The sequence below is a fragment of the Candidatus Binatus sp. genome, assembly GCF_030646925.1.
In the GTDB taxonomy this organism is placed as follows: domain Bacteria; phylum Desulfobacterota; class Binatia; order Binatales; family Binataceae; genus Binatus.
The window spans coordinates 1-55,875 of the sequence record NZ_JAUSKL010000024.1 but is presented as its reverse complement, the minus strand read 5'-3'; the positions used below and the strand labels follow the sequence as shown (position 1 = coordinate 55,875).

Genomic DNA, 55,875 nt, shown 5'->3' with positions numbered 1-55,875 from the left:
GCGCATTAGGCATTCAAAAAGGGTCCTTTCGCCGCCCTCTCTTATGCGCAAGCGCTTTTCTCCAACGCAGCAAATCTGCTGCTTCCTCTGTGACTGCTATCCGCCTGACATCTAGCCGCACTGGTAACAGAGATTCGCCGTCGTAGTGGGCCATTCCTTCGACCCGAGCGCGAAGGTCGAAGCTCAGCTTTAGAGTCGGCAGATCGTCTCTACGGAAAATGCAATCGATTTCCTTCTCACCGGCAGTCAAGATCAGTTTTCCTCTGACCAGTTGTCCGCGAGCGTCCATTTCCTTCACGATGCCATCGAACGTTCCGAAGGATATGCCCTCGAAGTGCCGACGTGGCTTAATGAGTCCAGTTCCTAATATGCGTTCCTCAGCTTTGCTCACCTGTTTGACGAGATAGTCATCTATTCGTACGAGATTGTCTTTTGTGCCAACTTCGCCGTGCGAGAATTTCTTTCCGGCATCCTTGGCTATTAACCGGATGTTATCAATAATGCCTTTGGGAAATCTCTCGACAGTTTGTTCGCCGTTGTAAACCGCCATCAAGGCGTCTCGCATCACAGGGATGCTTGGCGCTGGTATCCGCTTCTTGACACTTATTCGCTCTCGGACGGCGGTATATATGCTCCCTCCTTGTGCTGTCTCAATAACGTATTCGTGAGATTTCTTTCTGTTAGCAAATTTGTCGGCTGCTCTTAGGGAGGAAAGCAGCGCTCGGAATTTGACGGCGAACACATCGGCCCGAACTTTTCCGTTGTCCACGTCAAGCCCATGAAGGGTCAGCGTCATATCGCGATCATTTGGTTGCCAGTCGTTTATCACGATATTCGCCTTTTGATCGCCGCCAAGGGAAAGTAGCATACCCCAAATCGCTGCGGCCTGTCACGTCCTGCTCAGAATGCTCGCTATTTCTAGTGGTGTCAACATCCTACTAATCCCCGGAGAGTTCAGGGGAACGAAACGCGAAGAACGCCGAGTGTGAGATAAACGAAAGCGGGTGTCTTCGACGCACAATTCGCGCACGTCGGCGAGGCTCATGGGGCATAGCCCCATGTCGAGCAAGGGCGGATAGAGCGTTCCGTCACCCATGAGGTGACCGGATCAATAACAAGAGGTCATCGTCGCGCGCAACGCCTTGACGGCCCCGACGCCAAAGACGATTTTAGGTTGAGATGATTGAACAGATTAGAATCGACGACGCTGAATCGAAGCGCATTCTTGATTTAGAGGAAAGTCACTATCTAGACCTCAAAAGCGCCGACATAGCGCCCGCGAAACTGACGGAAGCTGTCTCCGCATTCGCGAACACTGCGGGTGGAGAACTCTTCATTGGCATCGATGAAGCGGATCATAACGGCAGAAAGATACGTCACTGGCGTGGATTTTCTGATGTCGAGGAGGCGAACAACCACATTCAGGTAATTGAGGCGATGTCGCCCTTGGGAACGCATTACCGAGCGACCTTTCTGGCGGCTGATGGGCGTTCCGGCTACGTACTACAACTTATAATTTTCAAGACAAAGGATATCTTGTACGCGAGCGACGGCGTCGCCTATGTCCGTCGCGGTGCTCAAAAACAGTCGGTCAAAGGCGAAGAGGCTCTGCACCGGCTGCGACTGGATAAGGGCATTGTATCGTTCGAGGACGAAACCCTAAACCTGGATCCGAAGCTGATAACCAATTCGGTTGCGATCATTGAGTTCATGCTGAATGTTGTGCCTACTGGAGAGCCGGATACGTGGATCGCAAAGCAAAATCTCGTTGCTGAAGGAAAACCCACGGTGGCCGGTCTTCTCCTCTTTGCCGACGAGCCACAGGCTGCACTTCCGAAGCGGTCGGCGATCAAACTTTTCAGATACAAGACCAAGGAGGCCGAGGGAAATCGCGAATCGTTAGCGTTTGATCCTCTGACGATCGAAGGGCCACTAGACCAGCAGATTAGAGAAGCGGTCGCGAGAACCAAGAAATTGGTCGAAGGTATCAACCGTTTAGGACCGAACGGCTTGGAGTCGGTAACCTATCCGCACGAGACGCTTCACGAGATCATTACGAATGCGGTCCTGCATAGGGACTACAGCATCGCAGCCGATGTTCAAGTGCGGATATATGACAATCGCATCGAAGTTGAGAGCCCCGGTCGGCTTCCGGGTCATGTAACCAAAGAGAATATTTTGGATGAGCAATCGGCTCGGAATCCGAAGATCGTCCGGTTAATCAACAAGTTTCCGGACGCTCCGAACAAGGACGTTGGAGAGGGATTGAATACCGCTTTCGAGGCAATGAAAAAATTGAGGCTAAAGGAACCGGTCATCGAGGAAAGCGAGCACTCGGTGACGATCAATATTCGGCACACTCCTTTGGCTTCGGCTCATGACACGGTTATCGCTTACCTGGAAAACAATGACGAAATAACAAACATGATAGCGCGCGACCTGACCGGTATCCGATCGGAAAATTCAATGAAAAGCGTGTTCCTATCTCTCAAGGATCGCGGACTGATTGAACCGGTTCCCGGAAAAACTATCGGTGGAAAAGCCGCTTGGCGAAAGACCAAGCCGAAAAAACGCTGATCAATCCAAGCTATTTTTGGTCTAACCGGTTCGGCTTTACTCACCGGTTCCGTCTCCACCAGTTGAAACGTTCGACCCGTCACGTCACCGTCGCGGGAAACTGGGCATCTATCGACGGAATGGGCGGTCGCTCATGATTACCGGAGGGACCGAGCTGCTCAGTCGCTCCTAGGCAGCCTGCGACGTCACCGGCACCGTCATCGAGCCGGTTCCGACCCGGACCGGCAGAATCACCAGGCTGAAGCCGTAGAGTTGCAGCCAGTTCTGCAATTCGAGCGCGGTGTGATTGTGCAGAAAGCGCCCGATGAAGCCTTCGACTTCGTCGGAGAAAATCAGCTTGCCCGCGAAGAACACGACGTGCGGGAACTCGTGCGCGACCTCGAGGCAAATCCGCCTGAGCTCGACCACGACGTCGGGCGCGAGGCCCGCCCGCAACTCCGGATGAAGGCCCAGGTCCGACGCGAACTGGCAGTACTCGTTCAGATCCTCGGCCATCCGATGCTCGAGTTCCTGCACTTCTTCCGGTCCCTTCAGCAGCGCCGAATCGACTTCGCCGACGCCGATAAACACCACGTTGCGGAACTCGCCCTTGAACAAATCCGTGACCGCGATCAGCGTCGCGAGCCCGAGTCCATTGAAACCGCTGACCAGGATCGCCGCCGTCGAGGCGTTGGGATCGCGTTTGGCGGGCTCCAGTTTTTCAACCGCGTAGAGCTTGGGCAGGATGTCGGCTTCGAGCTGTTCGATCGCCCGCGACACGCGCTCGTAATGGCTCCGCACCATGTAACAAAGGAAGACCAGGCCGCCCGTCATCAGCACCGTAATCCAGCCGCCCTCGTCGAACTTCAGCGTGAGCGTGATCGCCAGGATGGTTGCGGTAAACAGCGTGCCGATACCGTTGATCGTCAGCTTGCGGAGCCATCGGCGCTCCGTCTTGCGCTCGGTCCACCAATGCACCGTCATCCCGAGTTGCGACAGCGTGAAGGTTGCGAACACGTTGATCGCATAGAGCACCACCAGCAGATCGACCTTCGCTTCGGTGCCGATCAGGATGACGACCGCAGCTAATCCGATTGCGACGACGCCGTCCTGCGTCACCAGCCGCGCGCTCAGGTTCGAGAATCGCCGCGGCAGCCAGCGGTCCGACGCCATCGTGGCGAGCACCCGCGGCCCATCGACGAAGCCGGTCTGCGCCGCGACGAAGAGCAGCGCGCCCTCGGTCAGCAGCGCGAACGTGATGATCCATCCGCCGACTTGCAGCCCCATGAATTTCCAGTCGGTCGCGAGCTTCTCGAACATCACGGCGTTCAGCGTCTTGCCGTGCTCCGCTTCGACGTTAAGCAGCAGGTAGGAGAGCAGGATTCCGCCCGCGATAAACGCCAGCGACACCGCCATGTAGATCATCGTGCGCTTGCCGGTCTCGGCGCGCGGCTCGCGGAGAATCGGCAGGCCGTTGCTAACCGCCTCGATCCCGGTGTAGGTGCCGCCGCCGAGGCTGTAGGCGCGGAAGAAAATCACCGCGAGCGCGAGTATGCCGATGCTGCTGCTGCTCGCGTGCACCTCGCCGACCGCGTGCCCGATGATCGACGGCAACTCGCTGCCGCGGCTGAAAATCGCATAGCCAATCAGCCACACGTGCATGATGATGAATGCGATAAAAATCGGCAGCAGCGACAGGACCGATTCCTTCACGCCGCGGAGATTCATCACCACCATCAGCACTACGACGGCGATACAGACCCCGAACTTGAAGCCGAGCCATCCGGCCGGCATGAAACTGAAGATCGCGTCGGCGCCGCTCGCGATCGAGATCGAGATCGTCAGTACGTAGTCGATCACCAGCGCCGAACCCGAGACCAGGCCGCAATATTTGCCCAGCAGCTTGGTCGCGACCAGGTAGCCGCCGCCGCCGGTCGGAAACAGATCGATCGTCTGCGAGTATGAGGCTGAAATTATGAATACGGTCAGCGCCATCAGCAGCGCGAGGAAGACCGCCAGGTACTGATGATGCCCCAGCGCGAGGAACGCCTCCTCGGGGCCGTAGCACGAGGAACTGAGCCCGTCGGAACCCAGCCCCACCCACGCCAGAAACGCCACCAGCGAGAGGCTGTGGAAGATTTTGGGATCGCGGACGTCGCGCGGCGGTCCGATAATGACGTCGCTCAGCGTGCGTTTGCCGGGTTTCTCCCCGTCAGACAGTGTCGGCTTCGAGCCGGTGTTCGGTGTTGATGCCATCTCTATTATGGAAGCGCTTCCTCCGCCAAAGCGCAAATCTAGGGGAAAGCGCGATGCGGCGCAAAGCCATCAAAACCGCTAGCATCGTGACCGACCGGACGAGCGCGGTATCAACCGGAAGTTGGATATTTACACGATGCGCGCGCGGGCGCGACTGTTTGACGGCGCAGAGAGCTTAAAACGAGGCGGTAAAATGAAACGACGCGACCAAATCAAGCTGACTCCCGCGGAACAGGAGGAATTTCTCAGCAAGGCGCCCAAGGCGGCGCTCGCCACGATCGACAAGGACGGCTATCCGCACGTGGTCGCGATGAACTACCTCTGGCGCGACGGCGCAATCCTGATGACCTCGTACGGCAAGGCGCAAAAGGTGGTCAATATCCGACGCAATCCGAGAGTGGGCGTGATGGTCGAGACCGGGCGGGCTTACTCGGATTTGCGCGGAGTGCTGATTCGCGGCGAATGCGAGATCATCGAGGATGTCGCGACCGTCAACGCGACTATGAATGCGATTCGCAATCGATACTCGGGCGGCGGGCAGGCCGAGAACACCGCACTCACGACGGCGCCGAAACGCGTCGTGCTGAAAGTGATCCCGCAAAAAATCGCTAGCTGGGATCACCGCAAGCTCGGCGGCAGGTATTGAGATGCGTGGGTGTCATCGCAATCGCGCGATACGGCTCGATCACTTTCTAGCCGAGCAAATTGTATGTGAATTGGAGAGCGGATCCGGATACCAGGACCCAGCGTCTCCAATTCAACAATGAGAAGAAAGGATTCTCCGAAACCTCACGCAGGTTTCGGGCTTCCCGTGGCGATAAGATGCGCGCTACGCGCTGTTAGAAGGGAAGGGGCGAGAAATCGGAAAAGGACGGACGAGGAAAGGAGGAAGCGCTTCAAAGAACGGCTCAGAGGCGAGCGTAGATTGCTGAAGCAAACAGGCTCAATGTGACCGCCACGAGACCACCTGCAATCAACTTCGTGACGTGGAGAATCGCGGGGCGACGTTGCGAGCCTGGGTCAGAAATGGCCCCGATGAACTGTACACGCGGAAAGGCTTGCCGTAGTTTTTCCGTGAAATCGGCTGTCCACCAACCTCCAAAGAATCCGCCAGCTGCTACAACGATCAGAAATGCGAGAAGTTTGACGGCGTGAAAGTCGTCGGGTGAACTAAACGATCCAATCTGATTCAAATATTCTACTAGTCGATCGCTTACTGAACCCAAGATCATGGACATAGTGACGCCAAGGATGAGGAATATAGTTGGCAGCGAGGGTTGCTTATTCTTGTGAAGAAAAGTCAGCGATTTCGATGCAATGAGACATTGTCGGAGACGGCGGTCGAGTTCACTTGTTAGGCCAACGACATAGGTTACGCTGGCACCTTGGCTTTCTCCCAAGAGCTCCCCTCGACCTGTAACCGAGTTGGGCAATTCAAGTGTCAAGGAAACATGAGACTCTCGATCGTCGTACCGCAAAGCAACTCGCCTGATGCGGTCCGGCATGTCAGCGGAAATGAAAAAATCGCTGTCGGCAGTATCGTACCTATCTTCTCCGTCCCCGGTCACAACTTCGAATTTGACGTTGCCTCCGAACCGTTTTGCAGCGTCGCTCATTAGGTGCGCGAGATCTCTCAAATCCTTTTCGCTGAGTCGAATCGGAGGAAGGTACGGTGCGATAGCCTTGGTACGGATGAAATCCGGGATATGGGTGCTCAACATCTTCTATGACACCAATTCAGCCTCCACAAGGAGTTGGGGGCTGGGATTGCTCCCAGCCCCCTGCCGTTACCACATCCGCCGCCACATCCACCGCACTTTTGAAGCGCGACCTGCGACTCGACGCGAGGAATTCATCATCCTCACCCGCGCGCGTCCCGATTCCTCGATCGCATCGCGCCGCCGCGCTTGCCCTCGCCCGCATCGGGCGCGGGACTCAATCAGAGTGGGCCCCGGAGACTTGTCTCCCACCTTCTCATCCGTTCGGACAACTGGCGAAAATCTTTTTTCGCCGCGCGCCTGTCATCCTCGACCGCCCCCACCAGCCAGTTGCCTTGCTCTTCCTCCACCCGTTCCCCGGGGCCCTTGAACCCTCACTTCATGAGCAGCCGCTGGTGCTGCCGCAGTTCATGCATTTGTAGCAACTGCCGTTGCGCACCATGATGCTCCCGCAATCCGGACACGGCGGCGCGTCGGCCTGATTGATGAACGCCTGGCGCATCCCGCTGTCCTTGCCGTCGCGCAGACTCGGCGCGATCGCGAGCGTGATCGGCGCTTTGCTCGCCACTGCCGCGGTCTTCGACTCGATACTTCGATCCGCCTCGATGATGCCGACTTCGCGCTTGGCTTCTTCGTCGAGAAACTTCGACGCCATCCATCGGAACAAATAATCCACAATCGACTTGGCGAACGGGATCTGTGGATTCTTGGTGAAGCCGGACGGCTCGAAGCGCATGTGCGCGAACTTGTCGACCAGGAACTGCAGCGGCACTCCGTACTGCAATGCGTACGAAATCGCGGTCGCGAATGAATCCATCAGGCCGGAGATAGTCGAGCCCTGCTTGGACATCATCACGAAAATTTCGCCGGGCGACCCGTCCTCGTACATGCCGACCGTGATGTAGCCTTCGTGCCCCGCGATATCGAATTTGTGCGTGATCGAGTTGCGCTCGTCGGGCAGTTTGCGCCGCTTCACGCGCATCTCGTCGGCCGCCGCGATCGCCACCGCCGCGGCGGTGTCCGCCGCTTTTTCTTCCTTGCTCTTGCCGGTGTTGAGCGGCTGCGTGCGCTTCGATCCGTCGCGATAAATCGCGACCGCCTTGAGCCCGAGCTTCCACGCGGTGAGGTATGCTTCCGCGACTTCATCGACGGTAGCTTCGGCCGGCATGTTGATCGTCTTCGAGATCGCGCCGGAGATGAACGGCTGCACCGCGCCCATCATCTTGAGATGCCCGTGCCACTGAATCGTGCGCGAGCCGGAGCGCGGCTTGAATGCGCAATCGAAGACCGGCAAGTGCGCATCGGCAAGTTGCGGCGCGCCTTCGATCGTTTCGTTCTCGTCGAGGTACTCGACAATCTCCTGGATTTCGCGCGAATCGTAGCCGAGGCGCTTGAGCGCGCGCGGCACGGTGTTATTCACGATCTTGAGCATCCCGCCGCCGACCAGTTTCTTGTACTTGATGAGCGCGATATCGGGCTCGATGCCGGTGGTGTCGCAATCCATCATGAACGCGATCGTGCCGGTGGGTGCGATCACGGTTGCCTGCGAGTTGCGATAACCGGCGGCGGTACCGAGCTTCAGCGCCTCATCCCACGACTCACGTGCGGCGCGCAGCAAGTCGAGCGTGACGAATGACGGATCGAGCTTGTAGGCTTGGCCGCGATGGCGCTCGATCACCTTGAGCATCGGCTCGCGATTCGGCGCGTAACCGGCGAACGGGCCCATCTGCTCGGCGATGCGCGCGGATTGCAGGTACGCCTCGCCGGTCATCAGGGCGGTGATCGCGGCAGCATAGCTGCGGCCCTGCTCGGAATCGTAGGGCATCCCGAGCGCCATCAGCAGCGCGCCGAGGTTGGCATAGCCGAGGCCCAGCTCGCGATACGCGACGGCATTGCGGCCGATCTCGTCGGTCGGATAGGAAGAGTTGTCGATCACGATGTCCTGCGCGGTGATCATCACGTCCACCGCGTGGCGGAACGCGCGCACGTCGAACTCGCCGCGCTCGTCGATAAACTTCATCAGGTTGAGCGAGGCGAGATTGCACGCCGAGTTGTCCAGATGCATGTACTCGCTGCACGGATTCGACGCGTTGATGCGTCCGCTCGCGGGGCAGGTGTGCCAGAGATTGATCGTGGTATCGAACTGCATCCCGGGATCGCCGCAGGCGTGCGCAGCCTCGGCAATCATGCGGATGAGATCGCGGGCACGAATCGTCTCGGCGATTTCGCCGGACTTGACGAAGCGCGTATTCCAGTTGCCGTCATCGAGCACGGCCTGCATGAACTCGTCGGTCGCGCGCACGGAGTTGTTGGCGTTCTGGAAAAACACCGAGCCGTAGGCGTCGCCGTCGAGCGACGAGTCGTAGCCCGCTTCGATCAACGCCCACGCTTTGCGCTCTTCTTCGACTTTGCACTTGATGAATCGCTCGATGTCGGGATGGTCCGCATTGAGCACGACCATCTTGGCTGCGCGGCGCGTCTTGCCGCCCGACTTGATCACGCCGGCCGACGCGTCGGCGGCCTTCATGAACGAGAGCGGTCCCGACGCGGTGCCGCCCGACGACAGCTTCTCGCGGCACGAGCGGAGCGCGCTCAGATTCACGCCTGCGCCGGAGCCGCCTTTGAAGATCATCCCCTCATTGCGGTACCAGCCGAGGATCGATTCCATGTTGTCATCGACCTTGAGGATGAAGCAGGCGGAGCACTGCGGCTTCTCTTCAATGCCGACGTTGAAATAGACGGGGCTGTTGAATGAGGCCTTCTGGTTGAGCAGCAGATGAGTCAGTTCGGCGTGGAAAATTTCGCGCGCGTCGGCGGTCGGAAAATAATTCTGCTTCTCGCCCCAGCCGGTGACGGTATCGACCACGCGCGAGATCAGCTGGCGGACGCTGGTCTCGCGCTTGGGCGCGCCGGGCTGCATGCCAACCTGGCTGAGCGGTCCGCGAAAATATTTCGAGACGACGACGTTGGTCGCGGTCTGCGACCACGGGCGCGGCACCTCGACGTCCTTTTGTTCAAAGACGATACGGCCGTCTTCGCCGGAGATGATCGCGCTGCGGAAATCCCAATCGACTTCGGTGTAGGGATCGACGCCGGGAGTGGTGAAGTAGCGCTCGAGCGCAACGCCGCGTCGTGCGGCGGACTTGTCAGTCGTCGCGGCGGGACTGCCGTTGTCGCGTTCGCTGGATTTTGAAGTCGGTTTCAAAGCTATCTCTTTCTCGCTCGCGCCACCCGCCATCACCGCCTCCTCCCGAACCCGCCAAGTTACCGTCGCGTTACGTCCGGATTTCGCATCATCCGAGCGCCTTCCCCCGCCGCTCTGCGCCCCTAACGATTCGAGGTGCGTGGGCGGCAATATAACCCAATGCATATGCCGGATGTCAAGCCCGAACCCCTACAGGTAGTGTATGAGAACTTGTGCACAACCCATATATTAGGTTGTTGATAACTTTTGGTAAATGTTCGCCATCATTAAAAATACAAGCCCGACAGAGAATTCATATAAATTGTGCTTATGCTAAGGTGGATAGATCCGCGGTTACCGAGTGCGACCCTTGCGACCCGCAGTATGCGTCCATCGATGCGCGGCGCTATGCTGCGAAATCCATGTCGATGCAGCGTTACAAAGCTCCGCAGCAAATCGGCGCGGCGATGCAGCCTCTGCTCGAGCGACTCGATCGCGAGGGGCATTTCGCGATCGTGCGGATGGTGAAGGCGTGGCCAGAGATTGTCGGAGAGGCGATCGCGCGGCGGACTGAAATCGTGTCGCTGAAATTCCACACGCTGGTGGTAAAAGTTTCGGGCGCGATGTGGATACAGGAACTCAACCTGATGAAACCGCAGATACTCGCGCGCGTCACAGAACGGATGGGCGACGACGTGGTGCGCGAGTTGCGATTTATTCAAGGGCGGCTTAGCCGGCGCGAGCGGCCAGCATTGCGCACGGTGCCGCGTGCGACGCGGAAATCGATCGAGTTGCCAGAGCTGAAGGATCCGGAACTGCGGGCGGCATTCGAGCGACTGATCGAGGCGTGGGGGCGCGCGCCGCGCTGAGAAAAGAGAAAGAAAGCGCCGGGGAAGAAGAGTTCGAAACCTCACGAGGTTTCGAGCTTCCCGTGGCAAGTAAGATGCGCGCTTCGCGCTGCTAGTAACAGAAAGGTCAGAAAGCACGATTGTAGTGTGCGTGCTGCGCGCTAGTAGTCTTTGTTCAGCGCGGCCTCCGCTCAGCGCACGTAAACTGGATTCGATAGAATCCACATATGGCCGCCCCGATACGCCTCGATTCGATACGCGCCCGCCGACTTCGGCGCGAACTCGAGGTTCCTCGCGTTCTCTGCCGACGCGACCTCGGCGCCGTTCTGATACATCGCGATGCGATCCGCCGCGTCGGGCAGTTCCGCCTTGAGAGTCATGCCGGGCGCGAATCTCACTTCATCGCCCATCAGCGCCTTGCTCCCAGTGTTCGCATCGGCGGTTTGCGCGAAGAACGTAAACTGGCCGACATAGCCTAGAAAATCGAAACTGACGTACGAATGCCCCAGCTTGAGCGCCTCGACCAACGGTTCCTGATCGCGCTCGCGCGCCAGCAGATGCGTCGTGTAGAAGAGCATCAGTTGCGGCGTGGTGCCGACTTTCGAGCCGAGCACCGTCAGGTCGTCGGGCGCGCCCAGGCCGGCGAGCATCGTGACGCGCGCACCGGCGGCAATCCTGTCGTAGAAGGCGAGATTCACGTCGGGTCGCACGTCGAGGCTCGCGAGGAACTTGTCCGTGTTCGTGAAAATCGCGCGCAGATAGAGCGCCGCCGGGCTCTGCTCGAGCCACGTATCGCGCTGATTGTACACCTCGATTCCGTCGGCCAGCGCGAAGTCGGCCGGATTCGTGAATTTCGCCGGCTGTGCCGCGATCGCGAGCCCGCCCTGGTCGCGAATCGCGCTAATCAGATCGGCGGTGCTCAAATCAGGATGAATCGGCTCGTGGAGATTCACCCCGATGATTCTGCCGCCGCCGCTCTCGAACGCGCCGCCCGCGATAAACAGAATCGTCGAGGTGAAGCCCGGGATTCCGTAGTCGGAACTGCCCGGCTCGATGCGATCGCCGGGAATTATGAAATCGATTTGCGCTTCCTTCGCGAGATCCGCGACGCCCGCCTGGTCGAGTCCCGTCGCCCCGATCCTGAAATCGAAAATTCCGCGATAGTCGCGCAGTCCCGGAAACTCAGGCACCGGCGCGATGAATCGTGCGGGCGGCAATTCCGTGGTGGGCAGCGGCGCGGCGCATCCTGCGAGCACGATCGCGGATAACGCGGCGAGCAGTGCCGCGAGAATCAGCCCCGCGTTTGCGAACGCGGCCGCAGCGCGCGCGAAGTGCGATCGTGCCATCGACGATTTAATTGATCGAGCGCCCCTGCGCGCCGTCCACCGGGATGCACGCGCCGGTAATCCAGCTTGCGCGCGGCGACGCGAGCATCACGACCGCATACGCAACTTCGTCGGGACGTCCGAGCCGTCCGGCGGGGAAATCATGGCTGATGAAATCTTTCTCGAACGCGGGATTCGCCTTGAAGACCTGCTGCCAGACGCCGCCCTCGAAAATGATCGAGCCCGGCGCGATCGTGTTGACGCGGATTTTTTTCGGCGCGAACTCGCGCGCGAGCATCTTGGTGAAAGAATGAAGCGCCGCCTTCGACGCGTTGTAGGTCAGCGGCCCGCCCGACTCGCGCCCGTAGATCGATCCGATATTGATGATCGAGCCGCCGCCGCGTTTCTCGAGGTGCGGGGCGCAAAGGCGCGCGAGCCTGACCGGCGCGAAGAGATTCAGGTCGAAAGTCGTTTGCCATGCGGAATCGGGCAGGTCCGCGAGCGCGCCCGGCTGCGCCCCGCCGGCGTTGTTCACCAGCACATCGATACCGCCGAGTTGCTTCGCGGTTTCATCGACCCATCGCCGCGCGAAGTCGGCCTTCGTCACATCACCGACGAATCCGATCACGCGCGATGCGTTCGATCGCGTCAGTTCCGCGACGGCATCATCGACTGCTTCTTTGGTGCGGGCGCAGATGCTGACCTGCATCCCCTCGTCGGCGAGCGCCTTGGCCATCGCGCGCCCGAGTCCGCGGCTAGCGCCGGTGATCATCGCGACCTTACCGTTAAGTCCTAGATCCATCTGGATACTCCTTGCTCTGGCGTTCCGTCTTTATAAGCTCGCATCTCGCAGTTCAATCTACTCGTCGGATGACTAGTGCCGCATAGATTTCGACTTGAGAATTCTATGAACGACACAAAAGCATTTCTGCCGGATCCCGTCGTCTGGACGAACTATGAGCGGCAACGAAAAGGTGCCGCAATGAGTCGCGAGCGGGTTTGTCAATGCGGGTCTGACCCCCCGCGCTGGGCGGATTTAAAGATTGAACCACGCGGTATGAAGCGCGTTCAGCTTGTCGAGCAATTCCTGAGGTTTCGCAAATTCTGCGTCCAAGGCGTCTAGCATCGGCTGCGAAAGCTGCCGTTCGATGTGATCGAGACGATCAGTCGGGATTTGCCCGTTAGCGAACTCGTCCGATTAGAGCCAACAGCAAAGAAATCAGAGAACCATACAGGGACTGGACGCTGATGGAACTGCTGCTTAACCAACGGCAGCAGAGCGCGGAGGTTGCCTTCGTACAAGCCGCTTTTGATCAGCGCCCGGATCTTCGCTTTGCTGGTCGTGGCCATGAAAGTGAATCAAGTCCGACAAGGTAAACAAGGCATCATATTTGACTCCCCGCGCCTCGATGGTTTTGCGCCCGTCTTGTTCTTCACGATCTATCAGGGCGATCACTCGGCGGACTTCAAGCCCTTCCTCACGCGCTCGATCGATCGCCATGATTGCTGAGCCACCAGACGTGATCACATCATCAACAATCAGCGCTTTGTCACCTTGGCGAACATCGCCTGCCAGGCGTTTTCCTACTCCGTGCTTCTTCTGATCCTTACGGGCGACAAACGCTCGAACGGATTTTCCCGTTTCTTGCCAAATTTTGTCGGACACTGCTGTCGCGATCGGATATGCCCCTATTTCCAACCCTCCGACGGCATCGATTGGATCATCCTTCTCGATGATGGAATAGATCAAAGATCCAATCAGCATCCGTGCCTCCGGATGAGAGAGCGCTTTTTTGCAATCCACGTAATACGGACTGCGTTCTCCTGAGGCGAGAAGAAAGCCCTCGGTTTGATTCTCCATGTAAGAGGTTTGCTTCAGGATTTCGAGCAACCTGCTTCGTTCTGAAATCATCGCATCCCTCCGCCCGCGCTTTCCGGCAGGTTTCATTCAAAACTCTAGTCGGCGGATGTTATTGGAATGAGCAGCCGAAAAGCAACGAAACCTAACCGTCGCGCATGCACAACAGAGCCACGGCCTGTGGACAAAACGTCCTCTGCCAATATTTTCATTGGCCGGGGATGGGGTCAACTCACGATGAATCAAACACAACGGATTCGTTAGCGTTTGCCGAACGAGCTCCATGTGCGGCTCTTCACGTCTCCACCCGCAAAATCGGTACTGGCCTAATTTGAGCGCGAGTGGCTGAATTTGAAATGCGGAGTGGCCTACTTTGATTTGAGTCGGGGATCGTCGGTCGCGATACACTCCCAAAAGGCGACAGTAGGGACATCGTTCGGCCAATTCTTGGAGACCTCGGGAATCTTCACTCCATTGCGTTTTGCTTTCAGTGACGCCTTGCATTCCGCCGCAGTATCGAAACTTTCCACGACGCGCCAGTCCGAGAATGGCGCGTCAAGGAGCAGGCCGACTTTCGTATCGGCTGGCGGCATCATCAGATACCAGCCAACAAGCGTGAGCGCGGCAGCGTGGCGGGATTTCATCACAGGTTCTGAAGGAACGAGATGAGCCGCCTCTTTTGTTCCTCGCTGATCGGCACTGGTATCAGCACCTGAGCGAACTGCGGTGCATCTTGCGTAATCGGGTCCAACGCGACGTTAAAGACTTTTGATTTAGTGCTTTTATTTGGCGGAGTTCCCGGCCGGTTCTCTAATATCTCCGTTTCTTCAGTTTTCAATTGCGTTTCCTCATCGTTGAGTTCGTCGCCTGTCTGCGCTTCTTCCGATGAGTCTAGACCGCTTTCGACTGATATGCCAGCGAAACTTAATGAGCTTCGAAAATCCTTTATAAAGGCATCTACTGCCTTCGGATTGAAACCTTCGTCCGCTATTAATTCGGCCCGCAGGCTCTTGTCGGATGGCAGTCCTGTCGTCCTGTATCGGGCTACGAGCTTTCGGTAAATGTCAGGCAAAAGAGCGGCATCGCGAACCGCCTTTTTCCCTCGTTCTTCTTCTGGGAAAAGCAAAATGCTGACCGCTCGTTTGGTGACGATCACGCGATTACCCGCCATCTCGACGAGGCCGAACTTTTTCAGCCCAGCCAGTACAGACTTGGCTTCTCCGTGCGCTTTGTTGAAACCGATATGCACCGCAGCCGAATCGACTGTCGATCCCGCTTCGTGATCTTCATGGTACAGCTTGCCGACTCGCTTAATCGCGGCCTCAAGACTTTCCGCTGGATAGTTCGGACTCCGCTGCCTATGTTTTTTGGTGGGAGTTTGAGCGCCGTTTGAAGTTTGTTCGTTCGTCTCGACCATGTTCTTTGAGCCATCCTTAAAGATTGAGTCTGAATTATTGCTCCGTTACTTCGTGATAGTCAATACACCCTACTGGCTGATAAATATATCAGATCTACTGTTGACGTGTGCGCGCCACCAGGCTATCGTTTCTCGTATGGAGATTCGAATGAGAAGAGCGATAGCCTCCGCGACCATGTTCACCGAGAATCACACAGCAGCAATCGCGCTCTGGATCGCGTTTTATAATTTCTGCCGCGTGCACGAATCGTTGCGCGTGACGCCCGCGATGGCGCTTGGGGTGACGGATCATATCTGGTCGATTGGAGAGTTGATCAATGCTGCGGCGCAACCGTCAGACGTGCCGCCGATCCCGCGCAAGCCATCGACCACGCTGCGGCCCGGATACCGGCCATTCAGACCCATCGTGATCAGGGGCGGGAAGATGCCAAGACGTAAAGGAAAATGAAGATCGTCCAGAATCTCTAAGCCGAAGTCGGCCAGTGGTTTATTGGGCGTTTGATCAAGGCCGAAGCTGAAGGGAACGAACCGTTGTCGCGAAACCAAGCAGAATATCGCAGTCCGATATATAGGAAGACGATCGCGACAATTGGAAGAATGCTGATTCCAATCAGCGTGTAGGAAACATAACGAGCAGGGATTATAGCCCACGCAACATTGAGGGAATGGTAGCAAGAGCTAGCTATCAATATCGAAATTCCTGCACAAAACGACACGACCATAACGATAAGCGTTCCGATAATGAACCATCCAATTATTCTTTGCTTCCGCGTAAAGGTAGGTTTCTCAACCGGAGTCGGCGTAAATGGAAACGACTGCTGCTGCGTTTTGGGTACGAACCTTTGGAATATATCCACAAGCCCCGTAATCAAAATTGGGAAAGCGTTGAAGATTATTAACGGCAGCGCAATTACCACTGCGATTTCCTGCGCTGAATGAGGGGAATTCCAAAAGAATAAGAGAATCACCACGATAGTGGCGATCGCGCCATTTCGAACAAAGCGAAGCCAGTCTTTAAAGGTTTGCAGATGATCCATGGGAATCCGCTCGTTTCTCTGATACGATTTTAAGCCCCCACGGCAGGGGAAGAAAGATCCTGATCGCTTCTGTTAAAAGCCACGCAGTCAGCGCCACGATCGCCACTCCCTCGATAATGTCCAAGAGTTTCCGAATTCCCTCAAATTCTTGGGCAAACAGGTACGTTAAGAGCCATCGGTAGCCGCGGTGAGCAATCAGAATGATCGAGGCCAAAAGTAGGCGTTGGATCGCGATCCAGCCTCGAAGCCACAAATCTAGGTCTAGTCCAAAACGACCCCATCGAATCTCGTGCTCCTCCATTCCATTTTAGAGAATGATTTGCAAACTTTCCCACTTTTGAATGGAGTGGCCTAATTTCCCGACGCGGGTGGCCTAATTCGGCCAGTACCGTAAAATCCGGCGGGTTGACTCTAATCTCGGACGGACCTAAGCTCGGTGGGCTAAGCTACCGGACGGACGGAGGACTATGGAAATTCGGGTCGAAGGCTCCCTTGATCAAGCGATGCGCGTGCTCAAACGCAAGCTGGCCAAGGAGGGCGTGTTCAAAGAAATGAAGAAGCGCGCCTTTTACGAGAAGCCCAGCGTCCGCCGCAAGCGCAAGCGATCCGAAGCCCAACGCCGCCGCCGCAAGGAACAACGCCGTCGCCGCGCGTCCGCGATGTAGTCAATTTTCTCCTCGATTTCGTCGGGCGTTGGATTCCTCCAGCGCCCGTTTTCATTTCAGCTATTTGATCGCGACTGCGTTCGGCGGCGATGCGATCCCGCCTTCCAGATTGATCGGCACCGACACCAGCATGCATTCGTAACGCTTGTCGGCCGCGCAATCGGCCGCGAGTTCCTCAAGATTGAATTGCTCGCCGATCGGCAATCCCAAAAGGCAGAGCGTGCGGTAATGCAGCGCGCCTTCATCCTTGAAATCCCACGGCCACGGCTCGACCGCGGGACAATCGGTGCCGACCGCGGCGATGCGATTGTCCCAGAACCATTCGACCATCTCGCGCGTCGCCTCGATTCCGCACGCCTTCAGCTTCTCGAGCGGCGCCATCGCAGTCTTCTCCGCCGCCGACGCCGCCAGATACGCCGGCATCCATCCGGTGCGTATCAGCAGGATCGTGCCGGGCCGCAACTCGCCGCCCTGCGCGATCAACGCCGCCCTCAGATCGGCAAGGCTGTACGCCTCCGAATCGAGCGGATTCAGCGGACGCCCCTCTGCCGTGCGATACTTGCATACGTCGATCAGCACCGCGCGCCCGACGACCTTGTTCGCCCACTTGTGGATGCTCAGCCGCCCAGTCGGGCCATCCTTGATCTCGCTCGCCTTCACGCCGTTGTAGAGGCTCTGGTAGCGCGGGCTGCCGACGTGCGCGAGGCCGTCCCACTGGCTGCCTTCCTGGGTGTTGTAGTTGTCGAGCGAATCGTCGAAGCCGAGCAAGCCGTAACTTTCGAAGCTCAGGATCGTATGCTTGGCTGGGGTGCGATTGAACAGCGGCGGGGTCGCGTAGTTGATTTTGGTATCGAGCCGAAACACGGCGCCCTTGCGCACCAATCGCGCGGCTTCGACCACGCCGTCGGCGGAAAGAAAATTGAGGCATCCGAGTTCGTCGTCGTCGCCGAACACGCCCCACGAGGACTCGGCGGGTTTGCCCGGCTTGGCCGGCAGTTCGGAGAAGCGCGGAACTTTTTTCAAATCGATTTGCGCCATCGTGAGATCTCCTCGATAAACTCCGCAGCGGGGATTATCAGCTAGTCTTCATTGCGTAAGCGCAAACATACGACTCTGTCCGGCGATCGTGTCAAGGCCAATCGCGCGGCTGCTCGATTCGGCGGCGCATAATTTCACGATGATCCGGTCATCGATAATTTCGCGATAGTCTTGTATCGACGTCTGATTCACGATTGTTTGGGAAGGCATCGAAAAGGGGCGAGAGACGCACGTGATCGATCATCAGAACGAATTGTCCGCGATGAGAATGCTGCGAAATTTCGCGATGCTGATGCCGGCCTTGCTCGTGATGGCGGTGACGCTCAACACCGCTTCATGCGGTAGCGGCGGACTTTTGACCCCGGTCAGCAGCAATTCCGGGACTCCGACTTCGACGGCCACCAGCAATGTAGGCGGCTTCGGCTTCGTCACGAACTTCAACGACGCGAAGGTGTCGTCGCTGACGCGCAATACGACGACCGGCGCGTTGAAACGCAGCGGCACAATCGCGGCAGGAGCGAAAAAAGGTCCGCATGGGCTCGCGGTCGCGCCCAGCAACGCGTTTCTGTATGTCGCGAATGTCGCCGACGACAACATTTACGAGTTCGCGGTGAGCTCGACCAATGGGACGCTGACGGCGCTCTCGCCCGCTTCGATCAGCAATGGCAACGGGAGCGGACCCGATCAACTTGCGATGAACTCGGGCGGCAGTTTTCTCTGGGCGACGGGATCGAACGACGGCACCGTCGCGGCGTACACCGTCGATACCAGCACCGGGCAGCTAGCCAAGAACGGCGCGGCGCTCGGCGGATTCAATACTCCTTTCGGTATCGCGGTGAATTCGTCAGGCTCGATTCTGTACGTCGCAGACGCGGCGACCGGCGAAATCTGGCCGCTGACGATTGGCAGTGACGGTAAAATCTCGAAGAGTCTGCCCGCCGCGCATAGTGCCGACGTCAATGCTGACACGCCGGGATTTATCGCGATCGATTCCGCGGGCGCATCGCTCTTCGTTGCGGATCAGCAATTGGCGGAGGTCTCGAGTTTCTCGATCAACTCGACTACCGGAGCACTAACCGCGGCCTTCACTTTTCAAAACAGCAACGTGAATAACTCGCCGATCGGCATCGGCATCGGAGTGAACACCGGCGTCGAATTTCTGTTCACCGCGAACCGCGGCAGCGGCGGATTGATTGGCTCGATCTCGTCGTTCGTCGCTACCGGCACCACGCTGACGACGCCGCCGACGGTGGCCTCGGGATACAACGGACCGATCGGACTCGCGGTCGATCCATTGAATAAGTTCGTGTACGCGGCCGACTCCGGCGACGGCACCGTCTCGCTGTCGGTGATCAACGGGACTTGCGGCAGCTCGATATGCACCGGGCCGACAATCGCGACCGAGAACCCGGCGAACGCGAGCAGCGCACCGTACGGCATCGTGCTCTCGCACTAGGTTTACGCTGATCCTCGAAGAGGCCGCTCCCCGTCCGATTGAAGATGCGCGCTACGCGCTGTTAGTAAAAATGACGGAGCATCGAGTGGCGGCATCCGACGGTGGTGAAAGAGCCGTTATCGGTCACGGAGGGCGAAGCAGAGAGGACCTTCGAAGGCGCAATGGTTTAGTGGCGGGCGGGCGGATGATAGATCGTCGTGAGTGCCAGTCGCAATCAAGCCGGTAAGAGCATCATCGAGGATGGCGGTGCGGGCGCCGCTCGATGCGCGCGCGGTCAGCCGGGCGCTCGCGATCCTGCGGCGCGAGGCGCCGAAGTGGAATGCGCCGATCGTGAGTTTTATCGCGGTGCAGAGTCGCGATCCGTTCCGCACGCTGATCGGATGTATCCTGAGCCTCCGCACCAAGGATGAGACCACCGCGGCGGCTTGGCATCGATTGTTCGAGCGCGCTGCGACACCCGACGCGATCCTGAAACTCGCGCCGAAGACCCTCGAGGCACTTATCTACCCGGTCGGATTTTATCGCACCAAGGCGCGCGTGATTCGCGGAATCTGCCGCGACCTGATCGATAAGTTCGGCACTGTCGTGCCCGATGACATCGACGAGTTGCTGAAGCTGAAGGGCGTCGGGCGCAAGACCGCGAACCTGGTCGTGACCGAGGCGTACGGGCGGCCGGGAATCTGCGTCGATACGCACGTGCATCGCATCTCGAATCGATGGGGCTTCGTCAAGGCGAAGACGCCCGACAAGACCGAAGTTGCGCTGCGCAAGGCGCTGCCGCCGCGTCATTGGATCGAATACAACGGATTGCTGGTCGCGTTCGGACAGACGATTTGTCATCCGACGTCGCCGTGGTGCTCGCGCTGCAAAATTGCGCATCTGTGCCCGCGAATCGGCGTTATCCGCTCACGTTAAGAAGTGCGTTCACGTTAAGAATTCGTTCGCGCTTAAAGGAGTCATCATGCCAGGACCACTCGACGGCTATCGCATCATAGATGTCACGCAGATGGTTTCGGGACCGATGGCGACGATGATCCTCGCCGACCAGGGCGCCGACGTGATCAAGGTCGAGCCTGTGGGCGGCGGCGATTTAACGCGCGCGCTCGGCGGCGCCAAGCGCGGGATGGCGCCGACCTTCGCCGTAATCAATCGCGGTAAAAAATCGGTCGCGATCAATTTGAAGGATGCGCGCGGCGTCGACCTGCTGAAAGACCTCGTGCGAGGCGCCGACGTGTTCATCCAGAATTTCAGGCCGGGCGCGGCGGAGCGGATGGGAATCGGCGAGCCGGAACTGCGGCGAATCAAGCCGGAGCTGATTTACGTGTCGATCAGCGGCTTCGGCGAGAAGGGGCCGTACGTCCACAAGCGCGTTTACGATCCGGTGGTGCAGGCGCTCTCGGGCCTCGCGGCGATTCAGGCCGACGCGGCGACCGGACGGCCGCGCATGATGCGGCTGATCATTCCGGACAAGGTCACCGCGCTCACGGCGGCGCAGTGCATCACGGCGGCGCTGCTCGCGCGCACGAAATCCGGCAAGGGGCAGCACGTCAGGCTCGCGATGCTCGACGCGGTGGTCGCGTTCATGTGGCCGGAGGGGATGGCGCGTCATACGTTCAAGAGCAGTGACGGGGCCGCGATTCGAAACGGCGTGCGCGATTTGGTGTTCGAGACGGCCGACGGATTCATCACGGTGGGTGCGGTGTCGGATGCCGAGTGGGCGGGGCTGGCCAACGCGATCGGGCATCCGGAGTGGATCGACGATCCGCGCTTCAAGACGGTCGCGGGTCGTGCGCGCTATATCGACGAGCGACTCGAACTGACGCAGCAGGCGCTCGCCGGAAAGACATCGGCGGAATGGCTCGCGAAGTTCGACGCGGCGCAAGTGCCGTGCGCGCCGATCCTGAGCCGCGAGGATTTGTTCCACGATCCGCAGATCGCGGCGAATGAGCTGATCGTCGAATCGGTGCATCCGCATGCGGGCGCGATGCGCCAGCCGCGTCCGGCGGCCCGATACGAGGGCACGCCCACCGAGATTCCGCGCCCCGCACCGATGCTCGGTGAGCATACGGAGGCGGTGCTCGCGGAGTTAGGAATCGAGGCGGAGAAAATCGCGGAACTGCGCACGTCGGGAGTGATCGCGTGAGCCTCAACTTAGGAGAAGAGAAAGAAGAGATCCGAACAGCTCTTAGTTAACAAAAATCGCCTTAAACATTTCGTTCTTTTGGACGAGCCGAGGAAATATTGTGAAGGGGTACCGGATAAGGCTCACGATTATGTTATCGCTAGAGGCGTTGCTTGCGCCACATCTGTGAACGGCTGCGATGTTCAAGGGTTTTATTACGTCCCGAAGCATTCGGTCTCAAGACCCGCAGCGGTTTCCGTTGCCAGCACAGCGGACGCTCAAGCTTGTTCGCGAACTTGCACCCAGACGCACGAAATCTCGATGGGTAATTGCCGACAAGCCTACACGCAATATAACGGGCGTCGTATCGAAGCAGAAACCCAGCAATGTGTCGACAAAGTCGATGATGCTCGCGATGCGTGCCTTAGGACATGCCCGAGCTCCTAGTCTTTATCAGGTTAATCGACTCGCCAAAGATCGCGCTTAAGCTTCGAGACTGGCGGACTTCCTCCGCTTATTCTCAAGGCGTTGCTGTCGGAAGCTGTGAACGTGGACGGCAGGGGCCGCTCGGCAAGATCATAAGAGAAGAAAAGGGATTGGAGCACAATTGCTCCAACCATTTTGCGTGATAGCTTAGTTGCATGACGCAGAAAATTGGATTCGTAGGACTCGGCGCGATGGGCCTGCCGATGGCGTCGAACCTGATCGCCGCCGGCTATCAGTTAACCGTTTATAATCGCACCGCATCGAAGGCGGAGCCGCTGCTTGCGCACGGAGCTCATCGCGCGGCCCGCGCGGGCGACGTCGCGCGGCCGGGTGGAATCGTCGTCTCGATGCTCGCGGACGACGCGTCGCTGGAGGCGCTCGTCGCGGGCGAGGACGCCCTCGCGGCGAATCTCGGGCCCGACGGAATCCACGTCTCGATGAGCACCGTGTCGCCCGCGATCACGCGCAAGCTCGCGCGCGTGCACGCCGAGCGCGAGAGCACGATGATCGCGGCGCCGGTGTTCGGGCGGCCCAACGCGGCGGCCGCAAAGAAGCTCTGGATTTGCACCTCGGGACCGGCCGACGCGAAGGCGCGAGTCCGTCCGTTGCTCGAAGCGATGGGACAGGGCATTTTCGATTTTGGCGAAGACCCAGACGCAGCGAACGTGGTCAAGCTCGCCGGCAACTTCATGATCGCAGCTTCGTTCGAGGCGATCAGCGAGGCGCTCACGATGGTGCAGAAGAGCGGTGTCGATCCGGTCGCGGCGATCGAGATGCTGATGACGACGCTGTTCGCGAGCCCGGTGTATCAGGGCTACGGCGCCATGATCGCGCATCGGAAGTTCACTCCGGCGGGATTTCGGCTGCCGCTTGGCCTCAAGGATATCGATCTCGTGCTGAAGACGGCGGCCGAGGCAAATGTGCCGATGCCGGCGGCGAGCCTGCTGCGCGATCGATTCCTCTCGGCGATTGCGAAGGGTCGCGCCGACCTGGACTGGTCCGCGATTGCGCTGGGCGCGGCCGATGACGCCGGCCTGAAAGTGTCCCGCTAGCACGCGAAGCCTGGGCGCGATGAATCCGGGCCGATCGATTTGCGCGCTCCTGTTTTTGATCGCGGCGGTCGCGGTCGCGGCGCGACCCGCGCTCGCGATCGACTTCTACGAAATTCAGATTTATTCCGCCGAGACCGTGCCAAAGGGGCATCTCGAAGTCGAGCTTCATTCGAATACCGTCAGCACTGCGACCGGACACGAGGCGAAGGACGCGCTCAATCCGTATCAGATTCACGAGACGCTCGAGGCCTCGTACGGCGTGCTGCGATACCTCGAGGTCGGGCAGTACCTGTGCACGGCCCGGCTGAACAACGGCGAGTACGAGTACGCAGGTGCGCGCACCAAGGTTCATTTCGGCGTGCCGATGACGGAGCGATGGCCGGTTCGATTCGGCGCGAATATCGAGCTTGATTACATGCGCCGGCAGGCGGACGAGAATCCGCTGACGCTCGAACTGCGCCCGATTGTCGAGACGCATCTGGGGAGGTTCACCGCGATCGGGAACTTCGCGTTCGAGAAGCCGTTCAGCGGACCGGGGACGCATCGCGGGGTTGAATTGTCGCCGTCGGGTGAGATCGTGTACGACCTGTCGCGCTGGATTCAGCCCGCGGTCGAATATTACGGCGACTTGGGTCCCCTGCAGGTGATACCGGGGGTGCAGCGCCAGGAGCATTTTATCGTACCGGCGCTGAACCTGGACCTGATCCCGCAACTCGAACTGAATCTGGGCGTGGGTATCGGGCTGACTCGAACCAGCAACGGGCTGTTCCTGAAATCGATCGTGGGCTGGGCGTTCTAGCGGCGCCGCGGCGTCGGAAGAGGGGAGTAGGAGTTCGAAACCTCACGAGGTTTCGAGCTTCCCGTGGCAAGTAGGATGCGCGCTACGCGCTGTTAATAGGTGCAAAAAATGCGTGCGTTGTCGCTCGACGCCGGCGGAGAAAAGGATGCGCGCTACGCGCTGCTAGTACCGGTAAGAAAACGGGACAAGACTTAAGCTGCACGCGGGCCCCTTTCTCACTTTTCCATTACTAACAGGGCGTAGCCCGCATCTTCATCTTATAGCGATTCGGCCCTGCGGCCCGAAGTCGGCTTCGCGTCGCCACGGGAAGCGGCCCCTTCGAGGCTCAGGGTAAACTCCACCTGCGTGAGGTTTCGGAACAAGTATTTTCCTTCCGGTCGCCATGGTCGCCGGCCACGGAAACTGCGTTGCGCGCTTGGCCTGCCTTAACTATTCTCGATTGGACGCGCATCGCGCGTTCAGATGGCTTTCCCGTCACAACGCAAAATCGCTGACGAGAAACTTGGGCTGATTCTGGGCCAGGTTGGATCGGTGCGCCGGCGGCTCAACTCGCTCGCGCTGCAGCACGCGATATTTTTCTCGCTGGCGATTGCGATCGCGGCGGGCGCGGTGATCTACGTCGGAGCGTATCAGCTTTCGGCGCTGCAATTTCTGATCTGTTCGGCGGCGGCGATAGTACTCGGCGCGATCGGGGTCTTCGATGCGATCCGGCGCGCGTGGCGGATGAAAACCAGCTCGATGCGGGCCGCGTCGATCGTGGATGAGCGCGCGGCGTTGAAGGATCGCGTCGCGACGATCGTGGCGCTGTCGGGCAAATCGCATCGCGGGTCGCTCTGGTCGTACTTGGTCGAGGACGCGCTGAGCCATCGGAATGAATTCGCGGCGGCGAAGATTGAGCGGCGCCGCGTTTCGCGCGGTATCTACGCGCTGGCCGGCGCGGTCGCGCTGGCGATGCTGAGTTTGCCGCTCGCGCGAATCAAGCATCCGGCGCGGATCGTTCCCGGACAAAATATCGACGAGCTGACGATCGATTTGGACGATCTTCATTTGCGGCCGACTGAGCCGGGCGAAGAAACCGGCATGCAAGTCAACGCCGATCCGGCGACGATGCGCCGCTTGCAGGACAAGCTGATGCGCGAGAATCCGCAGGCGAGCGGCGGCGAGGGCAATTCGATCACCGGGCTGATGAATCATGCGCGCGAGATGGCCGGCAAATTTCAGAGCAAGCTCACCGGCGAGCAATCGCCCAAGCAGCGCCTGAATCTGCGCCTCGCCGACAACGGCGGAGGACTCGAGCGCAATGAGATTCGCCGGAGGCCGGAGCTAAGCGGCAAGAAATCGCGCGAAGATGCGGCCGGGCAGTTCCAGCGGGGCCAGCCGGAAACGGCGAATAAGTTCAATCTCGAGCACGACCCTGACGCATCTGGCAAACCGGCGCAGCCGAGCGGAAATCGCGCGGACCTCGGAGCGCAGAGTGGCGGGAAGGGTCGTTCGAGCGGCCAAGATGACGCGTTGCTCGATCACAGCTCCGATCAGAATGGCGACGCGGGGAGCAACGGCGGAGCTTCACATGGAATCGGCGCCGATCCCGATAGCCTCTTCGGCGCGCCCACTCAGGCCAAGCTCGGCACCGAAGGATTCGAGATCGCAATCGAAGCGCGGCCGGTCGATAAGGGCGCGAAGGGCGCGGGCCAGGCTTACGTGCCGCCCAAGGTGCGTACGCCGCTGAACGCCGATCAGCAACCAGATGAGCCGGTCGCGCGGGCGTCGGTACCGCCGGAAGATCGGGCGACGATCAAGAAGGTATTCGAAAGATGAGTGAGGTTTCAGCGGTGGAAACGCCGACGGTGGCGGACTTTACGCGGACGTTCCGGCGAATCCAGGCCGAGATTCACAAGGTGATAATCGGCCACGAGCAGGCGGTTGAGGAACTACTGTCGGCGCTGTTCGCGGGCGGGCACGTGTTGATCGAAGGCGTGCCCGGCACCGGCAAGACGACGCTGGTGAAGACGCTCGGAATCGCGCTCAACTTAAGCTTCAATCGAATCCAGTTCACGGTCGATCTGATGCCGGCGGATATCACCGGCACGCGCGTGATCCTGTCGAGCGAAGACGGGCGGCGCGATTTTTCGTTCCAGCCGGGGCCGGCTTTTTGCCATATCCTGCTCGGCGACGAGATCAATCGCGCGACGCCGAAGACCCAATCGGCGCTGCTCGAAGCGATGGCCGAGTTGCAGGTTACCGTATCGGGCACCACTTACAAGCTGCCGCCGCCGTACTTCGTGATGGCGACGCTGAATCCGATCGAGATGGAAGGGACGTATCCGCTGCCGGAGGCGCAACTCGATCGATTCCTCTACAAGGTGCGCCTGAATTATCCGGACGAAGCGGAACTCACGCGGATCATCTCGTCCACGACGGGCCCGGAAGAGGCCGGCGTCGAGGCGGTTTTCAGCGCGGCGGAGGCGCCCGAGCAGATCGAAGCGCTCAAAAAATTGGTGCGCGACGTGATGGCGGCGCCCGCGATGGAAATTTACGCGGCGCGGCTGGTGCGCGCGACGCAGCCGCAGAATTCGCGCTTCGTGGCGGACGAGGCGAAGGCGGTGCACGACGAGATGGTGAATCGCTACGTGATGTTCGGCTCGAGTCCGCGCGGCGCGCAGGCGCTGATCCTCGGCGCGAAAGTGCGCGCGCTGCTGGACGGCCGCGCGAATATCGCGCGCGAGGATATCGACGGGATCGCGGTGTCGGCGCTGGCGCATCGCATCATGCTGAACTACGCGGCGCACTCGGACGGAATCGACGCGTCGCATATCGTCGAGCGCGTGATCAAATCCGTTCGAGCGGCGCGCGGGTGAGGTAGGCGATGCTCGAGGCGCGCGCGTTCGAGCCCGAATTTCTGAGCAAGCTCGATCGGCTGGTGCTCGGGATCAAGCGCGCGCGGACGGTGCGCGCGGGTCAGCGCGCGCTCGGCCGAATCCAGGGGCTTGGAATCGAGCCGGAGAATTTCAAGGAGTACGCGGCGGGCGACGATCTGCGATTCCTCGACTGGAATGCATTTGCGCGGCTCGACGATTTGATGATTCGGACGTATCGCGCGGAACGGCAGGTCGAGATCACCACGCTGATCGATGCGAGCGCGTCGATGGGCCTGCCGGAGCGCGACGACAAACTTGGCCTCGGGCTCGCGATTGGCGCGTCGCTCGCCTACATCGGGATGGCCGACAACGATGCGGTGCGGATCGGCGCGTTCGCGATGCGCCGCGGCGCGATGAAGCTCGAAACCACGCCGCTCCATCGGCGGCGCGAATCGTATCTCAATTTCAAGCCGTTCGTGATGTCGGTGCGGGCGGGCGGCGAAACCCGGCTCGGTGCGGCGGTCGATCAATTATTGTTGCAGCGCCGTCCGACCGGCGTGGTCGTGCTGATTTCGGATTTCCTGGTGAGCGACGGTGAGACCGAAGATGCGATTCGGCGGCTGGTCGCGGCGCGCCACGACGTGAAGGTGGTGCACGTGATGGGCGAGCAGGAAAGCACGGGCGCGTATCCGCCGGGGCTCTTTCGCGTGCGCGACGCGGAGACGGGCGAGATTCGCGAGACGATTTTCGGTCCGGAAACGGCGGCGGCGTGCGCGAGGAAGGTCGCGGAGATCGGCGATCGCGTGCGCGAGGTTTGCAAGAGCCACGCGGTCACGTACGCGCAGGCGTTCGGCGCGAACAATCTCGAAACGTTCATGGAACGCGAGATGCCGCTCTTCGGGATAGTGAGATAGCGCGTGGGTTTCCTGAATCCGCAAAACCTCATCTATGCGCTGAGTATCGCGCTGCTGCTGGCGATTTACCTGCGCTCGCGCTCGCGTCCGACGATCGAGGTGTCGAGCCTGATGCTGTTCGACGAGGCGCCCGCGCCCGTCGCGAACGTCCGGCACGTGCGGCTCGATCCGCTGTTCTGGCTCGAGGCGGCGGTGCTCGCGGCGCTGACGCTGGCGATCGCGGGCCTGTATATTCGCACCGCGCCGAGTCCCGGCCACGGGCGGAGTCATGCGCTGATTTTCGATCTGGGCGCGGGCATGAGCGCGCGCGAAGGATCGAGCACGCGGCTGGGCGAGGCGCGTCGCGTCGCGCTGGAGATTATCAATCAGGCGCCAGTGGACGACGAGTTCAGCGTGAGCGGCTACGCGCTCGAAGCGCAGGTTATTCATCCGCAGAGTTCGAATCTCGGCGAACTAAGGAACGCGATCGCGGGACTCGAGCCGATGGCGGTACCGGCGCGGACGGCGGCTCTGAGAGCGGCTCTGATGCGCGCGCGCGGCGCGTCGGTGATCGATCTGTTCGCGGATCGGACGCCGCCGGCCGGAATTCTTGCCGATGTGTCATCGGTCGCGAAAGTAAATTTTCATCTGATCGGATCGAGCGCGGCGAACCTCGCGATCGTTTCGCTGGATTCGGGGATTCCCGGCGCGACCAAGGGCCGCGCGACGATTCGCAACTTCTCGGCGCAGCCTCATCCGTGCGATTTGGCGATCGAACTCAACAACACCGGAATCTTCCGGCAGACGCTGATGCTCGCGCCGCGCGAGCAGATGGTCGTGCCGTTCGGGCCATTGCTCGCGGGCGGAACGCTGCGCGCGCGAATCCTTAGCGACGACGCGATCGAAGCCGACAACAGCCGTTATGCCCACGCCGCGTCGGGCCGGCCGGCGCGGATGCTGGTGCTCTCGCCGGACGCGTCGGTGCGCGATGACGTGGCGCGGGTGCTGCTCGCGGTCGATTCGAATTTCCAGGTCGAGACCGCCGATCCGGCGAGCTTTCATCCGGCGCCGGCCCCCGGCGGCGAGACGCCCAAGCCCTATGAACTGGTGGTGATGCACGATGCGTTTGCGCCCGCCGTCGCCAGCGTATCGACGTTGCTGATTTATCCACCGGCGGCGCGCGCGGGACAGCAGCCACCGTTTGGAATTTTGGTGGAAGGAACAGTTTCCGGCGCTCAGATCAGCGACGCTCTGACGGGCGTGGCGAGCGGCGCCAAAGCGATGGCGCTCGAATCGACGCGAATTATCGCACTGCCGGATTGGATCGAGGCGATCGCGATAGCCGCGACGGGAGGGCGTCCGCCGTTTCCGGCCGCGGCGCTCGGACGCTCCGCCGCGGGGAGCGTCGGGCTGATCGCATTCGACGTGCGCGATCATCTGCTGCTTGCGCCCGACCATCTTGACGCGCTGGTCGTGACCGTCGATCTCGTCAAGCGACTGACTGCGACGCAAGAAGTGCAGATCGCGCCGACCGGCTCGTACCTGACGGTGCCGGCAGTGAAGGTTGCGCGCGTGACGAATCCCGACGGCAGCGTGCGGGAAGTTGCGGCCGACAAATGGGGCCGCGCGCGGATTCGGCCGATGCAATCGGGCCGTTACCAAGTCGAATCTGGATCGTTCAAGACCGCGGTACTGGCGAACTACTATGACGCGACCGAATCCGACCTCGCGCCGCGGCGCGGCGCGCAGGACGCGTCGTCGGAGGTATCGTCCACCGCTGCGAGCGCGAATCCGGCGCGCGAAGTGCGTCCGCTGTTAATCGTGCTCGCGGCGCTCGCGCTGCTCGCGCTGCTGCTCGAGAGCGCGCTGCTCATCAGGCACGCGCGGTGGTGGGGGATGCGCCATGTTTGATCGCCCACTGATGCTCTGGCTACTGCTCTTCGCGCCGCTCGTGGCAATTCCCGGAATCCTTGCGATGCGTGGCGGGATGCAGTTTGCCGGAGCGTCGGCGGCTGCGCTCCGGATGCTCTGCGTCGTCGGCATCGTACTGATGCTCGCGGGCTTGCGGATTCCCGGCCGAATCGCGGCGCGCAGCGTGGCGGTGATCGCGGCGCTCGATCAGTCGCGATCGATCTCGCCCGATCAGTACCAGTGGATGCGCCGCCGCGTCGAAAAGCTCAAAGCTGCGATGGCGCCGACCGACCAGCTCGCGGTGATCGGCTTCGCGCGCGACGCCCGGCTGCTGACGCCGCTCGGCGATCCGCGCCTGGTCGGCCAGATCGGCGAGGCGGCTGAGCGCGGTGCTACCAATATCGCGGGCGCGCTGACGGCGGCCGAGAGTTTGTTCCCGGCCGACGCCGACAAGCGAATCGTGCTGCTCACCGACGGCAATGAGACGGTGGATTCCGCCGCCGCCGAAGTGCCCGGGATGCTCGAGGACGGCATCCGGATTTACGCGGCCGCGCCGCCGCCGTCCGATATCGAACGAATCGCCGTGACGAATTTCGAATCGCCGGAGACGGTGCGCGCCGACCAGCGTTTCGCATTTCATATCGATATCGACAGCGAGGCGCATGCGCCGACGCCGGCGGTGTTGAAGCTTTATCGCGATGGAACGGCGGTCGGCGGCGAATCGATCACGCTCAAGCCCGGGCTCAACCGCTTCGAGTTGCCGTATCGCATGGAAAGCGCCGGCGCTTACCTGATGAGCGCCGAGGTCGTCGTGGCGGCGCCGAAACTCGCGGTGAATCCGCGCGCCGAGGCTGCGATCACGGTGACTGGCGCGCCGCGAATTCTGATCGCGTCGATGGCGCCGCCGGAAAGCGTAGTTGCAGCGCTCAAGCTCAGGAATTATCGAATCGATTTCGTATCGCCGCGCAGTCTCAGCGATCGCGCCGCCGACTATCTCCCGTATCAACTCGTGATCCTCGAAGACGTGCCGACCGGTTCGCTGACCGCGCCCGTACAGCACGCGCTTAATCGCTATGTAGCGGACTTGGGCGGCGGGTTGATCGCGACCGGCGATTCGCTGCGCGACGAGCAGTTGGCGGGCGGCGAACTCGAAAAAACGCTGCCGGTAAAATTTCAGACGCAGCCGCCGCCGCCGGCGCGCGAGTCGATCGCGGTCTACCTGTGCATCGATCGATCCAATTCGATGAGCTACGACTCGCGCTATCCGGCGGTGCGCGACGGCGAGCGGATTCGCTACGCGAAGGAAGCCGCGATCGCGCTCTTGCGGCAGCTCGACGACACGGATTTCGCGGGCGTGATCGCGTTCGATTCGCAGGCGTACGTGTTGGGGCATCTGCAGCCGCTCGGCGACGATCGCGCGGAGCTGGAAAATCGCATCGGACGCCTGCAACCGGGCGGCGGCACCGATTTCAAGGACGCACTGGAAATTGCGCAGCGCGAAATACTCAAGAGTTCGATTCCGGTGCGGCAGGTGATCCTGCTGACGGACGGCGACACCAATCGCCAGTATCACGATCACGACGATCTGATCGCGGAATTCGCGAAGCAGCATATTCCGGTTTCGACGATTCGAATCGGCCCGGACCTCGCCAACCTCCGCCTGCTGCAGGATTTCGCGCAGGCGACCGGCGGCGTTTTTTATCGCGTGCAGGATATAGAGAAGTTGCCCCTGCTGCTGGTCGGACTGACGCGCGAGGCGATGAATCGGCGCAAGCAAGGGCGGACCACGGTGGAAGCCGGCGAGGCAACTTCGATTCTCGCAGGGATAAATATCAACGAGATTCCCCCGATCGATTTCTTCGCGTCGACGGTTCCCAAAGATGGCGCGCAGGTGGCGCTCAAGGTATCGCGCGGCGACAAGACCGCGCCGCTGCTGGCCGCGTGGCAGTATGGACTCGGGCGCTCCGCGATTTTTGCCGCCGATCCCGATTCGCTCGCAACGCTTAGCTGGATCAGGTGGAACCGCTACGCGGAATTCTGGTCGCAGCTTGCGGGCTGGACGATGCGGCCCGGCGATTCGGGGATGTTCACGATGCGCATTCACGGTTCGCCTGACGGTTCGATCACGGTGGAGGCTGAACGGGCCGAACCGGCGCAGGTCAGCAACCTCGTCTGCCGCATCACGGGGCCGGGGCGCGTAACGGATATCGCGATGACGGAAGCGACCGCCTCGCGCTATACCGGCGAGGTCGGACCGCTCAGGCGCGGCAAGTACACCGCGACCCTGATGATCAAAGCGGGGGACACCGAGCGGGTGCTCGAGCAGCGCGAATTTGCGACGGCGGGATCGATCCCGGCCGACACCGCCGAACTGCGCATCAAGCCGGTGAACGTCGAACTGCTGCGGCATCTGTCGCAGGCCACGCACGGCGAGTTCGACGCTGCCGCGGAAGCGATCGCGCGGCATACCGGCCAGACCATCGCGTTTCGGCGGAGCGCGGAACCCTGGCTGATCCCGATTGTGATTGCGCTGTTCCTGGGCGAGGTGTTCGTGCGCCGCCGGTTTATCGGCGACTAGGCGGGCTTCGCACAATCTCGCAGATGACGGAGCGCGCGGAGAAAAAATATGAAATCGCCTCGTGCAAGCCTCTATGCGTACTTATTCGGCGCGCTGATCGCGATGATCGCGATCGCTACACCGATAGCGTCGGCGACGGCCGCTCCGTTCAGCCAGAGCAACCTCGAGGCGTTGTCGAAGTCGAGCTACATCTATATTGCGACGGTGCGCAAAGACGGGAATCAGAGCAAGGCCGTTCCGGTGTGGTTCATCGTGAGCAAGGACCATCGCGTGCTGATCGAGACCTCGCCGACGAGTTGGAAGGCGAAGCGAATCAGTCGCGGCAGTCCCGCGCTGGTGTGGATTGGATCGAGTAGCGGGCCGGCATTCATCGGCAAGGCGGCGATCATCAAGGATACGTCGGTGCAGGATGAAGTGATCGAGCAGTATCCTAAAAAATATACGCTCGCATGGATTGGTATTGCGCGGCCGAGCCGGGCGAAGATCGATCGGGAACAAATCGTCGTGATTCAGATCGAGCCGATTCGCGAACTGCGCGAAGGCTTTCAATCGCAGCCGGGAACGCCGGCTCCTGCGATCGACGAGGTCCCCGCGAACGCCGCAGCGCGCTGAATCGGCTTGAAATTCAGACCGTACTTAGAGACCATGCCTCTCGATGAAAGCACTTCGACTCCTGCTGCTGTTAACATTTGGTGTAGCGCTCTACGCTGTGAACTGCTTTGCGGGCGACTATGGCTCGGAGCATCACGCGGAATATGATCTGCTCACTCCTGCGCCGCGCCAGTTCGATATCGAAGCGTCGGATACGTGGCAATTTCTCGACGATAACAGCGCGGCCCGCCGACGGGTCGATTCCTCACTGGACAGTACAATTCGGCTTGGCCCGGATCTCGGCACCACTCAGTTGCAGGCGCCCGAAGTTCTGATTTCGTACTGGTTCGACAGCGTCAACGCGGCGCAGTTCCAGTTCAGAGACTTCTCGATGTATGGCGATCATTTTTCGACGACGCCATTTTTTTACGGCGGCGGATTCATCCCGAAGAATCAAATCCTGAACAATGACGGGACGCGCTGGTACACGTTTGGCGGATTTTATGAACGGCGGCTGACACCGCTTTATGAGAATCGCGAATGGCAGATGCCGCAATTCCTGAAGGGCTGGGATCTGCGCGCAAAAATCGGCGTCGAGTTCACCTACAACGATTTCAGAATCAACGACGGCCTGCCCGCGAAGCTTCGCCATTCCCCGTTTTTGACGCGCGTGCGGATGCAGGAGAGAGGCCTGCCGTATCCAGTGATCGGACTCGAAGCGCGGCGCTGGCTGATTCCGCACGTGGCAATCGAGGCGACGGCGCAGGGCTATTGGTTCAACAAATGGGACTCGGGGCGCGACGAAGGCGGCACGGTGTACGATTCGCAATCGGGCTTCGAAACTCATCTGCGAGTGATCTATTCGAACAGCCGGCTGCGCGGGTTCAGCCCTTTCGTCGGGGTGAACTACAACTATTCCAAGTACACGCAGACTTCATCCGGCGTGTTCAACATGGTGCGCGTGCAGATGATCGGGCCGGAACTGGGCTTCAACTTCAGCTTCAATCCGTGGCGCTAGCCGGCTAAACGTCGCGCCGGACAAAAATCACCGAGCTGATAACTCCGCTGGCCTGAGTTCGAGCTGGGAGTACAATCGTATTGTGGCTGGCGAATCCGCATCGGTGCTGATCAAGCGCGCGCTCAATTGCCAGTGTCCGGTATGCGGGCGCGGGGCGGTGTTCCGCAGCCATTTCAAGATGAATCGCGAATGCCCGCGCTGCCACGTCGTATTCTGGAAAGATCCCGGCGAAGGGTTGGGCGCGATGTACCTCGACTACGCGGTCGCCGCGGCGGCCTTCCTGGTTTGTTGGGGAGTGCTCGCGTTCACGCGAATTTCCGACACGTTGCAGATTCTGATCTTGTGCACGGTCGCGGCGGCGAGCGTGCTGCTGTGCTATCCGCTCACCCGCAGCGCCTGGACGGTGCTGGTCTATCTGTCCGGCGGGATCGAACTTCCGCCGTTGCGCGCGCTGCGCGGCGGCAAGAAAGCGCCTTGAATCTTTGCGTCGAGATTAGCGGCTGCGCGCGGCGAGTTTCTCGCTGAGATGCCGCAGCCGATCCGCCGCGGCTGCGATCGTTTGGTCGCTCTTCGAGAACGTGAAGCGCAGCTTGCGATGCCCGAGTTCGGCGCGATGGTAGAAGCTCGAGCCCGGCACACCCGCTACGCCGACCTCGTCGAGCATGAATGCCGCCGCCGCGAAATCATCCTGAAACCCCAGCCCTCCGATTTCCGCGATGATGTAATAAGCGCCGTCAGGTTTGGTGCATTTCAGGCCTGCGCCGCAGAGCGCGTCGTAGAGCGCTGCGCGCTTGCGCTCGTACATCGAAGTGAGCTGCGCGTAGAACGACTCGGGCAATCTGAGCGCGACCGCGCCGGCCTCCTGCAGCGGATGCGGCGCGCCGACGGTCAGGAAATCGTGCACCTTGCGGATCGCGGAAGTCAGCCGCTCGCACGCGATCGCATAAGCGAGGCGCCATCCCGTGATCGAATAGGTTTTCGACAGCCCGCTGATCGTGATCGTGCGATCGGCCATCCCAGGCAGGCTCGCGATCGATACGTGGCGCGCGCCGCCGAAGATGATGTGCTCGTAGATCTCGTCGGTGATCGCCAGCGTGTCGTGCCGGATGCATAGCGCGGCGATTTTTTCGAGTTCGGCGCGAGTGAAAACCTTGCCGCTCGGATTGTGCGGCGTGTTTATCACGATTGCCTTGGTGCGCGGGCCGAAGGCCGCTTCCAGTTCCGCGTGATCGATCGAGAAATTCGGATCGCGCAACGCCACGTAGCGCGGCGTAGCGCCCGCCAGGATCACATCGGGTCCGTAATTTTCATAGAACGGCTCGAAGATGATCACCTCGTCGCCGGGATTGATCACGGCGAGCATCGCCGCGATCATCGCTTCGGTCGCGCCGCAGGTGACCGTCACGTTCAGGTCGGGATCGCAGGCGAAGCCGTTGAATGAACGGACCTTGTCGGCGATAGCGCGGCGGAAATTCGGCGAGCCGTGAGTGATCGCGTACTGGTTGAAGTCCTCGTCGATCGCGCGCTTGGCAGCTTCCTTGAGTTCGGCCGGCGCCGCGAAATCGGGAAAGCCCTGGGCGAGATTCACCGCGCCAACTTTGAGGGCGCGCCGCGTCATCTCGCGGATCACCGACTCGGTGAATAAGCCGGTCCTGGCCGAAACATCAGTGGGCATCGACGGGTCAGTCTAGACCGTAGCGCCCCGGCGCGCCAACCGTAGAGATCGACGCTGGTTCAGAAAGTTTCGAACCGTTGCTACGGGAACCGAGCTCTCAGTTAGTCTCGCTTTCGGCGGCCTCAGCGGCAAGCAGGCCGGTACCCTGATGCAGGCGCCAGTCGTCGATAACCTCGACGTTGAAGCGCCAGTCGCTGCCGATCTTGAAGCCGGGCAACTGGCCCTTCTTGAGCAATCGATAGATCGTCGAGCGATGTACTCGGAGGTATTCCGCAAGCTCGTTGACTGTAAGTACCTTCGCTGACATTTGTAAGTCCTCTTTATTAGTCCTATCTGTTCTTAGGCTGGCAATCAACTGGTCACCCGGCCTGAACTGCGCTATGGACCCTTTATTAGCAATTTCTTCGAGCGCGTCAAGCCCATAACAAGATACGGGGTGCAAGGATAGTCTATTCAGCATTTTATGGACGATTTTCTGCGAGCTCGGCAATAAGAAGAACAAAAACCTGCCAAAATCACAACTTGTCCCTGCCGGCGGGGGGCGATAGGTTGCGAATCGTGGGCGGGCGCGAGATGAAAATCCGGATCGGCACTTCCGGCTTCGGCTACCGCGAATGGCTCGGCGATTTTTACCCGGCGAAGCTAGCGGGCGCGAAGATGCTTCCGTACTTCGCCGAGCGAATCGCGACGGTTGAGATCAATTACACGTTTCGGCGCACGGCGACGGTCGATCTGCTGAATCGATGGGCCGCGGCGACGCCGCCTCATTTCCGTTTCGCGTTGAAAGCGCCGTATCAAATCACCCACGCGATGAAGCTGCGCTCGACAGTCAACGCGGTGCAGGCGTTCGCTGATCGCGCGAACGCGATGGGCGATCGGCTGGGTCCGATCCTGTTCCAGTTTCCGCCGACGTTGAAGAAGGACATCGCGCTGCTCGACGACTTTCTTGCGACAATGCCCGGATCGATTCGGCCGGCGTTTGAATTTCGCGACGCGTCGTGGTTCGACGACTCGGTCATGCAATCGCTCAGCGACGCGTCGGCCGCGTTGTGTATCGCGGAGACCGAAGATCTATCGACGCCCGCGATCAGAACCTCGGAGAATTTGTATTTCCGCCTGCGCAAGGACAGCTATGAGACGGCGAGGATTGGGGAGTGGGCGAAAACGATCCGGCGGCTCGCGCGCGGCGCCAGCGAGACTTACGCTTTCTTCCGGCACAACAATGCGGCGCCGCATTACGCGCTGGCGCTCGCGGAAATGCTCGACGCGAAGCCGCCTGAAGCACCGCCCGCGTCAGCCGAGTGATCTCGATGCTGCTGCCGGAGGGTGAATACCGCTACGAAATTCGCCGCGGCGCCGAGCTGATCGCGATCGAGGAAGAGAGCCGCTTCGCGCAGAGAATTCGCGGCACGCGGCATCCTGCGACCAGCTCCGACAGTCTCGAAGTGGAAGCCGATCTCGACGAAGCGAATCTGATCACGCGCCTGGTGATGAGATACAAGCGGGGGCCGTTCGTGCGCGACGCGACGTACGAAGCGGACGGCGATTTTCTGCGCGGCAACGTGAGCGCGATGGCGGGCCGCAACGTGCTGACGACCAAACTCGGGCGCTATCGCGAGGTCGATGCCGACCTGGTAATTTTTCGCGCGCTGACGATCGCGCATATCCGCGCACGCGGGCAATCGCAATGGACCGGACGCGTCGCGATCATCGATCCGAATACGCTGGTGGGCGCGACCTACAAGCAATCGTGCCGCCAGATGGCGGGCAATCCGCTGGCCTGGATTTACGAGCAGCGGATGGGCGACCGCGAAGAAATTGAGATCGATGAAACGGGAGTGATAATCCGGCGGCGCGACAATCGCGGCTTCGAGACGGTGCTGATATCGCGCCGCGATAGCGCGACGAGCGGCTAGGCGGCGATCTTGTTGCGCGGCATCTTGCAGTCGCCGTCGAATTGCGCGCCCTCGTTGAGCACCAGGTTGGGCGTGCTGATGGTGCATTGCGCGCGCGCGGTGGCCATCAATTCGACGCGCTCACGCGCGGTGACTTCGCCGCTGAATGCGCCGGCGATCGTGACGCGGCCTGCCGAAATTCGCGCACTGACCACCGCGCCGTTCGCGATCATGACTTCATCGCCAGAGATCTCGCCTTCCACTTCGCCTTCGATTTTCACCGGTCCGCGAAAATTCAGCTTGCCGGAGGCCTTGGTGCCTTTTCCGATGCGTGACTCAAACGCGGAATCTTCAGTGAGTGCCATAAACCAGCGCCGCTCCCAATTTCGGCGTTTCACTATTGCCGGAAAGGAACAGGACGCGCAATCTCCGAAAGCGCTCGCAGCGTCCGATAATCCACACGAAGCAGCGCCGCGAAACTTTGCGCTCGCGGCTCGCGATGCGCCACAATGGGCCGTTCGCAAGGAGCGCATCACGATATGACCCGCGAATACGGACCGGAGCGGCGCGGCGGCCAGGGACTCGACTCGCATCAGTATGAGTCGGGCGATCGCACGATCGTGGCGCTGCTGAGAGAAACAATCGCCGCCGAACAAATCGATCTGGTCGCGACGTGGCGCGCCGACGCATACGAGGTGTGGTCGCGGCGCGGGATGATCCGCTTCAAGCGCTTTGCCGGCGAGAACGGCGCGCTCTCGTTCAAAATCGTCGAGCAAATAGGTGAGAATCCGATCGCGAATCAGGATCCATTCGTCGTCGCCACGATCGAAGAAGAACTCGCCGCCGCGCGCGCGAGCGGCAATCCGGACGACGACGCGAATCGCGCGTACTTCGAGCCGCACGCGCTGAGTCATCCCTACGCCTACGAGCGGATCGCGCAACTGTTCGATAGTCCGCGCGCGCCGGACCTGGTCGTGAGTCCGAAGAGCTATGCCTACGGAATCCAGCCGGGACAGCACGGGTCGCTCGACGTGGTGCAATGCCGCGCGCCGCTGGTGTTCGCGGGACCGGGCGTCCGGCGCGGTGAATTTCAGTTGAGCGCGCGCCACGTCGATATCGCGCCGACGATCGCGAGCGTGATGCGCTTTCCGGCGATCGCAGGATTGAACGCGACGGGCGCGGGCGCGCAAGTTTACCTGAAGCGGCAGGATGGAGATCCGCTCAGCGAAATTATCGATGAACATAGTGAACCGCCGGCGCGCGTTTACATGATCCTGCTCGACGGCTTGTCGCACACCGAGTTGCGCTATCAACTCGAACAGAATCGCACGGCGATCCCGCATATTGCCGGGCTGATCGAACGCGGCGCGATGCTCTCGCACGGCTCGATCGTGAATTTTCCGAGCATCACGTGGCCGAGCCATTCGACGATTATGACGGGCGCATGGTGCGGGCATCATGACGTCGTGAATCCGACGTTTCATCTGCGCGAGCATCGCGAGACGGTGCCGATCCAGGGCAACATTTTCGAGATGGAGCGGTATCTGAATCACGAGGTCGAGACGCTGTACGAGGCGTTCAAGCGCGTGCGCGGCGCGAGCGCGATCACCGCGTCAATTCATGAGCCGCAGTGCCGCGGCGCCGATCACGCCGTGTTCGAGCGTCGAATTATCGGCGACAAGGCGCGGCTCAAGGCGCTCACGCAGGCGATGTCAAACGATATCAGTCCGCGCTGGATGGCCGACGATTTGCCCGATATGCGGCGCGAGGAAGTGGTGGATATCCGCGGGATGGCGCAACTGATCAATCTGTTCGATCATTGCGCGGACGAGGCGCCGGTTTTTGTCGCGCATGAATTCGTGCTGACGGACGGCGCGGGCCACGACTACGGGCCGCATCATGAGGGCCTGCGCGAAGCGCTCTATCGCACCGACCAACGAATCGGCGCGGTGCTCGAGATATTTCGCCGCCGCGGATTGCTCGAATCGACGCTCTTCGTGGTGACGTCGGACCACGGGATGGCGGCGCAGCGTATCGAGTTGAAAGCCAATCCGGCGTGCGAGCCGGCGCGGGTGGGAATCCAGGGCGTGTTCGCCGAGCCGATGATTTATCTGCGCGACCTGCGGGTCGAGGTCGAACGCGCGCGCGATTTGCGGAGCGTCAGCGTGACGGTTTTCGACAACGATCACATGCCCGACGGGGAGCATCCGCCGCTCGCGGGCGCGCGAGTGATTCTCTACGGGCGCGGCGGCGCGATGCTCGCGGAGGTATCGACGCCCGACAGCGGCCGAGTCGCGTTCGCGACGCCAGCCGATGCTTCCGACGCGGAGATGTCGCTCAAAATCGAGCATCCGACATTCAATCGGCGCACGCTCACGCTCGACGGCTCGCCGATCGCGCCAGACATCCGCAAGATCCTTTACGGCGACCTCGCGAAATTTTAGTTTGCCGGCGATGCACGATCTCAATGACAAATTCGCGCTCGTAACCGGTGGCACCCGCGGGCTGGGCCGCGCAATCGCGCTTGGCCTTGCTCGTCTCGGCGCCACAGTCGCGATGAATTACCGGCGCGATGAGCAAAGCGCGGAGCGAACGCTGCGCGAGGTTCGCGCGATCGCGCCGAAATCGATTCTCGTCAAAGCGGACTTGGAGGATGACGCCGAAGTTCGCGCGATGGTCGCGAAGGCGGTTGCGGAATTCGGACGAATCGACATCCTGATCGCGAATGCCGCCGCGACCGCGTTCAAGCCGCTGCTCGAAACCAAGCCGCACAATCTCGCGCGGACTTTTGCGCTCAGCGTGAATGGATTCGTCGCCGCGGTGCAAGAGGCGAACAAGACGATGGGCGACGGTGGCCGAATCCTGATGATTTCGGGAATCGATTCGATTCGAAATCTGCCCGGTCACGGAGTGTTGGGCGCTGCGAAGGCCGCGCTCGAAAGCATGGTGCGCGATTTCGCGTTCGAACTGGGGCCGCGCGGGATCACCGTCAACGGCCTGAACGTCGGATTTATCGATACCGACTCGGCGCGCTTCTACACTAATTATCTCGGCGTCGACTACGCGGATTTTCAGCGGCGATGCGCCGAGCGGTCCGCGTTGAAGCGAACGCCGACGCTCGATGAGATCGCGGCGATTGCCTGCCTGCTGTGTCTGCCCGCCGCGAGTTATCTCACTGCGCAAACAATCATGGTCGATGGCGGCTTAACGATTAGCTTCCCCGCCGGCAAGTGATGCCCTCAGAGTGTCACCTGGCGGCGTACTGCTAGAAGAAGACTAAGACTACCAGCTAATCTAGGAACCGCAGCGCACCTGCTCGATGCTATTCGCCAATACAATTCTCGGGGAGACGTTCGGCTAGCTCGCCGCATCAGAAGCTTAGTGAGACGATGAAATTTGCTTCCGACCGATGACGCCCGTGGGGTCGAATGTCAGCTTAGTTTTTATGTCCATTTTCTCAAAACGCTTCGGATTCCGGCAAATACCAAAAGGTTTGAAGCGTGACGGTCTACCTCAACCTGCGAGAATGGGACTGTTAAGCGTCTGGTACCAGAACGGGATCGGTGCGCAACCTGTGTTCAACCATATCTGTTCCGTGACGAGAAAAATCCCATCGGCGAGGCAGAGAGAAAGCGCCTATTGGAAAGACGTGGAAGAAGAATTTATGTCTCTTGAGTGGTTTTACATTTTCGATGTAGTCGAAAGAGTGTGCGACATCCACCGTAGTGACGAAATTCAAAACGAGATCAATGAACTCCTCGAAGAACAGGGTATAGGTTGGAAGCTTTCCGGATCCCTAGTCGAGGCACGGGGTGACAGCGTCTTCGAGGCAGCGACTAAGGACGCAATCGACGCATTGAAAGAAGCTGGTGCAACAGATACCGCCAAAATCCTTCACGGGGCCATTTCAGCGCTCTCTGAGAAACCAACTCCCGACACCCGCGCAGCGGTCGAGGCATCACTCGCGGCAGTTGAATCTCTCGCTAAGCACATTGTTGGCGAGAGAACCCAAAAACTGAACATGCTCGTCAAAGATCTACGCTTACCGTCGCCACTAGACTTGGCCATTGAAAAGCTAAATGGCTATGCGGCCCAAACTTCCGGTCATCCGAAAGAGGGTAGCTTTCCAAAGTTCGAGGACGCCCTCCTAGTAGTTCACATCTGCGCGGCTCTGATTTCTCGAATTCTAGCTGAATCCGAGTTCGACCAGAGTTGATAGATCTTCCGCTACTTTGAGGGCTCTGAGTAGGGTGGGTTCGCACACAACGATCAGCTTCCCCGCCGGCAAGTGATTCGACGACCGCAAAAATTTCCAGCGTCGGCTCGCCGCGATTTCGATCGAGTCTCGATCACGCTGCGCGCGTGGTGATTTTGATGTTGCCCCATTTGCCGACCGCGCCCTGCCCGTGGCATGAAACGCTGCCCTTGCCGAGCGCGATGTCTTTTTCGCTCATCAGGCCGAGCGCGAGCGTACACGGCCCCAGCTTGAAGGGCACGTTCGCGTACTGGCGGATTTGCTTGCCGTCGCAGAGGAACGTGACGCGGTCGTTGGCGGATTCGTAAACGATCTCGAAGTGATGAAGTTCGCCCAGCGTGCTCGCGTTGCGATTCTCCTCGAAGAGGCAGAAGTGTCGCGGGCCGTGCGCCGGATCGATGATCGGCACGCCGGGAAACGGAAGCTTGCCGTACACGGTCGCGATGGTGTCGTTGCCGACGAAAAAATCCAGCGCGGCGCCAGTCGAGAAATCGAGCACGTTGAATGAGACGAACGCGTCGTAGAGATCGCCGGGCTTGCCATCGACGACGGTCGCGGCGAGATCGATCGCGAACGAAATCGTGCCGCCGTCGGGACATTGAAACGTCCGCGTGCTGAAGTACATGTGCTTGGCGTTGTCGAGGAACTGGATCTTGTCGTGGCCGCGCGAGTACGGCACCGCGGCGACGCGAAGAAATCCGTCCTGCACGATCACCACCGCGTCGGGCTCGCGATACTGCCAGAATCCGCCGTCTGGCAGCGGAAATCCCGCGAGCATCCAGTCGCCCTCGCCGGTGATCGCCGATGCGAAATTTGAGTATTCGATTACTTCGTCCTTCGACGTTGCCAACGACGCCGCACTCTTGCTCATGGTTCCCTTAAATCCGATGTTCGCTTCTCGATTCGCTCAAATGAACGTCGAGCGGCTAGACGCGGCATAGCAGTCCGCCATCGACACCGATCGACTCGCCGGTGACGAATCCCGACGCCGACGAAACCAGGTACAGCAGCGCGCCGCCGAGTTCCTCGGGCTTCACCAATCGATTGTACGGCAGGTACCTGAGCAACATCTTACTGAACTCGTCGTCTCTGTTGGCGGGACTCGATTCGTCGTCGAGCCATCCCGCTTCGATTGCGTTGACGCGGATGCCTTTGCGCGCCCATTCGAGCGCGAGCGCGCGCGTGAGATTCAGCACTCCCGCCTTGGCGGTGCAATAGAGCACGGCATTCGGCACGCCGCGCTCGGCCAGCACCGAGGTCATGTTGACGATCGAGCCGCCGCCGTATTTGAGCATCACGCGCGCGCCTTCCTGGCACGACATCCAGATATTTTTCAGATTGTTTTCGATAATGCGATCGAACGCGGAATCGTCGTCGGATTCGGCGGGACCGTAGGCCGGCTTGTCGAGCGCGTTGACCAGGATGTGCAGGCCGCCGAGTTCCTTCGCGGCGAGATCGGCGGTGGCGGAGACGTCGGCGCGGATCGACGCATTCTGCGCGCGCACGATCACTTTTCCGCCGGCTGCCTGCGCGAGTTTCGCACACTCCTTGAGTTGTTTGTCGGTGCCGGGCTCCTGCGATGCGAGCACCACGCCGGCGCCGGCTTCCGCGAGCGCGACCGCCGCTGCGCGTCCGACGCTATGCTCCGCGCCGACGATCAGCGCGCCTTTCCCTTCGAGTGAAAATTCCTGCAGGACGTTGGACGATGCCATCTTCTCTCCGTTAGCGAGCGCGGCGGCTAGGCGACAGTTTGCGGCGCGACGCCGGTCGGCGTGATTCCGCCGGCCAGTCCGCCACCGTCGATTGCGATCAATTCGCCGTTGACATGATTCGAGGCGTCCGACGCGAGAAAAATCGCCAGCGGCCCAAGTTCGGCGTCTTCGCCGACGCGTCCGATCGGAATAAATTTGCCGCCCTTGAAGAAGCGCATCATCTCTTCGTTGTGCGGAAAAATCCCGGGCACGATGCAATTGGTCTGGATGTCGTGCTGCGCGTACGTCAGCGCCATCGAGCGCGTGAGTTGAATCGTGCCGCCCTTCGAGCATGCGTACATGTAGTTGTGCTTGCCGCCGCGCAGCCCGTAGCCCGACGCGATGTTGATGATCTTGCCGCGGCCCTGCTTGACCATCTGCGGAATCACCGCGCGGCATCCGTAGAACTGGCTGGTGAGATTGGTATCGAGCCCGCGCCGCCATTCGGCGTCGGTGATTTCCTCGAGGCGCTTGCCGAGCGAATTGTCGCCGCCGCCGGCGTTGTTGATCAGGATGTCGATCCGGCCGAACTCCTTGATGGTCGCTTCGGCGAGCGCGTTCACCTGCTGCGAGTTGGTGACGTCGGTCGGCACGATGATGCATTTGCGGCCCGTCTTGCTCACTTCGGCAGCGGTTTCTTCGAGCTGCTTTTGCGTGCGCGAGGCGGCCACGACGTCGGCGCCTGCCTCGGCGAACTTGATCGCCATCGCGCGTCCGAGCCCGCGGCCTGCGCCGGTGATGATCGCGACTTTGCCGTCGAGTTTCAGGGTATCGAGAATCATTTTTCCACCTCGGTGAACGCTCGCGGAGCGGCCGCGCGCGGCGCGGCATCGCTAGTGAAATAACACAGCCGCGATGTTCCGGAAAACGGCGGCATTTCAGTTAGCTCGGGGGGCGAGCGCTTTTGACGGGGCGCGCACGACAATCTTATAGTGGTTTTTCTGGCCGACAGAAATTTTCTGGAGAGCTAACCGCATGGCATTCAAAATAGTGATGTTCTCGGATTTCATTTGCCCCTTTTGTTACATCGGGTTCGACGTAATTGAAAAACTGAAACCGGAATTCGATTTGCAAATCGAATGGCGCGGCTTTCAGATTCATCCCGAGTGGCCGGCCGAGGGCGCGAGCGCCGCGCAAGCGAGCCGGCTCGGAAACGCCGACGCGCGCAAAGCGGCGTGGGAGCGAATCAGCACGATGGCCGAGTCGGTCGGGCTCGCGATGAAGCCGCCGTCGGTGCTGACCAACTCGCGCCTCGCGCTGGCGGCGGCCGAATTCGCGCGCGACTCGGGCGCCGATCACGAGGCGTTCGAAGAGCGAGTGTATCGCGCGTACTTCACCGAAGACGCGAATATCGGCGATCGCGAAGTCGTGCTGCGACTGGCGGCCGAGGCGGGACTCGATGCGGCGCAAGTTGCCGACGCGATCAAATCGCCCAAGTACGAATTGCGGCTCAAGAACAATGCGTTGACAGCGAATCAGCGCGGCGTCAGCGGCGTGCCGACATTCTTTATCGGCGACTATCCGCTGGTCGGGGCGCAGAGTCCGGACGTGATGCGCTCGATTCTGAAACGCGCGAAGGAACGTTTTGGCGGTGTCGAAACCGCGCAGGCGGCAGAGGATCAATCATGCGAATTAAAAACAAAATCGCTGTAATCACCGGCGCCGGCGGCGGACAGGGACGCGCCGCCGCGGTGCTGTTCGCGAAAGAGGGCGCGAGTATCGTCGCGTGCGATTGGAAACCTGAACTCGGCGACAACACCGTGCAGCAGGTGAAAGCCGAAGGCGGCAAAGCGATCTTCGTCCGCACCGACGTCTCGAGTTCGCGCGACGTGCAGAACTTGATCAGCACGGCGATTTCGACCTTCGGCCGTATCGACATTCTCTACAACAATGCCGGCGTCGGCTTCTCGTCGCCGCTCTCGATGGCGGACGTGCTGAACACGCCCGAGGAAGATTGGGATCGCGTGATCGCGATCAACTTGAAGAGCATGTACCTGACCGCGAAATTCGCGATTCCCGAGATGATCAAAAATGGCGGCGGTTCGATCGTGAATACCGCATCGATCGCCGCGATGATCGGGTCCGAAGCGGCGCACGCATACACCGCGGCCAAGGGCGGCATGGTCGCGCTCAGCCGCGCGCTGGCGGTCGAGTTCGGGCCGAAGAACATTCGCTCGAATTGCATCTGTCCCGGGGCAATCGACACGGCGATGATCGCGCCGGTGGTCGATCCGATGAGAAAGAGCGGGCAGCTTCTCCTGAACTCGCCGATACGCCGGCTCGGAACGCCCGACGACATCGCATACTGCGCGCTTTATCTCGCGTCGGATGAATCGAGCTTCGTGACGGGTGCGACGTTCGTGGTGGACGGCGGCTATATCGCGCAGTGATTCCTGAATGAGCGAGCAGAAAACTTAAGGAGCAATCAATGGCAAAATCGGTCGAACAGCGCGTCCAGGAACTCGAAGACAAGGACGAAATCCGCGAACTCACCGCGCGCTATTGCTGGCACGTCTCGCACGGCGAGGGCGAACTGGTCGCGAATCTTTTCGCCGACGATGGCGTGCTCGACGTCACCGGCGGCGATTTCAAGGCGGTGCGCGGGCGCGAGGCGCTCTTAAAATTTTATCGCACGTCGGTGCGCGAGCCTGAGGCCGCGATCCCGTTCATCCAGAATCACATTATCGAGGTGAACGGCGACGAGGCGCGCGGCACCTGCGCGATTGAAGCGCGCTTTGCCCGCAATGGCGAAAGCGTTACCGCGGCGGGCTACTACGAAGACAAGTATCGGCGCGAGCGGGGACGCTGGCGTTTCGTCGAGCGCAAGATTTTTTTCCATCACGTGGTGCCGCTGAAGCAGGGATGGGCCGAGGCGAAGGGGCAAAGCCGCACGATATAGCTGTGCCGCCGAGATGATCGGCGCGCGCGGTGTGATAAATCTATCCGCGTGGACGATGCCGCGCCGCCGATTCGCCTCGATCTGCGAGGCGTCAAATGCCCGCTCAACTGGGCGCACGCCAAGGTGCGGCTCGAGCAGATGTCGCGCGGGCAGACGCTCGAATTGATCCTCGACGACCTGCGCGGCGTCCGCGATATTCCGCGGGCCGCGGAAGCGGAAGGCTATGTCGTCCTGGAATCGACTGCCCTCGACGGCGGCGCATTCCGGCTGCGCATCGAAAAGTAAATTTCCCGCAATTCGTTTTTTGTCATTCTGAGACGGAGTCTGCGGAGCCGAAGAATCCCGGATCTGCTTTCTGGCTTTTGTTCTCGCGACGACTGCACCCTCACCTGCCTCGTCGCGTGCCGCTACTTCGGCTTCCTCTCCCGCAACTGAGCGGGCGAGGATTAGGATGGCAACCTCCGCTCGGGATGAAGGAATGGAGCGGCTGCGTCCGCGATTTTTCTGATTGCGCGAGGGCGGCCATCGCGATACAGAATCACGCATCATGCGCGTACAAATCGGCGACGTAAAATTGTTTTTCGACGTGGAAGGGGCGAAGTTGCGGCCCGACGGCGCGAAGATGCGCGAGGTACCGACCGTCGTGCTGCTGCACGGCGGCCCGGGCTTCGATCACTCGAACTTCAAGCCCGCCTTTTCGCGATTGTCCGAGATTGCGCAGGTCGTTTACCTGGACCATCGCGGCAACGGCCGCAGCGATCGCAGCGACACGTCGAAGTACAATCTTCCGCAATGGGGCGACGACGTGCGCGCGTTCTGCGAGGCGCTCGGAATCGAGCGTCCGATCGTGATGGGCGTGTCGTTCGGCGGGATGGTCGCGATGTCGTACGCGACGCGTCATCCGGAGCATCCCGGCAAGCTCGTGTTGGCGAGCACGGCGGCGCGGATGCGGCCCGATCGATCGCTCGAGGTATTCGAGCAGCTTGGCGGCGCGGAGGTGCGTAGCGCGGCCGAGCGCTTCTTCGCGAATCCCGGACTCGCGACGATGCCGGCGTTTGTCGAGAAAGCGTTCCCGGTTTACAACCGCACGCCGATGGAGCCCGAATTTACGCTGCGTTCGGTGACCAACTTCGATTTGACGTTCGATTTTTTCAGCAACGAATCGAAGACCTTCAACATGCTGCCCGCGCTTTCAAAAATAAAATGTCCGACGCTGGTGACCAGCGGCAACCGCGATCCGATCACGCCGCTCGCCGATTCGCAGGATATCGCGGCGGCGATTCCGCGCGAGCACGTGCGGCTCGAGGTGTTCGAGGGCGCCGGCCACGGGGCGCATCGCGACGAGCCGGAGCGCTACTTCAAGGTGCTCGACGAATTCATCGCAGGCTGATGCGCCGGCCAGCTATCTCATTCCGAGCAGAGGTCGCCGGAGCGAGGAATCCCGGTCTTTTCCGTGCGCACGATCCCTGCACCCTCACCCGCCGATCCCTCACTTAGTTCGGTATCGGCGACCTCTCCCGCAAAGAAGCGGGCGAGGTATCAGGACGTGCGCAGCGCTCACACCATCGATCGCAACGGCGCGGGCGCGGTGCCTCCATTCGCTCATAGCGCGCGGCGGATTTGCTGGCGCAATTTCCCGAAGAAACCCGCTTCCGCGACTGCGGCTTGCGCGACGATCGGAATCGTCGATTGCGGCTTGCCGTCGAGCATCACCGCGAGATCGCCGGCCTTGTCGCCCTTGTGCACAGGCGCCGACAGATATTTTGCCGACGGCGTGAACGCGACCGTCACCTTGTTCTCTTCGCCGCGCCCGAGCGTGAATACCGCCTGACCCATCGGGCCGATCGCGACCGTATCCGCGACGCCGCCATACACCGAAATCGCAGCCGGCAAGTCCTTGTGCAGGTCGGGCTTGTAGCTCACGAAAGTGCGGAACGACCAATCGATCAGCTTTTCCGTTTCGGTCCGGCGCTTCTCGGAACTGGGCGCGCCCATCACCGCCGAGATTAGATTCATCCCGTTGGAGCGCGCCGACGCGACGAGATGAAAGCCGGCTTCAGCGACATGGCCGGTCTTAATTCCGTTCACGCGCGAATCGTAGAACAGCAGCGTGTTGAAATTAGGCTGCTTGATTTTGTCGAAGGTGAATTCCTTCGCGGCCGTGTAGGTGAGCGCCTCCGGATGATGCTGCACGAGCGTGCGCGCAAGCTGCACCATGTCGAACGCCGTGGTGTATTCGTCGTCGGTCGGCAGGCCGTCGGGATTGGTGAAGTGAGTATCGGCGAGGCCGATCTCTTTCGCCTTCTCGTTCATCATCGTGGTGAAGCCGTCGGTGCTGCCGCCGAGATATTCCGCGAGCGCGACCGCCGCGTCGTTGCCCGACGAGACCATCAGGCCGTACAGCAGATCGCGCACCGGCACCTTCTGCCCGACGCCGAGGAACATCCGCGACACGCTTTCGTCCATCGAAAGCCGCCATGCCTTCTCGCTGATCACCACGTCGGTTTCGAGCGTCAGCTTGCCGGCTTTCAGCGCGTCGAGCGTCAGGTAAAACGTCATGATCTTGGCGAGGCTCGCGGGCTGCATCTTCTGATGCTCGTTGAATGCGTACAGCACCGCGCCGGTGTCGCCGTCGACCATCATCGCGGCTTTGGCGTCGAGCGCAAACGGCGCAGGCCGATCGCCGAGCACGTGGATGTTCGCGAGCACGGCCGGCGGCGTTGCCTCGGCCTTTTTCTCCGCGGCACGATGCTTCGCCCGCGCCGCAGCATCCGGCGCCGGCAACGCCAGCGCGATCGCGAATCCGAAAATCGAGAAGATTTTGAGTAATGATCGTCGCCGCACGCCCTTCCTCATCCCCATAAGATAGCACTTCGAAACTATGGTGCGCGGCATCCATGGGCAAGATGGGCAAGCAGTTGCCGGTTCGCCGCAAATCGCCGCCTGGAGCGCCGCGGCGTTCTCTTTCGTTTCGCGCAGGCATAAAGCAAACTTAGCGCCGATGGATGTATCGATAATTCTGCCGGTCGTAAACGAGCGCGAGAATCTTTGCGCCTTGATTCCGAGATTGCACGCGCTGCTCGATCGCGAGCACTTGAGCCACGAGATTATCGTGGTCGATGGCGGCTCGACCGACGGCACGCGCGAGGCGGCAGGAGCGCTCGACGCGCGCGTGATCCCGGAGTGTCGGCGCGGTTACGCGGGCGCGATCGAAACCGGCTTTGCCGAAGCGCGCGGCGATTACATCCTGACGCTCGACGCCGACCAGTCGCACGATCCCGATTTCGCCACCAAGATGTGGCGGGCGCGCGGGCGCGCCGACATCGTGATCGCGTCGCGTTACGCGCGCGGCGGCGTCGCTTACACCAATTTCGTGCGGCGCGTGACCAGTGCGGGCCTGAATTTCGTTTTGCATCGGATGCTCTCGATGCCGGTGCGGGATCTCTCGAGCGGATACCGCCTTTACCGCCGCGAAGCGATCGAAGGCCTCAAGCTGCAGAGCGTCAATTTCGAAGTGATCGAGGAAATCCTGGTCAAGGCGTACGCGCGCGGATTCAGCATCGTCGAAGTGCCGTTCACGTATTTCCCGCGCGGCGCCGGACGCTCGCACGCGAAGCTGCTGCAGTTCGGCTGGCAGATCGTGAAGTCGTCGCTGAAGCTCTGGAAAATGCGCAACTCGCTCGAATCGGCCGATTACGACGAGCGCGCGTTTTACAGCATCATTCCGATCCAGCGTTACTGGCATCGCCGGCGCCATCACGTGACGGTGTCGTGGGCGCGCGGCGCGGGCCGCGTGCTCGACGCGGGATGCGGCTCGAGCCTGATCGTGCAGAGTCTCAACGACGCGATCGGCATGGATTTCAACTTCGCGAAGCTGCGATTTCTGCGCCGCTACGGGATGCCGCTGACCAACGCGTCGGCCTTCGCTCTGCCGTTCAAGGACAGCTCGTTCGATTGCGTGATCAGCTCCGAAGTGATCGAGCATCTGCCGTACGACGAAGTTCTCTTCTCCGAGATGAGCCGCGTGCTGCGGCCCGGCGGGATGCTCATCCTCGAAACGCCCGACTACTCGACGATCGGCTGGCAGATCATCGAACCGGTGTATGGATTCCTGATGCCGGGCGGTTACAAGGACGAGCACATCACGCATTATTCGCTCGAAAAGCTGAGCGAGATTTTGCCGCGGCACGGTTTTGCGATCGAGGAGGCGAGCTACATCGCGCGCAGCGACCTGATGCTCCGATGCCGCAAGATCGAAACCGCCGCGGCCGGCAGCGAGAGCGTCGGCGAACGGGCGTCGAGCGCGGCCTGAGATCGGCGATGTCGAAGTGGCGATGATGAAGGCGGCATCAATTGCATCGATTGCGATGGCGGTGATGCTCGCAGCGTGCTCGAGCAATAGTTCGTCGCCGGAGAGTGGCCTCGCGGTGATGAAGGTCGCGCCGGCGCCGCCGGGCAGTTGCGAGATCGACGCGGCAAAGATGTGCAGCGCTATCGGCAGTCTCGCGGGCGGAAGTGAATCGACGCCGAGCGCCGCGCAAACGACTTACGCCAACGCGACCGCGCCCGAGTCGGTGGAATTTCAGATTCCGGCGGGCCAGGCAATCAAGCTGACGTGTTACTACGATCAGCCGCACACGGCGATCGTGCGCGCCGACGCAACGCCAGAATCCGCGCTGACTGACAATTCGGTCGCCTACATGAAATCGCAGGGCTTCTGCGCGCAGAAGTAGTCGCGCCATATCGAATCGTCGATTCGAATCAATCACAGCGGTCCTTCAAAAGCGCGCCTGATGCGCGGTAGTGTTGAAACCAGCGGAGGATTTGCGATGCCGAAAATTCAAGTTGGCGACATCGATCTCAACTACGACGTTTACGGCGCGGGCGAGCCGATTCTGATGATCATGGGACTCGGCGCGAGTTCGGCCCAGTGGGATCCGGAACTGGTGCAGGATCTCGCGCGCACGTTTCGCGTCATCACCTTCGATAATCGCGGCACCGGCCAAAGCGACAAGCCCGACGCGCCGTACTCGATCGAGATGTTTGCCGACGATGCCGCGGGCCTGCTCGCGAAGCTCGAAATTTCGCGCGCGCACATTTTCGGCGTGTCGATGGGCGGGATGATCGCGCAGGAATTCGCGCTGCGGCATCCCGCGCCCACTGCGACGCTGACGCTCGGATGCACCACCGCTGGCGGTACGCATTCGGTGCCGCCGCCGCCCGAGTCTCTGAAAATTCTGACCGCGCCGCGCGAAGGCGTTTCGCCCGAAGAAGTGATTCGCCGCGGCTGGCCGCTCGGCTACACCGCGAAGTACATCGCGCAGCATCGCGACCTGCTCGAAGCCGCGATTCCGCGGGTGCTGAAGTATCCGACGCCGCCGTATGCGTTCCAGCGCCAGCTCGAAGGCACTTACACGCTCAAAACTTTCGATCGCCTGCCGCAAATCAAGGCGCCGACGTTGGTAGTCACCGGCGCCGAGGATGTGCTGATTCCGGCGAAGAACTCCGAAATCATCGCGGCGCAAATTCCCGGTGCGAAATTGCACATCATCCCCGGCGTCGGCCACGCGTTCATGAGCGAGGGCCGCGAAACTTTTGTCGAGGTATTCGTGCCGTTCGTGAAATCGCATCCGATGCGCGCGTAGCGGCGCGCTTCAGCGATGCCTTCGCTCTACGATTTCGCGCTGGTCTGCCAATCGCTCAGCCAAACGCAGAGCCGGCTCCAGATGGCGGAAACGGTCGGCACTTTTCTCGCCGCGCTGGATATCGATGAAGCTGAAATAGCGGCGCGGTTTTTGGTCGGCAAAGCGATCGAGCAGGGCGAAGAAAAGCGCCTCCAGGTAAGCGGACGCGCGATCTGGAAAATCGTCGCTGAAATCACCGGCACCGAAGATCAAGGCGAGGACATTTTTACCGCCGCCGAGGATTTCGGTGAGGCGGTCGAGATGATGCTGAAGCATCGATCGTCAGACCCCGAGCCGACCCTCACGATTCGCGACCTTGATGCCAAATTCGCGGAAATCGCCGCAATCGAAGGCCGTCACGCGCGCAATCGCAAGCTCGCCGCGCTGAAAGATCTGTTCGAACGCTCGAGTGCGCTCGAAGGCAAGTACATCGCCAAGATTCTGATTCGCGAGATGCGCCACGGCATGAGCGAGGGCCTGATGCTCGAGGCGATCGCAAAGATGGCGTCGAAGGCGGTCGCCGACGTGCGCCGCATCAACATGCTCGAGGGCGACGTTGGCCGCGTGGTGCGCATCCTGCGCTCGCCGCCGAGCGACGATCCTGGCGCGGAATCGCAGAGCACGATCTCGACGGCGCAAGGCGCACGCGTCGTGGTGAAGCCGCTGAAGCCGATGCTGGCGCATCCCGCGCCGAGCGTCGCCGACGCGTTCGCCTCGATCGGTCCCGAGCTTGCGCTGGAACACAAGGTCGATGGCGCGCGCGTACAAATTCATCAACTCGGCGCGAGCGGCGGCGTGCGGATTTTTTCGCGGCGGCTGAATGAGATCACCGAGAGCCTGCCCGAAGTCGTCGAGATGATGGATCGGCTCGGCGAGCGGCGCGCGATTTTCGACGGCGAAGTGATCGCGGTCGATGCGGAAGGACGACCAGTCGCGTTTCAGGAACTGATGCGCCGCTTCGGACGCACGCGCAAAATCGAGCGCGCCCGCTTTGAGCAGCCCATTCGCCTCTTCCTGTTCGACTTGCTCTCGATTGACGGCGAGCTATGCATCGACCGCCCCTACGCCGAGCGAATCGACGCGCTCAGCGACCTGGCGTCGGCGGCCGGACTCGAATTGATCGGACGCGTCGTTCGTCCGCAACTGCCCGAGGCTGAAAAATTCTATGACGACGCGTGCGCGACGGGATTTGAAGGCGTGATGGCGAAGGCGCTTGCGAGTGCATACACGCCAGGCGTGCGCGGCCGCGGATGGCTCAAGATCAAGCATACGCGCACGCTCGATTTGGCGATCATCGGTGCGGAGTGGGGCTACGGCCGGCGCCACGGATGGCTATCGAATTACCATCTCGCGGCGCGCGACGAACAGAACGGCGGCTTCGTGATGATCGGCAAGACCTTCAAGGGACTCACCGACGACCAGTTCCGCGAGATGACCGAAAAATTGCTCGCGCTCAAGATCGATGAGTCTCGTGGCACAGTTTTCGTCAAGCCGTCGATCGTGGTCGAGGTCGCCTACAACGATATCCAGCGCAGTCCGCAGTACGCGGGCGGCATGGCGCTACGATTTGCGCGGATTGTGCGGACTCGTCCGGACAAGTCGGTCGAGGAAGCGGACAGTATCGCCACCGTGAGGGCTGATTTCGAACGTCAGTTGGTCAAGCCGGTCGGCTAGGCAACGCGGCAGTCTTTACCGGACAACGCAGCAATCTTTAGTGGTGATGATGCTGGATGTGATTCGGCTCGTGCGCGTCGCACAGCGCCATTCCGATCGCTTCCATCTCGGAGCCGCCGAACTCTTCGAGCACGAAGTCCTCGACGCCGTCGTCATTGACGCATTCGTAGAGGTCGCAACACCAGCAGGTTTCGCTCAGTTGGCGCGTCCGAACCACAAAAACGTTGCCGCCGACCACTTCCACCCGTTCCATGTACGCTACCTCCATACTCGGGATGGTATGGAACCGGAAACTTCAGGAATTAGGAAATTAGCACGATCGCAAAATTATTGCTAATGCAAGTTTGGGTCTAAGGGCGTGGAATCATGCAATTTTCGACGAAGCAAGGAGCAAAGAGTGCTAACGTGAACGGGAGGGCTAGTTGGGCTCGCGGGTGTTCGCGAGCCACGCGGTTAGCGCATCGACAGTGGTCGGGAAGGCCAGCTCGGTCCACGGGATTTCGTCGGGCGCGAAGAACCGGACTTCGGTAGCTTCTTCGGATGTAGCCGCGGTATCGCCGCGTCAGCCGGCTGTACACCGAGGACGGACTTGCGGTGCGGACCAAGGTGCGCATGAAGATCGCACGGCGCGCACGCGTGCCGGCCGAGCGCGCAACGCGACCGAACGAAAAATGGTCGATGGACTTCGTCGCCGCCCGCTTGATTGACGGCCGCTGGTTCCGCGTGCTGACGGTGGTCGATCAGTTCACGCGCGAATGCGTGCTGCTGCTGGCGGACAGCTCACTCACCGGCCTCCAACTGCTCGCACAACATCCGCTCGCTGCGCACCGTGTAGAGGGCTTTCGTCCCAAGGGCGAGGCTGGGGCGGCCATCGCGGCGAGGTTATAATCGAGCGCGTCGGCGTCGGCGAGCAGCGCCGGAGTATTGAGGTCATGGAGCTTCATCTGCTTCAACTCGAGGCAACAAATTGTGAGATCAGGGCTACCTTATACTCGGCGCACGGCGAGTTTCGACCTCCAAAAAAGTCCGAGAAAACGTGGCCGCAACTCGTGTCCGGAGTCATCATCTTCCAACCAGCACTAACAATGTAATAAATCCTCGCAAGCCCGCTTACGGATACCCATTCATCGATAGCTGGCAAGTTGTAGCGAAGGCGGCATTTTGTCATTTCCTTTGTCCGGAGTCGAAATCGTTAATGAAGAAGCGCATCGATGGGCGCACCGCCAAAGGGCTGCGGATCAGACAACGGGTCCGCGAGAGCATCCTGACCGCGTATATCGATCTGATCCGCAGCGGCGTTCCGGCGCCGATCGCCCGCGAAATAGCGGAGCGGGCCCGACTCTCACCGCGCGTCATTTTTAAGCACTTTTCCGATCTGCGAGCGCTGCGGCTTGCGTCGTTCAATCGCATGCAAGCGCAGAGCAGCGAGTTCTTTTCCGAGGAAATTCCGGATCGCGGTTCCGCCGCGGAACGACTCGAACTTTTCGTGCAAAAGCACATGCGGAGGCTGGAATACGTGGCGCCGATTCACCGCACCGCCGCGATGGTCGAGAGGGTCGATCCGGATGTCGCAAAAGCGATGAAGGTGGCGCGCAATGCGGCCGTGCGCGATTTGGCAAAGACCCTCGGGTCCGCCTTGAAGCCTTTCTCTCGCAGCGAAAAGCGCGCACTGCTGACGACCTTGCACATGGTCTGTTCCTGGCCTTCATGGGAAACCCTGCGAACGCATTATCACCTATCCCCCAGGCGCGCACGCGCCATCATCACCAGCGTAGCGCTGACCGTGCTTGCGGCGGCCGAGCGACGCGTCCGCGCGCACCTCACGCGGCGCCAGTTCAGACCACCCGGCAAAACCCAAAGTTAACTCTCAATTAACGTGCACTAGTAATGCACGATACTTGACGCTCGTTGGAAACCAGCTTAAAGTACGCGAAATCGCGGCGCGAAGCTGGTTGTCGTGACCGACCGCTGACGAAGATTACGGGAGCAGGATGGCTTCTTACCATGGCGCCGGGATATCCCGATAGGCTCTCCTCGCTCTTTCCTTGCCTCCCTTGCAGTTCACACCGCACCATTTATCACGTTCGGAGAAGAACAAGAGATGTCGCCAACATACGCGGAGAGAAATCGCAATCGGCCCAGGCCGGGGTTACTCGTACTGTTGATAGTAGTGGCGGTCGGGATGGCTGCAGAGTCAGGATGCAATTCATCGGGCAGCAGCGGCGGGTCCCCGAAAGCAAGCGCGACATCTACAGCGGCGAGACCGTTTGCGGAGGCGACCGCATTACCGCTGGTCTTGACTACCGACGTGAACCTGCCGCGATGGTTCATCCTCGTGAACGGGAGTTCGGTGCCGAGCCCGATGGCGCTTTTCAC

Annotated in this window: 55 protein-coding genes (1 of these 55 only partly in view); 34 read left to right on the top strand and 21 right to left on the bottom strand. The window is 60.5% G+C overall.

The annotated features are described in order from the left end of the window. Both Q7S58_RS03225 and Q7S58_RS03220 read right to left on the bottom strand, forming a co-directional pair. Positions 1–13 carry the start of a hypothetical protein gene (locus Q7S58_RS03225; RefSeq protein WP_304820746.1) on the bottom strand. 575 nt of this gene lie to the left of the window's left edge, so only the first 13 of its 588 coding nucleotides appear in the window; the start codon lies at positions 11–13; its stop codon lies beyond the left edge, outside the window. Beyond that, positions 14–868, bottom strand: coding sequence for a hypothetical protein (locus tag Q7S58_RS03220; RefSeq protein ID WP_304820744.1), 855 nt, complete (start codon positions 866–868; stop codon positions 14–16). It lies immediately after the preceding gene. 311 nt (positions 869–1,179) lie between these two features. On the opposite strand from Q7S58_RS03220, the gene Q7S58_RS03215 reads away from it, so the two are divergent. Continuing rightward, a complete protein-coding gene (locus Q7S58_RS03215; RefSeq protein WP_304820742.1) occupies positions 1,180–2,577 on the top strand; it encodes an ATP-binding protein in 1,398 nt (465 codons plus the stop codon). Between the two features lie 168 nt (positions 2,578–2,745). Here Q7S58_RS03215 and Q7S58_RS03210 read toward each other — a convergent pair whose 3' ends face one another. Then, positions 2,746–4,812 (bottom strand): APC family permease, encoded by a 2,067-nt coding sequence (locus Q7S58_RS03210; RefSeq protein WP_304820740.1) that lies wholly within the window; start codon positions 4,810–4,812, stop codon positions 2,746–2,748. Between the two features lie 193 nt (positions 4,813–5,005). Between Q7S58_RS03210 and Q7S58_RS03205 the strand changes: the two genes are divergently transcribed. Beyond that, positions 5,006–5,458, top strand: coding sequence for a pyridoxamine 5'-phosphate oxidase family protein (locus tag Q7S58_RS03205; RefSeq protein ID WP_304820738.1), 453 nt, complete (start codon positions 5,006–5,008; stop codon positions 5,456–5,458). A 262-nt stretch (positions 5,459–5,720) separates the two neighbouring features. On the opposite strand, the gene Q7S58_RS03200 is transcribed toward Q7S58_RS03205, so the two are convergent. Together Q7S58_RS03200 and Q7S58_RS03195 are read right to left on the bottom strand one after the other, a co-directional pair. Continuing rightward, positions 5,721–6,428 (bottom strand): hypothetical protein, encoded by a 708-nt coding sequence (locus Q7S58_RS03200; RefSeq protein WP_304820736.1) that lies wholly within the window; start codon positions 6,426–6,428, stop codon positions 5,721–5,723. 481 nt (positions 6,429–6,909) lie between these two features. Continuing rightward, positions 6,910–9,768 (bottom strand): vitamin B12-dependent ribonucleotide reductase, encoded by a 2,859-nt coding sequence (locus tag Q7S58_RS03195; RefSeq protein ID WP_304820734.1) that lies wholly within the window; start codon positions 9,766–9,768, stop codon positions 6,910–6,912. 374 nt (positions 9,769–10,142) lie between these two features. Between Q7S58_RS03195 and Q7S58_RS03190 the strand changes: the two genes are divergently transcribed. Further along, positions 10,143–10,583: a DUF721 domain-containing protein gene (locus tag Q7S58_RS03190; RefSeq protein WP_304820732.1), complete on the top strand. Its 441-nt coding sequence runs from the start codon at positions 10,143–10,145 to the stop codon at positions 10,581–10,583. Between the two features lie 170 nt (positions 10,584–10,753). Here Q7S58_RS03190 and Q7S58_RS03185 read toward each other — a convergent pair whose 3' ends face one another. From Q7S58_RS03185 to Q7S58_RS03165, 5 genes are all read right to left on the bottom strand, one after another. Then, positions 10,754–11,908, bottom strand: coding sequence for a hypothetical protein (locus tag Q7S58_RS03185; RefSeq protein WP_304820730.1), 1,155 nt, complete (start codon positions 11,906–11,908; stop codon positions 10,754–10,756). A gap of 7 nt (positions 11,909–11,915) precedes the next feature. Beyond that, positions 11,916–12,689 (bottom strand): SDR family NAD(P)-dependent oxidoreductase, encoded by a 774-nt coding sequence (locus tag Q7S58_RS03180; protein ID WP_304820728.1) that lies wholly within the window; start codon positions 12,687–12,689, stop codon positions 11,916–11,918. 459 nt (positions 12,690–13,148) lie between these two features. After that, positions 13,149–13,799, bottom strand: coding sequence for an orotate phosphoribosyltransferase (gene pyrE / locus Q7S58_RS03175; RefSeq protein ID WP_304820726.1), 651 nt, complete (start codon positions 13,797–13,799; stop codon positions 13,149–13,151). 314 nt (positions 13,800–14,113) lie between these two features. Continuing rightward, a complete protein-coding gene (locus tag Q7S58_RS03170) occupies positions 14,114–14,389 on the bottom strand; it encodes a hypothetical protein (RefSeq protein ID WP_304820724.1) in 276 nt (91 codons plus the stop codon). Then, a complete protein-coding gene (locus tag Q7S58_RS03165) occupies positions 14,389–15,162 on the bottom strand; it encodes a hypothetical protein (RefSeq protein WP_304820722.1) in 774 nt (257 codons plus the stop codon). Before Q7S58_RS03165 ends, Q7S58_RS03170 begins: the two co-directional genes overlap by 1 nt. Before the next feature lie 148 nt (positions 15,163–15,310). On the opposite strand from Q7S58_RS03165, the gene Q7S58_RS03160 reads away from it, so the two are divergent. Beyond that, complete coding sequence (locus Q7S58_RS03160; RefSeq protein ID WP_304820720.1) at positions 15,311–15,610, top strand: hypothetical protein; 300 nt, start codon at positions 15,311–15,313, stop codon at positions 15,608–15,610. Between the two features lie 16 nt (positions 15,611–15,626). On the opposite strand, the gene Q7S58_RS03155 is transcribed toward Q7S58_RS03160, so the two are convergent. Then, positions 15,627–16,199 carry a hypothetical protein gene (locus Q7S58_RS03155; protein WP_304820718.1) on the bottom strand — a complete coding sequence of 191 codons (573 nt, stop codon included), beginning with the start codon at positions 16,197–16,199 and terminating at the stop codon, positions 15,627–15,629. Between the two features lie 467 nt (positions 16,200–16,666). Here Q7S58_RS03155 and rpsU point away from each other — a divergent pair, with 467 nt between their 5' ends. Further along, on the top strand, positions 16,667–16,864 hold the full coding sequence (gene rpsU / locus Q7S58_RS03150; protein ID WP_304820716.1) for a 30S ribosomal protein S21: 198 nt from the start codon (positions 16,667–16,669) through the stop codon (positions 16,862–16,864). Positions 16,865–16,924: 60 nt separating this feature from the next. Here the strand turns inward: rpsU and Q7S58_RS03145 are convergent, their stop codons facing one another. After that, positions 16,925–17,902 (bottom strand): cyclase family protein, encoded by a 978-nt coding sequence (locus Q7S58_RS03145; RefSeq protein ID WP_304820714.1) that lies wholly within the window; start codon positions 17,900–17,902, stop codon positions 16,925–16,927. A gap of 268 nt (positions 17,903–18,170) precedes the next feature. On the opposite strand from Q7S58_RS03145, the gene Q7S58_RS03140 reads away from it, so the two are divergent. From Q7S58_RS03140 to Q7S58_RS03080, 13 genes are all read left to right on the top strand, one after another. Beyond that, entirely contained in the window at positions 18,171–19,358 is a 1,188-nt protein-coding gene (locus Q7S58_RS03140) for a beta-propeller fold lactonase family protein (protein ID WP_304820713.1), read from the top strand. A 240-nt stretch (positions 19,359–19,598) separates the two neighbouring features. After that, a complete protein-coding gene (nth, locus tag Q7S58_RS03135; protein WP_304820711.1) occupies positions 19,599–20,273 on the top strand; it encodes an endonuclease III in 675 nt (224 codons plus the stop codon). A 46-nt stretch (positions 20,274–20,319) separates the two neighbouring features. Continuing rightward, on the top strand, positions 20,320–21,501 hold the full coding sequence (locus Q7S58_RS03130) for a CaiB/BaiF CoA-transferase family protein (protein ID WP_304820709.1): 1,182 nt from the start codon (positions 20,320–20,322) through the stop codon (positions 21,499–21,501). A gap of 620 nt (positions 21,502–22,121) precedes the next feature. Then, positions 22,122–23,018, top strand: a complete 897-nt coding sequence (locus Q7S58_RS03125) for an NAD(P)-dependent oxidoreductase (protein ID WP_304820707.1) — start codon at positions 22,122–22,124, stop codon at positions 23,016–23,018. A gap of 19 nt (positions 23,019–23,037) precedes the next feature. After that, positions 23,038–23,817 (top strand): hypothetical protein, encoded by a 780-nt coding sequence (locus Q7S58_RS03120; RefSeq protein ID WP_304820706.1) that lies wholly within the window; start codon positions 23,038–23,040, stop codon positions 23,815–23,817. A gap of 462 nt (positions 23,818–24,279) precedes the next feature. Continuing rightward, the gene (locus Q7S58_RS03115; protein ID WP_304820704.1) at positions 24,280–25,635 is read left to right on the top strand and encodes a hypothetical protein; all 1,356 of its coding nucleotides are present in this window, start codon (positions 24,280–24,282) and stop codon (positions 25,633–25,635) included. Then, on the top strand, positions 25,632–26,675 hold the full coding sequence (locus Q7S58_RS03110) for a MoxR family ATPase (protein ID WP_304820702.1): 1,044 nt from the start codon (positions 25,632–25,634) through the stop codon (positions 26,673–26,675). Before Q7S58_RS03115 ends, Q7S58_RS03110 begins: the two co-directional genes overlap by 4 nt. A gap of 8 nt (positions 26,676–26,683) precedes the next feature. Continuing rightward, the gene (locus Q7S58_RS03105) at positions 26,684–27,589 is read left to right on the top strand and encodes a DUF58 domain-containing protein (protein ID WP_304820700.1); all 906 of its coding nucleotides are present in this window, start codon (positions 26,684–26,686) and stop codon (positions 27,587–27,589) included. Between the two features lie 3 nt (positions 27,590–27,592). Beyond that, the gene (locus tag Q7S58_RS03100; RefSeq protein WP_304820698.1) at positions 27,593–29,479 is read left to right on the top strand and encodes a BatA domain-containing protein; all 1,887 of its coding nucleotides are present in this window, start codon (positions 27,593–27,595) and stop codon (positions 29,477–29,479) included. Beyond that, positions 29,472–32,057, top strand: coding sequence for a VWA domain-containing protein (locus Q7S58_RS03095; protein WP_304820696.1), 2,586 nt, complete (start codon positions 29,472–29,474; stop codon positions 32,055–32,057). Before Q7S58_RS03100 ends, Q7S58_RS03095 begins: the two co-directional genes overlap by 8 nt. Before the next feature lie 48 nt (positions 32,058–32,105). After that, positions 32,106–32,669 carry a pyridoxamine 5'-phosphate oxidase family protein gene (locus Q7S58_RS03090; RefSeq protein WP_304820695.1) on the top strand — a complete coding sequence of 188 codons (564 nt, stop codon included), beginning with the start codon at positions 32,106–32,108 and terminating at the stop codon, positions 32,667–32,669. A 43-nt stretch (positions 32,670–32,712) separates the two neighbouring features. Next, entirely contained in the window at positions 32,713–33,666 is a 954-nt protein-coding gene (locus Q7S58_RS03085) for a hypothetical protein (protein WP_304820694.1), read from the top strand. Between the two features lie 82 nt (positions 33,667–33,748). Continuing rightward, positions 33,749–34,144, top strand: coding sequence for a DUF983 domain-containing protein (locus Q7S58_RS03080; RefSeq protein WP_304820693.1), 396 nt, complete (start codon positions 33,749–33,751; stop codon positions 34,142–34,144). A 15-nt stretch (positions 34,145–34,159) separates the two neighbouring features. Here the strand turns inward: Q7S58_RS03080 and Q7S58_RS03075 are convergent, their stop codons facing one another. Further along, positions 34,160–35,341, bottom strand: coding sequence for a pyridoxal phosphate-dependent aminotransferase (locus Q7S58_RS03075; protein WP_304820692.1), 1,182 nt, complete (start codon positions 35,339–35,341; stop codon positions 34,160–34,162). Between the two features lie 97 nt (positions 35,342–35,438). Next, positions 35,439–35,648 (bottom strand): helix-turn-helix domain-containing protein, encoded by a 210-nt coding sequence (locus tag Q7S58_RS03070; RefSeq protein WP_304820690.1) that lies wholly within the window; start codon positions 35,646–35,648, stop codon positions 35,439–35,441. Between the two features lie 266 nt (positions 35,649–35,914). Between Q7S58_RS03070 and Q7S58_RS03065 the strand changes: the two genes are divergently transcribed. After that, positions 35,915–36,646: a DUF72 domain-containing protein gene (locus Q7S58_RS03065; RefSeq protein WP_304820689.1), complete on the top strand. Its 732-nt coding sequence runs from the start codon at positions 35,915–35,917 to the stop codon at positions 36,644–36,646. Between the two features lie 5 nt (positions 36,647–36,651). Next, positions 36,652–37,257, top strand: coding sequence for a hypothetical protein (locus Q7S58_RS03060; protein WP_304820687.1), 606 nt, complete (start codon positions 36,652–36,654; stop codon positions 37,255–37,257). On the opposite strand, the gene Q7S58_RS03055 is transcribed toward Q7S58_RS03060, so the two are convergent. Further along, positions 37,254–37,601 carry a polymer-forming cytoskeletal protein gene (locus Q7S58_RS03055; RefSeq protein ID WP_304820685.1) on the bottom strand — a complete coding sequence of 116 codons (348 nt, stop codon included), beginning with the start codon at positions 37,599–37,601 and terminating at the stop codon, positions 37,254–37,256. The two genes, Q7S58_RS03060 and Q7S58_RS03055, sit on opposite strands and share 4 nt — an antisense overlap. A 144-nt stretch (positions 37,602–37,745) precedes the next feature. Here Q7S58_RS03055 and Q7S58_RS03050 point away from each other — a divergent pair, with 144 nt between their 5' ends. From Q7S58_RS03050 to Q7S58_RS03040, 3 genes are all read left to right on the top strand, one after another. Further along, a complete protein-coding gene (locus tag Q7S58_RS03050) occupies positions 37,746–39,680 on the top strand; it encodes an alkaline phosphatase family protein (RefSeq protein ID WP_304820683.1) in 1,935 nt (644 codons plus the stop codon). Positions 39,681–39,690: 10 nt separating this feature from the next. Continuing rightward, complete coding sequence (locus Q7S58_RS03045; protein ID WP_304820680.1) at positions 39,691–40,470, top strand: SDR family oxidoreductase; 780 nt, start codon at positions 39,691–39,693, stop codon at positions 40,468–40,470. A 175-nt stretch (positions 40,471–40,645) separates the two neighbouring features. Continuing rightward, positions 40,646–41,452, top strand: a complete 807-nt coding sequence (locus Q7S58_RS03040; RefSeq protein ID WP_370655446.1) for an AbiJ-NTD4 domain-containing protein — start codon at positions 40,646–40,648, stop codon at positions 41,450–41,452. Positions 41,453–41,585: 133 nt separating this feature from the next. Here Q7S58_RS03040 and Q7S58_RS03035 read toward each other — a convergent pair whose 3' ends face one another. From Q7S58_RS03035 to Q7S58_RS03025, 3 genes are read right to left on the bottom strand one after another with little or no spacing between them, the layout of a single operon-like run. Beyond that, positions 41,586–42,362, bottom strand: coding sequence for a DUF6081 family protein (locus Q7S58_RS03035; RefSeq protein WP_304820676.1), 777 nt, complete (start codon positions 42,360–42,362; stop codon positions 41,586–41,588). A 55-nt stretch (positions 42,363–42,417) separates the two neighbouring features. Next, the gene (locus Q7S58_RS03030) at positions 42,418–43,203 is read right to left on the bottom strand and encodes an SDR family NAD(P)-dependent oxidoreductase (protein ID WP_304820674.1); all 786 of its coding nucleotides are present in this window, start codon (positions 43,201–43,203) and stop codon (positions 42,418–42,420) included. 26 nt (positions 43,204–43,229) lie between these two features. Continuing rightward, on the bottom strand, positions 43,230–44,024 hold the full coding sequence (locus Q7S58_RS03025; protein WP_304820671.1) for an SDR family NAD(P)-dependent oxidoreductase: 795 nt from the start codon (positions 44,022–44,024) through the stop codon (positions 43,230–43,232). Positions 44,025–44,217: 193 nt separating this feature from the next. Here Q7S58_RS03025 and Q7S58_RS03020 point away from each other — a divergent pair, with 193 nt between their 5' ends. From Q7S58_RS03020 to Q7S58_RS03000, 5 genes are all read left to right on the top strand, one after another. Next, positions 44,218–44,895 (top strand): DsbA family protein, encoded by a 678-nt coding sequence (locus Q7S58_RS03020; RefSeq protein WP_304820669.1) that lies wholly within the window; start codon positions 44,218–44,220, stop codon positions 44,893–44,895. Further along, a complete protein-coding gene (locus Q7S58_RS03015; RefSeq protein WP_304820666.1) occupies positions 44,868–45,632 on the top strand; it encodes an SDR family NAD(P)-dependent oxidoreductase in 765 nt (254 codons plus the stop codon). Before Q7S58_RS03020 ends, Q7S58_RS03015 begins: the two co-directional genes overlap by 28 nt. 38 nt (positions 45,633–45,670) lie before the next feature. Next, positions 45,671–46,141, top strand: coding sequence for a nuclear transport factor 2 family protein (locus tag Q7S58_RS03010; protein ID WP_304820664.1), 471 nt, complete (start codon positions 45,671–45,673; stop codon positions 46,139–46,141). Positions 46,142–46,189: 48 nt separating this feature from the next. Beyond that, positions 46,190–46,426 (top strand): sulfurtransferase TusA family protein, encoded by a 237-nt coding sequence (locus Q7S58_RS03005; RefSeq protein WP_304820663.1) that lies wholly within the window; start codon positions 46,190–46,192, stop codon positions 46,424–46,426. 262 nt (positions 46,427–46,688) lie between these two features. Further along, entirely contained in the window at positions 46,689–47,531 is an 843-nt protein-coding gene (locus tag Q7S58_RS03000; RefSeq protein WP_304820661.1) for an alpha/beta fold hydrolase, read from the top strand. 212 nt (positions 47,532–47,743) lie between these two features. On the opposite strand, the gene Q7S58_RS02995 is transcribed toward Q7S58_RS03000, so the two are convergent. Then, entirely contained in the window at positions 47,744–48,997 is a 1,254-nt protein-coding gene (locus tag Q7S58_RS02995; RefSeq protein ID WP_304820659.1) for a D-alanyl-D-alanine carboxypeptidase family protein, read from the bottom strand. A gap of 145 nt (positions 48,998–49,142) precedes the next feature. On the opposite strand from Q7S58_RS02995, the gene Q7S58_RS02990 reads away from it, so the two are divergent. The 4 genes from Q7S58_RS02990 (at position 49,143) to Q7S58_RS02975 (ending at position 53,499) form a co-directional block, all read left to right on the top strand. Continuing rightward, positions 49,143–50,453, top strand: coding sequence for a glycosyltransferase (locus tag Q7S58_RS02990; protein WP_304820657.1), 1,311 nt, complete (start codon positions 49,143–49,145; stop codon positions 50,451–50,453). Between the two features lie 16 nt (positions 50,454–50,469). Next, on the top strand, positions 50,470–50,874 hold the full coding sequence (locus tag Q7S58_RS02985; protein WP_304820655.1) for a hypothetical protein: 405 nt from the start codon (positions 50,470–50,472) through the stop codon (positions 50,872–50,874). A gap of 96 nt (positions 50,875–50,970) precedes the next feature. Next, complete coding sequence (locus Q7S58_RS02980; RefSeq protein ID WP_304820653.1) at positions 50,971–51,786, top strand: alpha/beta fold hydrolase; 816 nt, start codon at positions 50,971–50,973, stop codon at positions 51,784–51,786. Between the two features lie 15 nt (positions 51,787–51,801). Next, the gene (locus Q7S58_RS02975; RefSeq protein WP_304820651.1) at positions 51,802–53,499 is read left to right on the top strand and encodes an ATP-dependent DNA ligase; all 1,698 of its coding nucleotides are present in this window, start codon (positions 51,802–51,804) and stop codon (positions 53,497–53,499) included. 37 nt (positions 53,500–53,536) lie between these two features. Here Q7S58_RS02975 and Q7S58_RS02970 read toward each other — a convergent pair whose 3' ends face one another. Continuing rightward, complete coding sequence (locus tag Q7S58_RS02970) at positions 53,537–53,752, bottom strand: hypothetical protein (protein ID WP_304820649.1); 216 nt, start codon at positions 53,750–53,752, stop codon at positions 53,537–53,539. 341 nt (positions 53,753–54,093) lie between these two features. Here Q7S58_RS02970 and Q7S58_RS02965 point away from each other — a divergent pair, with 341 nt between their 5' ends. Together Q7S58_RS02965 and Q7S58_RS02960 are read left to right on the top strand one after the other, a co-directional pair. Then, positions 54,094–54,387: a DDE-type integrase/transposase/recombinase gene (locus Q7S58_RS02965; RefSeq protein WP_304820648.1), complete on the top strand. Its 294-nt coding sequence runs from the start codon at positions 54,094–54,096 to the stop codon at positions 54,385–54,387. A 307-nt stretch (positions 54,388–54,694) separates the two neighbouring features. Continuing rightward, positions 54,695–55,363: a TetR/AcrR family transcriptional regulator gene (locus tag Q7S58_RS02960; RefSeq protein WP_304820646.1), complete on the top strand. Its 669-nt coding sequence runs from the start codon at positions 54,695–54,697 to the stop codon at positions 55,361–55,363. A gap of 197 nt (positions 55,364–55,560) precedes the next feature. Here Q7S58_RS02960 and Q7S58_RS02955 read toward each other — a convergent pair. Next, positions 55,561–55,875, bottom strand: a 315-nt coding sequence (locus Q7S58_RS02955) for a hypothetical protein (protein ID WP_304820644.1), incomplete at its 5' end; no start/stop codon positions are given.

Bases quoted from the DNA above. Each gene is read 5' to 3' on its own strand.
- Q7S58_RS03220 (WP_304820744.1), bottom strand. From the start codon at position 868: ATGCTACTTTCCCTTGGCGGCGATCAAAAGGCGAATATCGTGATAAAC.
- Q7S58_RS03215 (WP_304820742.1), top strand. From the start codon at position 1,180: ATGATTGAACAGATTAGAATCGACGACGCTGAATCGAAGCGCATTCTT.
- Q7S58_RS03210 (WP_304820740.1), bottom strand. From the start codon at position 4,812: ATGGCATCAACACCGAACACCGGCTCGAAGCCGACACTGTCTGACGGG.
- Q7S58_RS03205 (WP_304820738.1), top strand. From the start codon at position 5,006: ATGAAACGACGCGACCAAATCAAGCTGACTCCCGCGGAACAGGAGGAA.
- Q7S58_RS03200 (WP_304820736.1), bottom strand. From the start codon at position 6,428: ATGAGCGACGCTGCAAAACGGTTCGGAGGCAACGTCAAATTCGAAGTT.
- Q7S58_RS03195 (WP_304820734.1), bottom strand. From the start codon at position 9,768: ATGGCGGGTGGCGCGAGCGAGAAAGAGATAGCTTTGAAACCGACTTCA.
- Q7S58_RS03190 (WP_304820732.1), top strand. From the start codon at position 10,143: ATGCAGCGTTACAAAGCTCCGCAGCAAATCGGCGCGGCGATGCAGCCT.
- Q7S58_RS03185 (WP_304820730.1), bottom strand. From the start codon at position 11,908: ATGGCACGATCGCACTTCGCGCGCGCTGCGGCCGCGTTCGCAAACGCG.
- Q7S58_RS03180 (WP_304820728.1), bottom strand. From the start codon at position 12,689: ATGGATCTAGGACTTAACGGTAAGGTCGCGATGATCACCGGCGCTAGC.
- pyrE (WP_304820726.1), bottom strand. From the start codon at position 13,799: ATGATTTCAGAACGAAGCAGGTTGCTCGAAATCCTGAAGCAAACCTCT.
- Q7S58_RS03170 (WP_304820724.1), bottom strand. From the start codon at position 14,389: ATGAAATCCCGCCACGCTGCCGCGCTCACGCTTGTTGGCTGGTATCTG.
- Q7S58_RS03165 (WP_304820722.1), bottom strand. From the start codon at position 15,162: ATGGTCGAGACGAACGAACAAACTTCAAACGGCGCTCAAACTCCCACC.
- Q7S58_RS03160 (WP_304820720.1), top strand. From the start codon at position 15,311: ATGAGAAGAGCGATAGCCTCCGCGACCATGTTCACCGAGAATCACACA.
- Q7S58_RS03155 (WP_304820718.1), bottom strand. From the start codon at position 16,199: ATGGATCATCTGCAAACCTTTAAAGACTGGCTTCGCTTTGTTCGAAAT.
- rpsU (WP_304820716.1), top strand. From the start codon at position 16,667: ATGGAAATTCGGGTCGAAGGCTCCCTTGATCAAGCGATGCGCGTGCTC.
- Q7S58_RS03145 (WP_304820714.1), bottom strand. From the start codon at position 17,902: ATGGCGCAAATCGATTTGAAAAAAGTTCCGCGCTTCTCCGAACTGCCG.
- Q7S58_RS03140 (WP_304820713.1), top strand. From the start codon at position 18,171: ATGCTGCGAAATTTCGCGATGCTGATGCCGGCCTTGCTCGTGATGGCG.
- nth (WP_304820711.1), top strand. From the start codon at position 19,599: ATGGCGGTGCGGGCGCCGCTCGATGCGCGCGCGGTCAGCCGGGCGCTC.
- Q7S58_RS03130 (WP_304820709.1), top strand. From the start codon at position 20,320: ATGCCAGGACCACTCGACGGCTATCGCATCATAGATGTCACGCAGATG.
- Q7S58_RS03125 (WP_304820707.1), top strand. From the start codon at position 22,122: ATGACGCAGAAAATTGGATTCGTAGGACTCGGCGCGATGGGCCTGCCG.
- Q7S58_RS03120 (WP_304820706.1), top strand. From the start codon at position 23,038: ATGAATCCGGGCCGATCGATTTGCGCGCTCCTGTTTTTGATCGCGGCG.
- Q7S58_RS03115 (WP_304820704.1), top strand. From the start codon at position 24,280: ATGGCTTTCCCGTCACAACGCAAAATCGCTGACGAGAAACTTGGGCTG.
- Q7S58_RS03110 (WP_304820702.1), top strand. From the start codon at position 25,632: ATGAGTGAGGTTTCAGCGGTGGAAACGCCGACGGTGGCGGACTTTACG.
- Q7S58_RS03105 (WP_304820700.1), top strand. From the start codon at position 26,684: ATGCTCGAGGCGCGCGCGTTCGAGCCCGAATTTCTGAGCAAGCTCGAT.
- Q7S58_RS03095 (WP_304820696.1), top strand. From the start codon at position 29,472: ATGTTTGATCGCCCACTGATGCTCTGGCTACTGCTCTTCGCGCCGCTC.
- Q7S58_RS03090 (WP_304820695.1), top strand. From the start codon at position 32,106: ATGAAATCGCCTCGTGCAAGCCTCTATGCGTACTTATTCGGCGCGCTG.
- Q7S58_RS03085 (WP_304820694.1), top strand. From the start codon at position 32,713: ATGAAAGCACTTCGACTCCTGCTGCTGTTAACATTTGGTGTAGCGCTC.
- Q7S58_RS03075 (WP_304820692.1), bottom strand. From the start codon at position 35,341: ATGCCCACTGATGTTTCGGCCAGGACCGGCTTATTCACCGAGTCGGTG.
- Q7S58_RS03070 (WP_304820690.1), bottom strand. From the start codon at position 35,648: ATGTCAGCGAAGGTACTTACAGTCAACGAGCTTGCGGAATACCTCCGA.
- Q7S58_RS03065 (WP_304820689.1), top strand. From the start codon at position 35,915: ATGAAAATCCGGATCGGCACTTCCGGCTTCGGCTACCGCGAATGGCTC.
- Q7S58_RS03060 (WP_304820687.1), top strand. From the start codon at position 36,652: ATGCTGCTGCCGGAGGGTGAATACCGCTACGAAATTCGCCGCGGCGCC.
- Q7S58_RS03055 (WP_304820685.1), bottom strand. From the start codon at position 37,601: ATGGCACTCACTGAAGATTCCGCGTTTGAGTCACGCATCGGAAAAGGC.
- Q7S58_RS03050 (WP_304820683.1), top strand. From the start codon at position 37,746: ATGGGCCGTTCGCAAGGAGCGCATCACGATATGACCCGCGAATACGGA.
- Q7S58_RS03045 (WP_304820680.1), top strand. From the start codon at position 39,691: ATGCACGATCTCAATGACAAATTCGCGCTCGTAACCGGTGGCACCCGC.
- Q7S58_RS03040 (WP_370655446.1), top strand. From the start codon at position 40,646: ATGACGCCCGTGGGGTCGAATGTCAGCTTAGTTTTTATGTCCATTTTC.
- Q7S58_RS03035 (WP_304820676.1), bottom strand. From the start codon at position 42,362: ATGAGCAAGAGTGCGGCGTCGTTGGCAACGTCGAAGGACGAAGTAATC.
- Q7S58_RS03030 (WP_304820674.1), bottom strand. From the start codon at position 43,203: ATGGCATCGTCCAACGTCCTGCAGGAATTTTCACTCGAAGGGAAAGGC.
- Q7S58_RS03025 (WP_304820671.1), bottom strand. From the start codon at position 44,024: ATGATTCTCGATACCCTGAAACTCGACGGCAAAGTCGCGATCATCACC.
- Q7S58_RS03020 (WP_304820669.1), top strand. From the start codon at position 44,218: ATGGCATTCAAAATAGTGATGTTCTCGGATTTCATTTGCCCCTTTTGT.
- Q7S58_RS03015 (WP_304820666.1), top strand. From the start codon at position 44,868: ATGCGAATTAAAAACAAAATCGCTGTAATCACCGGCGCCGGCGGCGGA.
- Q7S58_RS03010 (WP_304820664.1), top strand. From the start codon at position 45,671: ATGGCAAAATCGGTCGAACAGCGCGTCCAGGAACTCGAAGACAAGGAC.
- Q7S58_RS03000 (WP_304820661.1), top strand. From the start codon at position 46,689: ATGCGCGTACAAATCGGCGACGTAAAATTGTTTTTCGACGTGGAAGGG.
- Q7S58_RS02995 (WP_304820659.1), bottom strand. From the start codon at position 48,997: ATGAGGAAGGGCGTGCGGCGACGATCATTACTCAAAATCTTCTCGATT.
- Q7S58_RS02990 (WP_304820657.1), top strand. From the start codon at position 49,143: ATGGATGTATCGATAATTCTGCCGGTCGTAAACGAGCGCGAGAATCTT.
- Q7S58_RS02980 (WP_304820653.1), top strand. From the start codon at position 50,971: ATGCCGAAAATTCAAGTTGGCGACATCGATCTCAACTACGACGTTTAC.
- Q7S58_RS02975 (WP_304820651.1), top strand. From the start codon at position 51,802: ATGCCTTCGCTCTACGATTTCGCGCTGGTCTGCCAATCGCTCAGCCAA.
- Q7S58_RS02970 (WP_304820649.1), bottom strand. From the start codon at position 53,752: ATGGAACGGGTGGAAGTGGTCGGCGGCAACGTTTTTGTGGTTCGGACG.
- Q7S58_RS02960 (WP_304820646.1), top strand. From the start codon at position 54,695: ATGAAGAAGCGCATCGATGGGCGCACCGCCAAAGGGCTGCGGATCAGA.